60 protein-coding genes (1 of these 60 cut by a window edge) are annotated in these 54,645 nt (G+C 69.7%); 43 read left to right on the top strand and 17 right to left on the bottom strand.

What is annotated here, in order from left to right; genetic code table 11:
• On the top strand, positions 1-14 hold the 3' portion of the coding sequence (locus tag MXD64_RS13480) for a carbohydrate ABC transporter permease (RefSeq protein WP_017888392.1). The gene continues 955 nt to the left of window position 1, outside the view; only the last 14 of its 969 coding nucleotides appear in the window; the start codon falls outside the window, past its left edge; its stop codon occupies positions 12-14.
• 4 nt (positions 15-18) lie between these two features.
• Positions 19-972, top strand: a complete 954-nt coding sequence (locus MXD64_RS13485; protein WP_263136569.1) for a carbohydrate ABC transporter permease — start codon at positions 19-21, stop codon at positions 970-972.
• A gap of 252 nt (positions 973-1,224) precedes the next feature.
• Here MXD64_RS13485 and MXD64_RS13490 read toward each other — a convergent pair whose 3' ends face one another.
• Positions 1,225-2,274 (bottom strand): LacI family DNA-binding transcriptional regulator, encoded by a 1,050-nt coding sequence (locus MXD64_RS13490; protein WP_017888390.1) that lies wholly within the window; start codon positions 2,272-2,274, stop codon positions 1,225-1,227.
• Between the two features lie 180 nt (positions 2,275-2,454).
• Here MXD64_RS13490 and chvE point away from each other — a divergent pair, with 180 nt between their 5' ends.
• From chvE to mmsB, 3 genes are all read left to right on the top strand, one after another.
• Positions 2,455-3,582 (top strand): multiple monosaccharide ABC transporter substrate-binding protein, encoded by a 1,128-nt coding sequence (gene chvE, locus MXD64_RS13495; protein WP_017888389.1) that lies wholly within the window; start codon positions 2,455-2,457, stop codon positions 3,580-3,582.
• Between the two features lie 106 nt (positions 3,583-3,688).
• A complete protein-coding gene (mmsA, locus tag MXD64_RS13500) occupies positions 3,689-5,242 on the top strand; it encodes a multiple monosaccharide ABC transporter ATP-binding protein (protein ID WP_017888388.1) in 1,554 nt (517 codons plus the stop codon).
• Positions 5,229-6,410, top strand: coding sequence for a multiple monosaccharide ABC transporter permease (gene mmsB / locus MXD64_RS13505; RefSeq protein ID WP_017888387.1), 1,182 nt, complete (start codon positions 5,229-5,231; stop codon positions 6,408-6,410). The genes mmsA and mmsB overlap by 14 nt, the downstream gene beginning before the upstream one ends.
• Positions 6,411-6,491: 81 nt before the next feature.
• Here mmsB and MXD64_RS13510 read toward each other — a convergent pair whose 3' ends face one another.
• Positions 6,492-7,832, bottom strand: coding sequence for an alpha-amylase family glycosyl hydrolase (locus MXD64_RS13510; RefSeq protein WP_263136570.1), 1,341 nt, complete (start codon positions 7,830-7,832; stop codon positions 6,492-6,494).
• Between the two features lie 81 nt (positions 7,833-7,913).
• Here MXD64_RS13510 and MXD64_RS13515 point away from each other — a divergent pair, with 81 nt between their 5' ends.
• Entirely contained in the window at positions 7,914-8,312 is a 399-nt protein-coding gene (locus MXD64_RS13515) for a DUF3253 domain-containing protein (RefSeq protein WP_017888385.1), read from the top strand.
• Between the two features lie 22 nt (positions 8,313-8,334).
• Here the strand turns inward: MXD64_RS13515 and MXD64_RS13520 are convergent, their stop codons facing one another.
• On the bottom strand, positions 8,335-8,721 hold the full coding sequence (locus tag MXD64_RS13520; RefSeq protein ID WP_156463826.1) for a hypothetical protein: 387 nt from the start codon (positions 8,719-8,721) through the stop codon (positions 8,335-8,337).
• Between the two features lie 11 nt (positions 8,722-8,732).
• Positions 8,733-9,326, bottom strand: coding sequence for a nucleotidyltransferase domain-containing protein (locus MXD64_RS13525; RefSeq protein ID WP_052481899.1), 594 nt, complete (start codon positions 9,324-9,326; stop codon positions 8,733-8,735).
• 122 nt (positions 9,327-9,448) lie between these two features.
• Between MXD64_RS13525 and MXD64_RS13530 the strand changes: the two genes are divergently transcribed.
• Complete coding sequence (locus MXD64_RS13530) at positions 9,449-10,549, top strand: SDR family oxidoreductase (protein WP_042540354.1); 1,101 nt, start codon at positions 9,449-9,451, stop codon at positions 10,547-10,549.
• A gap of 15 nt (positions 10,550-10,564) precedes the next feature.
• On the opposite strand, the gene MXD64_RS13535 is transcribed toward MXD64_RS13530, so the two are convergent.
• Positions 10,565-11,638 (bottom strand): spore photoproduct lyase family protein, encoded by a 1,074-nt coding sequence (locus tag MXD64_RS13535; RefSeq protein ID WP_042540356.1) that lies wholly within the window; start codon positions 11,636-11,638, stop codon positions 10,565-10,567.
• Positions 11,639-11,679: 41 nt separating this feature from the next.
• On the opposite strand from MXD64_RS13535, the gene MXD64_RS13540 reads away from it, so the two are divergent.
• Entirely contained in the window at positions 11,680-11,985 is a 306-nt protein-coding gene (locus MXD64_RS13540; RefSeq protein WP_017888382.1) for a hypothetical protein, read from the top strand.
• Between the two features lie 117 nt (positions 11,986-12,102).
• Here the strand turns inward: MXD64_RS13540 and MXD64_RS13545 are convergent, their stop codons facing one another.
• From MXD64_RS13545 to MXD64_RS13560, 4 genes are all read right to left on the bottom strand, one after another.
• Positions 12,103-13,932, bottom strand: coding sequence for a glycoside hydrolase family 35 protein (locus tag MXD64_RS13545; protein ID WP_263136571.1), 1,830 nt, complete (start codon positions 13,930-13,932; stop codon positions 12,103-12,105).
• A gap of 87 nt (positions 13,933-14,019) precedes the next feature.
• Positions 14,020-15,354 carry an ABC transporter substrate-binding protein gene (locus tag MXD64_RS13550; protein WP_263136572.1) on the bottom strand — a complete coding sequence of 445 codons (1,335 nt, stop codon included), beginning with the start codon at positions 15,352-15,354 and terminating at the stop codon, positions 14,020-14,022.
• Positions 15,355-15,451: 97 nt separating this feature from the next.
• Positions 15,452-16,423 (bottom strand): carbohydrate ABC transporter permease, encoded by a 972-nt coding sequence (locus MXD64_RS13555; protein ID WP_017888379.1) that lies wholly within the window; start codon positions 16,421-16,423, stop codon positions 15,452-15,454.
• On the bottom strand, positions 16,420-17,364 hold the full coding sequence (locus MXD64_RS13560; RefSeq protein WP_017888378.1) for a carbohydrate ABC transporter permease: 945 nt from the start codon (positions 17,362-17,364) through the stop codon (positions 16,420-16,422). Before MXD64_RS13560 ends, MXD64_RS13555 begins: the two co-directional genes overlap by 4 nt.
• A gap of 196 nt (positions 17,365-17,560) precedes the next feature.
• On the opposite strand from MXD64_RS13560, the gene MXD64_RS13565 reads away from it, so the two are divergent.
• On the top strand, positions 17,561-18,586 hold the full coding sequence (locus MXD64_RS13565) for a LacI family DNA-binding transcriptional regulator (RefSeq protein ID WP_031260382.1): 1,026 nt from the start codon (positions 17,561-17,563) through the stop codon (positions 18,584-18,586).
• A 350-nt stretch (positions 18,587-18,936) separates the two neighbouring features.
• Here MXD64_RS13565 and arfA read toward each other — a convergent pair whose 3' ends face one another.
• Positions 18,937-20,442: an arabinosylfuranosidase ArfA gene (gene arfA / locus MXD64_RS13570; RefSeq protein ID WP_017888376.1), complete on the bottom strand. Its 1,506-nt coding sequence runs from the start codon at positions 20,440-20,442 to the stop codon at positions 18,937-18,939.
• A gap of 294 nt (positions 20,443-20,736) precedes the next feature.
• Here arfA and MXD64_RS13575 point away from each other — a divergent pair, with 294 nt between their 5' ends.
• Genes MXD64_RS13575 through MXD64_RS13585 form a run of 3 tightly spaced genes read left to right on the top strand, consistent with a single transcriptional unit; the run spans position 20,737 to position 24,022 of the window.
• On the top strand, positions 20,737-22,089 hold the full coding sequence (locus MXD64_RS13575) for an extracellular solute-binding protein (protein ID WP_017888375.1): 1,353 nt from the start codon (positions 20,737-20,739) through the stop codon (positions 22,087-22,089).
• A gap of 54 nt (positions 22,090-22,143) precedes the next feature.
• Positions 22,144-23,109 carry a carbohydrate ABC transporter permease gene (locus MXD64_RS13580; protein WP_017888374.1) on the top strand — a complete coding sequence of 322 codons (966 nt, stop codon included), beginning with the start codon at positions 22,144-22,146 and terminating at the stop codon, positions 23,107-23,109.
• 1 nt (position 23,110) lies between these two features.
• Positions 23,111-24,022: a carbohydrate ABC transporter permease gene (locus tag MXD64_RS13585; RefSeq protein WP_056070327.1), complete on the top strand. Its 912-nt coding sequence runs from the start codon at positions 23,111-23,113 to the stop codon at positions 24,020-24,022.
• A 144-nt stretch (positions 24,023-24,166) separates the two neighbouring features.
• Here the strand turns inward: MXD64_RS13585 and MXD64_RS13590 are convergent, their stop codons facing one another.
• Complete coding sequence (locus tag MXD64_RS13590; protein WP_159556009.1) at positions 24,167-24,997, bottom strand: siderophore-interacting protein; 831 nt, start codon at positions 24,995-24,997, stop codon at positions 24,167-24,169.
• A 28-nt stretch (positions 24,998-25,025) separates the two neighbouring features.
• On the opposite strand from MXD64_RS13590, the gene MXD64_RS13595 reads away from it, so the two are divergent.
• From MXD64_RS13595 to MXD64_RS13610, 4 genes are read left to right on the top strand one after another with little or no spacing between them, the layout of a single operon-like run.
• On the top strand, positions 25,026-26,129 hold the full coding sequence (locus MXD64_RS13595; protein WP_231564117.1) for a FecCD family ABC transporter permease: 1,104 nt from the start codon (positions 25,026-25,028) through the stop codon (positions 26,127-26,129).
• Positions 26,130-26,179: 50 nt separating this feature from the next.
• Positions 26,180-27,286, top strand: coding sequence for a FecCD family ABC transporter permease (locus MXD64_RS13600; RefSeq protein ID WP_263136573.1), 1,107 nt, complete (start codon positions 26,180-26,182; stop codon positions 27,284-27,286).
• Complete coding sequence (locus MXD64_RS13605; RefSeq protein ID WP_263136574.1) at positions 27,283-28,209, top strand: ABC transporter ATP-binding protein; 927 nt, start codon at positions 27,283-27,285, stop codon at positions 28,207-28,209. The genes MXD64_RS13600 and MXD64_RS13605 overlap by 4 nt, the downstream gene beginning before the upstream one ends.
• Before the next feature lie 11 nt (positions 28,210-28,220).
• Positions 28,221-29,240: an ABC transporter substrate-binding protein gene (locus tag MXD64_RS13610; protein WP_159556011.1), complete on the top strand. Its 1,020-nt coding sequence runs from the start codon at positions 28,221-28,223 to the stop codon at positions 29,238-29,240.
• 81 nt (positions 29,241-29,321) lie between these two features.
• On the opposite strand, the gene MXD64_RS13615 is transcribed toward MXD64_RS13610, so the two are convergent.
• On the bottom strand, positions 29,322-31,376 hold the full coding sequence (locus MXD64_RS13615; protein ID WP_263136575.1) for a transglycosylase domain-containing protein: 2,055 nt from the start codon (positions 31,374-31,376) through the stop codon (positions 29,322-29,324).
• Positions 31,377-31,542: 166 nt separating this feature from the next.
• On the opposite strand from MXD64_RS13615, the gene MXD64_RS13620 reads away from it, so the two are divergent.
• Positions 31,543-32,112 carry a GNAT family N-acetyltransferase gene (locus MXD64_RS13620; RefSeq protein WP_031260377.1) on the top strand — a complete coding sequence of 190 codons (570 nt, stop codon included), beginning with the start codon at positions 31,543-31,545 and terminating at the stop codon, positions 32,110-32,112.
• Positions 32,113-32,167: 55 nt separating this feature from the next.
• Positions 32,168-32,359 carry a hypothetical protein gene (locus MXD64_RS13625; protein WP_140448862.1) on the top strand — a complete coding sequence of 64 codons (192 nt, stop codon included), beginning with the start codon at positions 32,168-32,170 and terminating at the stop codon, positions 32,357-32,359.
• A 57-nt stretch (positions 32,360-32,416) separates the two neighbouring features.
• Here the strand turns inward: MXD64_RS13625 and MXD64_RS13630 are convergent, their stop codons facing one another.
• Positions 32,417-32,911 carry a MarR family winged helix-turn-helix transcriptional regulator gene (locus tag MXD64_RS13630; RefSeq protein ID WP_111109919.1) on the bottom strand — a complete coding sequence of 165 codons (495 nt, stop codon included), beginning with the start codon at positions 32,909-32,911 and terminating at the stop codon, positions 32,417-32,419.
• A 103-nt stretch (positions 32,912-33,014) separates the two neighbouring features.
• Between MXD64_RS13630 and MXD64_RS13635 the strand changes: the two genes are divergently transcribed.
• A complete protein-coding gene (locus MXD64_RS13635; protein WP_263136576.1) occupies positions 33,015-33,947 on the top strand; it encodes an NADP-dependent oxidoreductase in 933 nt (310 codons plus the stop codon).
• 56 nt (positions 33,948-34,003) lie between these two features.
• Positions 34,004-34,993: an alpha/beta hydrolase gene (locus MXD64_RS13640; RefSeq protein WP_263136578.1), complete on the top strand. Its 990-nt coding sequence runs from the start codon at positions 34,004-34,006 to the stop codon at positions 34,991-34,993.
• Positions 34,994-35,021: 28 nt separating this feature from the next.
• Here MXD64_RS13640 and bla read toward each other — a convergent pair whose 3' ends face one another.
• The gene (gene bla / locus MXD64_RS13645) at positions 35,022-35,966 is read right to left on the bottom strand and encodes a class A beta-lactamase (protein ID WP_159556015.1); all 945 of its coding nucleotides are present in this window, start codon (positions 35,964-35,966) and stop codon (positions 35,022-35,024) included.
• Positions 35,967-36,008: 42 nt separating this feature from the next.
• Here bla and MXD64_RS13650 point away from each other — a divergent pair, with 42 nt between their 5' ends.
• Complete coding sequence (locus tag MXD64_RS13650) at positions 36,009-36,566, top strand: GNAT family N-acetyltransferase (protein WP_263136579.1); 558 nt, start codon at positions 36,009-36,011, stop codon at positions 36,564-36,566.
• 84 nt (positions 36,567-36,650) lie between these two features.
• On the opposite strand, the gene MXD64_RS13655 is transcribed toward MXD64_RS13650, so the two are convergent.
• A complete protein-coding gene (locus tag MXD64_RS13655; RefSeq protein WP_071251951.1) occupies positions 36,651-38,132 on the bottom strand; it encodes a mannitol dehydrogenase family protein in 1,482 nt (493 codons plus the stop codon).
• A 161-nt stretch (positions 38,133-38,293) separates the two neighbouring features.
• On the opposite strand from MXD64_RS13655, the gene MXD64_RS13660 reads away from it, so the two are divergent.
• The 12 genes from MXD64_RS13660 to MXD64_RS13715 all read left to right on the top strand — a co-directional run bounded on the left by MXD64_RS13660 (position 38,294) and on the right by MXD64_RS13715 (position 50,524).
• Positions 38,294-38,932, top strand: coding sequence for a TetR/AcrR family transcriptional regulator (locus MXD64_RS13660; protein WP_017888359.1), 639 nt, complete (start codon positions 38,294-38,296; stop codon positions 38,930-38,932).
• Positions 38,933-39,020: 88 nt separating this feature from the next.
• Positions 39,021-41,672 (top strand): MMPL family transporter, encoded by a 2,652-nt coding sequence (locus MXD64_RS13665; protein ID WP_263136580.1) that lies wholly within the window; start codon positions 39,021-39,023, stop codon positions 41,670-41,672.
• 233 nt (positions 41,673-41,905) lie between these two features.
• Positions 41,906-42,349 carry a MarR family winged helix-turn-helix transcriptional regulator gene (locus tag MXD64_RS13670; protein WP_017888357.1) on the top strand — a complete coding sequence of 148 codons (444 nt, stop codon included), beginning with the start codon at positions 41,906-41,908 and terminating at the stop codon, positions 42,347-42,349.
• Positions 42,350-42,400: 51 nt separating this feature from the next.
• Positions 42,401-42,613, top strand: coding sequence for a hypothetical protein (locus MXD64_RS13675; RefSeq protein WP_017888356.1), 213 nt, complete (start codon positions 42,401-42,403; stop codon positions 42,611-42,613).
• 64 nt (positions 42,614-42,677) lie between these two features.
• Positions 42,678-43,772: an alkene reductase gene (locus tag MXD64_RS13680; protein WP_042540613.1), complete on the top strand. Its 1,095-nt coding sequence runs from the start codon at positions 42,678-42,680 to the stop codon at positions 43,770-43,772.
• A 389-nt stretch (positions 43,773-44,161) separates the two neighbouring features.
• A complete protein-coding gene (locus MXD64_RS13685) occupies positions 44,162-45,661 on the top strand; it encodes a glycoside hydrolase domain-containing protein (protein WP_263136581.1) in 1,500 nt (499 codons plus the stop codon).
• Between the two features lie 28 nt (positions 45,662-45,689).
• The gene (locus tag MXD64_RS13690; protein ID WP_017888353.1) at positions 45,690-45,911 is read left to right on the top strand and encodes a hypothetical protein; all 222 of its coding nucleotides are present in this window, start codon (positions 45,690-45,692) and stop codon (positions 45,909-45,911) included.
• Positions 45,908-46,588, top strand: coding sequence for a gamma subclass chorismate mutase AroQ (gene aroQ / locus MXD64_RS13695; RefSeq protein WP_017888352.1), 681 nt, complete (start codon positions 45,908-45,910; stop codon positions 46,586-46,588). Before MXD64_RS13690 ends, aroQ begins: the two co-directional genes overlap by 4 nt.
• Before the next feature lie 93 nt (positions 46,589-46,681).
• Positions 46,682-47,311, top strand: coding sequence for a TetR/AcrR family transcriptional regulator (locus tag MXD64_RS13700; protein ID WP_017888351.1), 630 nt, complete (start codon positions 46,682-46,684; stop codon positions 47,309-47,311).
• Positions 47,312-47,363: 52 nt separating this feature from the next.
• Complete coding sequence (locus tag MXD64_RS13705; RefSeq protein WP_031260367.1) at positions 47,364-48,530, top strand: N(5)-(carboxyethyl)ornithine synthase; 1,167 nt, start codon at positions 47,364-47,366, stop codon at positions 48,528-48,530.
• A 262-nt stretch (positions 48,531-48,792) separates the two neighbouring features.
• Positions 48,793-49,020, top strand: coding sequence for a hypothetical protein (locus MXD64_RS13710; protein ID WP_263136582.1), 228 nt, complete (start codon positions 48,793-48,795; stop codon positions 49,018-49,020).
• Positions 49,021-49,198: 178 nt separating this feature from the next.
• Positions 49,199-50,524: a tyrosine-type recombinase/integrase gene (locus MXD64_RS13715; protein WP_263136583.1), complete on the top strand. Its 1,326-nt coding sequence runs from the start codon at positions 49,199-49,201 to the stop codon at positions 50,522-50,524.
• On the opposite strand, the gene MXD64_RS13720 is transcribed toward MXD64_RS13715, so the two are convergent.
• Both MXD64_RS13720 and MXD64_RS13725 read right to left on the bottom strand, forming a co-directional pair.
• The gene (locus MXD64_RS13720) at positions 50,441-50,836 is read right to left on the bottom strand and encodes an ImmA/IrrE family metallo-endopeptidase (protein WP_263136584.1); all 396 of its coding nucleotides are present in this window, start codon (positions 50,834-50,836) and stop codon (positions 50,441-50,443) included. The genes MXD64_RS13715 and MXD64_RS13720 overlap by 84 nt on opposite strands.
• Positions 50,837-50,845: 9 nt before the next feature.
• A complete protein-coding gene (locus MXD64_RS13725) occupies positions 50,846-51,247 on the bottom strand; it encodes a helix-turn-helix domain-containing protein (protein ID WP_263136585.1) in 402 nt (133 codons plus the stop codon).
• A gap of 92 nt (positions 51,248-51,339) precedes the next feature.
• On the opposite strand from MXD64_RS13725, the gene MXD64_RS13730 reads away from it, so the two are divergent.
• The 10 genes from MXD64_RS13730 to MXD64_RS13775 all read left to right on the top strand — a co-directional run bounded on the left by MXD64_RS13730 (position 51,340) and on the right by MXD64_RS13775 (position 54,566).
• A complete protein-coding gene (locus tag MXD64_RS13730; RefSeq protein ID WP_263136586.1) occupies positions 51,340-51,549 on the top strand; it encodes a hypothetical protein in 210 nt (69 codons plus the stop codon).
• Entirely contained in the window at positions 51,546-51,749 is a 204-nt protein-coding gene (locus tag MXD64_RS13735; RefSeq protein ID WP_263136587.1) for a hypothetical protein, read from the top strand. The genes MXD64_RS13730 and MXD64_RS13735 overlap by 4 nt, the downstream gene beginning before the upstream one ends.
• A gap of 291 nt (positions 51,750-52,040) precedes the next feature.
• Positions 52,041-52,481 (top strand): GIY-YIG nuclease family protein, encoded by a 441-nt coding sequence (locus tag MXD64_RS13740; protein WP_263136588.1) that lies wholly within the window; start codon positions 52,041-52,043, stop codon positions 52,479-52,481.
• Positions 52,482-52,612: 131 nt separating this feature from the next.
• Complete coding sequence (locus MXD64_RS13745) at positions 52,613-52,822, top strand: hypothetical protein (RefSeq protein WP_263136589.1); 210 nt, start codon at positions 52,613-52,615, stop codon at positions 52,820-52,822.
• Positions 52,819-53,154 (top strand): hypothetical protein, encoded by a 336-nt coding sequence (locus MXD64_RS13750; RefSeq protein WP_263136590.1) that lies wholly within the window; start codon positions 52,819-52,821, stop codon positions 53,152-53,154. The genes MXD64_RS13745 and MXD64_RS13750 overlap by 4 nt, the downstream gene beginning before the upstream one ends.
• Entirely contained in the window at positions 53,151-53,471 is a 321-nt protein-coding gene (locus MXD64_RS13755) for a hypothetical protein (RefSeq protein WP_263136591.1), read from the top strand. Before MXD64_RS13750 ends, MXD64_RS13755 begins: the two co-directional genes overlap by 4 nt.
• Positions 53,468-53,644, top strand: coding sequence for an FUSC family protein (locus tag MXD64_RS13760; protein ID WP_263136592.1), 177 nt, complete (start codon positions 53,468-53,470; stop codon positions 53,642-53,644). The genes MXD64_RS13755 and MXD64_RS13760 overlap by 4 nt, the downstream gene beginning before the upstream one ends.
• Complete coding sequence (locus MXD64_RS13765) at positions 53,641-53,979, top strand: hypothetical protein (RefSeq protein WP_263136593.1); 339 nt, start codon at positions 53,641-53,643, stop codon at positions 53,977-53,979. Before MXD64_RS13760 ends, MXD64_RS13765 begins: the two co-directional genes overlap by 4 nt.
• A 91-nt stretch (positions 53,980-54,070) precedes the next feature.
• Positions 54,071-54,214, top strand: coding sequence for a hypothetical protein (locus MXD64_RS13770; RefSeq protein WP_263136594.1), 144 nt, complete (start codon positions 54,071-54,073; stop codon positions 54,212-54,214).
• Positions 54,215-54,284: 70 nt separating this feature from the next.
• Entirely contained in the window at positions 54,285-54,566 is a 282-nt protein-coding gene (locus MXD64_RS13775; RefSeq protein ID WP_263136595.1) for a hypothetical protein, read from the top strand.
• Positions 54,567-54,645 lie beyond the last annotated feature (79 nt).

Raw genomic sequence — 54,645 nt, forward strand, 5'->3', positions numbered from 1 at the left:
GAGAGAAGGACTGACGCCATGAGCACCACGACCTCCCGTGCGGCCCTCGCGGCGCCGGACCTGTCCACCAGGACCCTGACCACCACGGGCGACGGCCGACGTCGGCGCCACCAGCAGGGCAGCGTCCAGCACCCGCGCGACACCACCGTCAAGCGCACCCTGTACGCCATCGCCGGCATCGGTTCCGCGCTCGTGTTCGGCGTCCCGCTCATCTGGTCGATCCTGCGGGCGTTCCAGTCCGAGGCCGTCATCACGCAGGCCCCCGACCCGGCGACGTTCTTCCAGCTCGGGTGGCAGAACTTCGCCGCCGTGTTCGCCTCGTCGTCGCACCTGCTCACCGGCGTCGTGAACTCGCTCATCGTGTCGATCGCCACGGCGGTGCTGACCGCGGTGATCGCGACGATGGCCGGCTACGGCTTCGCCCGCTTCCGGTTCCGGGGCGCCGGGCTCGTGTTCGGCCTGGTGCTGCTGACGATGATGGTGCCGTTCCAGGCCATCCTCACGCCGCTGTACCTCGAGATGAACGCCATGGGGCTGACGAACTCGCTGCTCGGGCCCGTGCTGTTCTACACGACCGTGAACCTGCCGTTCGGGGTGTTCGTGATGCGGAACGCGTTCGAGTCGATCCCCACCGAGCTCGAGGACTCGGCCTTCGTCGACGGGGCCTCGCGCTTCCGGGTCGTCGTGTCGGTGCTCCGCCCGCTCCTGCTGCCCGGGGCGGCGACCGCGGCACTGTACGCGTTCCTGGCGTCGTGGACGGAGTTCCTCGGAGCGCTGACGTTCCTGACGAAGGACTCGCTGTACACGCTGCCGGTCGCGCTGCTCAACCTGCAGACCGGGGCGTACGGGCAGGTGTCCTACGGCAACCTCGTCGCCGGGTCGGTGGTGGCGATGATCCCGTGCATCGCGCTGTACGTCGGGTTGCAACGGTTCTACGTCGCCGGGCTGTCGTCCGGGGCGTTGAAGGGCTGACGGTCGGGTCAGCTCGGGGTCGTGCGCGGCCTCGCACCGTGCGCGGCCCTTCGGTCCGTGCGGGGTCGTGCGCGGCTTCGCACCGTGCGCGGCCCCTCAACCGGTGCGGGGTTGATCGCTCGGTGCGGGACTGTAGCGCCGCACCGAGCGATCAACCTCGCACCGGCCGCACAACGCTGCACCGTGCGCCGCGGGCCGGCGCACGGAAGAACCCCGCACCACCCGCACACCGCCGCACGGTGCGAGGGGGCGCTACGTGCTGCGCCGCACCACCAGCTCGGGCGCGAGCAGCGTCTCGTCACGGGGCTCCCCCTCGACCAGGGCCCGCACGGTGTCGAGCACCCGCTCCCCCATCGCCCGGAAGTCCTGTCGCACGGTGGTCAACGGCGGCGTGAAGTGCGCGGCCTCGGGGACGTCGTCGAAGCCCACGACCGCGATGTCGTCGGGCACCCGCAGCCCCTCGTCGGCGAAGGCGTGCAGCACCCCGAGCGCCATCTGGTCGTTGCCCGCGAAGACCGCGTCGACCGTCCCAACGTCGATGTGCCGGGCAGCTGCGAAGCCGCTCGCCGGGGTCCAGTCGCCCTCGAGCACGACGGGTTCGAGCCCGGCGTCCTGCATGATCCGCACGTAGGTGGCACGGCGGACCTCGGACTCCTGCGACACGTGCGGTCCGGCGATGTGCACGATCCGGCGGTGTCCGCGGTCGAACAGGTGCTGCATCACGAGCGAGGTGCCGGCGGCCTGGTCGATCGCGACCGCGGCGACGCTCGGCGCAACCGGGTTCCGGACGGCGTCGCGCTGCACCGCGTTCGACACCACGACGGGCACCGTGACCGGCACGGTGAGCGAGGCGAGGGCGTCGAGCACCCGGTTGTCGGCGGCGACGAGCACGATCGCGGCGACGTCCTGCGCGAGCAGCGTGGTGAGCGCGCCGGACAGGTCGGACGGCGTCGGTTCCTCGGGCAGGGTGGACAGCAGCACGTGGTACCCGGCGGACCGCGCGGCCCGTTCGAAGCCGATCGAGGTGCTCGACGGTCCGTACAGCGCGTCGCCGGCGGTGATGATGCCGAGCGCCTTGCTCCGCCCGCCGGCGAGTGCCCGGGCGGCGGCGCGGGGCCGGTACCCGAGCGCGGTGACGGCGTCGGTGACCTGCGTCCGGTACTGCTCGCGGACGGTCGGGTCACCGTTGATGACACGCGAGACGGTCTGGTGGGACACGCCCGCGCGTTCGGCGACGTCGAAGATCGTCGGGGCCTTCCGGCGCTTGCCGCCCGTGCCCTCGGGGGCGGTCCTGGTGCTCACGTGGCCAACCGTACCGCTCGGTCCGGCCACCGCGGCAAGATCACGAAACGGCGACGCTGAGTTGACACCCCGTCACGGAACCCACAAGATGTGAGCGCTCACACGAGCGCATCCCGCGGGGCACAGCAGCCCCGGCACCCGACCGCGTCGAGGACGACGCGAAGGAACAGAGGTACTTCGATGATGAAGCGCAGGATCATCGCGGGCGTCGCAGCCGTCGGCATCGCGATCTCGCTGGCCGCTTGCTCGGCCGGCGGCCGTGCATCCACCGATGGTGGCGGCAGCGGCGACAACAAGGGCGCCCTCGTCGGCGTCGCCATGCCCACCAAGGTCTCCGAGCGGTGGATCAAGGACGGCAACGCCGTCAAGAGCGACCTCGAGAAGGCCGGCTACAAGGTCGACCTCGAGTACGGCGACAACAAGGTCCAGCAGCAGGCCCAGCAGGTCAGCAACATGATCACCAAGGGCGCGAAGGTCCTGATCATCGCGTCGATCGACGGTGGCGCGCTCTCCGACCAGCTCGACGCCGCCGCCAAGGCCGGCATCAAGGTGATCTCGTACGACCGCCTGCTCACGGGCAACAAGAACGTCGACTACTACGTGTCCTTCGACAACGAGAAGGTCGGCGTCGACCAGGCGAACAGCCTGCTCACCGGCCTGGGTGTCCTCGACGCGGACGGCAAGAAGACCGGCGAGAAGGGCCCCTTCAACATCGAGGTCTTCGCCGGCTCGCTCGACGACAACAACGCCGGGTTCTTCTTCAACGGCGCCATGAAGACGCTCAAGCCGTACCTCGAGGACGGCACGCTGAAGATCCAGTCCGGCCAGGACAAGCTGTCCCAGGCCGCGACGCAGCAGTGGGACCCGGCCACGGCCAAGGCCCGCATGCAGAACCTGGTCGCCAAGTCCTACTCGGGCGGCACCACGCTCGACGGCGTGCTCTCGCCGTACGACGGCATCTCGATCGGCATCATCTCGGCACTGCAGGGTGCCGGGTACGGCACGAGCGACCGTCCGCTCCCGACCGTCACGGGCCAGGACGCCGAGGCCGCCTCGGTCAAGTCGATCATCGCCGGGCAGCAGTACTCGACCATCTACAAGGACACGCGCAAGCTCGCCAAGCAGTCGGTCACCATGGCCGAGGACCTGCTCACCGGCAAGAAGCCCGAGGTCAACGACACCAAGAGCTACGACAACAAGGTCAAGGTCGTCCCGACCTTCCTGTTCCAGCCGACGGTCGTCACGAAGGACAACTACAAGGAAGTCCTCGTCGACTCGGGCTACTACACCGAAGCCGACCTGAAGTAGTCAGGGCCCATCTCTCGGACCGGAGGCGCGGTGCCAGCTGCGCACCGCGCCTCCAGTCCGTCTCCACCAGCGCGCGCACGCGCGCGCACGACGGAAAGGCGTCCACATGGCGGACACCATCCTCGAGATGCGGGACATCACCAAGACGTTCCCCGGCGTCAAGGCCCTGCAGGGGGTCACGATCGAGGTCGAGCGCGGCCAGGTCCACGCGATCTGCGGCGAGAACGGCGCAGGCAAGTCGACGCTGATGAAGGTGCTGTCGGGGGTCTACCCGGCCGGCTCCTTCGACGGCGAGATCCTGCTCGACGGCGAACCCGTGCGGTTCGCCAACATCAACGACTCCGAGGCCGCCGGCGTCGTCATCATCCACCAGGAGCTGGCCCTCAGCCCCTTCCTGTCGATCGCTGAGAACATCTTCCTCGGCAACGAGCAGTCCAAGGGCGGCTTCATCGACTGGAACAAGACGAACCTGACGGCAGCCGAGCTGCTGGGGCGCGTCGGGCTGAAGGACAACCCCGTCACCAAGGTCGTCGACCTCGGTGTCGGCAAGCAGCAGCTCGTCGAGATCGCGAAGGCGCTCTCGAAGGAGGTGAAGCTCCTCATCCTCGACGAGCCCACCGCCGCGCTGAACGACGACGACTCCGCGCACCTGCTCGAGCTCATCCGCTCGCTGCAGGCCGAGGGCATGACGGCGATCATCATCAGCCACAAGCTCAACGAGATCAAGGCGATCGCGGACAAGGTCACGATCATCCGCGACGGCAAGACCATCGAGACGCTCGACATGCGGGCCGACGACGTGTCCGAGGACCGGATCATCCGCGGGATGGTCGGCCGTGACCTGTCGAACCGGTACCCCGAGCGCGAGAACCCCGTCATCGGCGAGGAACTGCTGCGGATCGAGGACTGGACCGTCCACCACCAGCTCGACTCGTCGCGCGAGATCATCCACCGGGCCAACCTGAACGTCCGGGCCGGCGAGGTCGTCGGCATCGCCGGGCTGATGGGTGCCGGCCGCACCGAACTCGCGATGAGCGTCTTCGGCCAGTCGTACGGCACCGGCATCAGCGGCACCGTCTACAAGCGCGGCACGCCGATCAAGACGCACACCGTCTCGCAGGCGATCGACAACGGCATCGCCTACGTCACCGAGGACCGCAAGCGCTACGGCCTGAACCTGATCGACGACATCAAGCGGAACATCTCCGGGTCGGCGCTCGGGAAGCTCGCGAACTGGGGGTTCGTGAACTCCTCGGAGGAGACCACGGTCGCGAGCCAGTTCCTCAAGAGCCTCAACATCAAGGCGCCGAACGTCGACGTCGTGACGGGGAAGCTCTCCGGCGGGAACCAGCAGAAGGTCGTCCTGTCGAAGTGGATGTACGCCGACCCCGACGTGCTCATCCTCGACGAGCCCACCCGCGGCATCGACGTCGGCGCGAAGTACGAGATCTACACGATCATCAACCAGCTCGCCGACCAGGGGAAGGCGGTCATCGTGATCTCCTCCGAGCTCCCCGAACTGCTCGGCATCTGCGACCGCATCTACACGCTCTCCGAGGGCACCATCACGGCCGACGTCCCGCGCTCCGAGGCGACGCCCGAGGTCCTCATGCAGTACATGACCCAGGAACGGGAGACCCCTGTCAATGAACGCGCTTAAGTCCGCCGTCGGCTACCTCACCGGGCAGCTCCGACAGATCGGCCTGTTCATCGCGCTGATCGTCATCGTCATCTTCTTCCAGGTGACCACGAACGGCATCACGCTGGCCCCGATCAACGTCTCGAACCTGATCGTCCAGAACAGCTACATCCTCATCCTGGCCATCGGCATGGTGATGGTCATCATCGCCGGGCACATCGACCTGTCGGTCGGTTCGGTGGTCGCCTTCACCGGTGCCATGGCCGGCGTGATGATCACGCAGTGGAACATCCCGTGGCCCATCGCGGTCGTGCTCTGCCTGGTCGTCGGCGCCCTCGTCGGTGCCTGGCAGGGCTTCTGGATCGCCTACTTCGGGATCCCGGCGTTCATCGTGACGCTGGCGGGCATGCTCGCCTTCCGCGGCGCGGCCCAGATCGTGCTGCAGAACCAGCAGATCTCGCCGTTCCCGACCGGCTTCCGCTCGCTCGGCTCCGGCTTCCTGCCGTCCTTCGGCACCACCGGGTACGAGCCGCTCACGATGATCCTCGGCTTCGCCGCCGCGGCCGTCATGGTGATCGCAGCGTTCCGCGGTCGCATCACGCGTCGCAAGTACCAGCTCGAGAGCGAGCCGTTCGCCTGGTTCATCGTGAAGACGGCCTTCGGCGCCGTGCTCGTGATCTACGTGGCACTCCTGCTCGCCAGCTACAACGGCACCCCGATCGTGCTCGTCGTGCTCGGTGCGCTCGTGGTGATCTACTCGGTCGTCATGCGGAGCGCCGTGTTCGGCCGCCACATCTACGCGATCGGTGGCAACGCGCTGGCCGCGCAGCTGTCGGGTGTGAAGACGAAGCGGGTCACGTTCCTGCTCTTCGTCAACATGGGTGTCATCTCGGCCCTGGCGGGCGTGGTCTTCACCGGCCAGCTCAACCTGGCGGCTCCGGGCGCCGGCAACGGCTTCGAGCTCGACGCCATCGCCGCCGTGTTCATCGGTGGCGCTGCGGTCACCGGCGGCATCGGCACCGTGCCGGGCGCCATCGTCGGCGGTCTCATCATCGGCCTGCTGAACAACGGCATGTCGATCCTCGGTGTCGGCACCGAGTTCCAGTCCCTGATCAAGGGTCTGGTGCTGCTCGCCGCCGTCGCGTTCGACGTGTTCAACAAGCGCCGGGCGGCGTCCGCCCGCAAGTAGGGAGCGCGCGCGTTCGCGTTCGCTCGTTCGCTCGGTGAGCAGAAACGGTCGGATCCTCGATGGGGACCCGACCGTTTCTGCTCACGAACGCGACAGGACGGCCCACCCCCAGGCCGGGAGGCGCAGGGTCCCGTCCCCGACATCGGCCCCGCCCGCCTCGACCTGCGTCGCGTCGGCCACGGGCACCTCGACGGGGTCGTCCGCCAGGTTCAGGGCGGTCACCACGGCGGCGTCCGCCGTCGCGGTCCGCAGCACCACGGCGGTGTTGGTCAGGTGCACGACGTCGGTGTGTGCCCGGTGCAGCCACGGGTTCCGGCGGCGCAGGGCGATGAGCGCCTCGTACGCGTGCGTCAGGTCCGTCGGCGCGGGCACCTCGGCCGGGAACTCCGGGCGGACAGCGTCGTCGCCGCCCTCGCGTTCCTCCTTCACACCGGTCCAGCCGTACTCGTCACCGGCGTAGACCACCGGCGTCCCCGCGACCGTGAACAGCACCGCGGCGGCGTGCCCGGCGAACCGCTCCCCCACCGCGCTCGCGATCCGGGTCACGTCGTGGTTGCCGACGAACGTGGTCGGGGCGAAGGTGGCGAGCAGGGCGTCGTGCCGCTCGATCGCGTGCGCGAGCTCGTGGCCGTTGCCGTCCGCGATGCCGTGCCAGATCCCCTGCCACAGCTCGTACTGGGTGAGCGAGTCCATCGTCGAGTCGCGTGCGATCGCCGCCGCGTCGCCGTGGATGACCTCACCGCTGAACCAGGCGTCCGGGAACCGTTCCCGCACCCGTGGCAGCACCCGCGCCCAGAACGCCGGCGGCACCGCGTACGCCGCGTCGAGCCGCCAGCCGTCGATCCCCCGCTCCAACCAGTGCGTCATGACCTGCACCACGAGGTCCTCGGTGGCGCGGCTGCCGTGGTCGAGCGCGACGAGGATGTCGTGCCCCTCGAACAGCCCGACGGGCACGGGCTCCCCCGGCTGCCAGCCGGACCAGTCGATGGCGAACAGGTCGGCGGTCGGTGCTTCGGGGCCCTGTTCCGACAACGCGGTGAAGGCCGGGTGCTCACGGCCGACGTGGTTGAACACCCCGTCCAGCAGCACCTGCACGCCCCGCTCGTGCGCCGCGGCGACCAAGGCGTCGAAGTCGGCGTCGTCGCCCAGGCGCGGGTCGATGCGGAAGTGGTCGACCGTGTCGTACCCGTGGGTCGAGCTCGCGAACACCGGGCCGAGCAACAGCCCGTTCAGGCCGAGGTCGACGACGTGGTCGAGCCACGCGGTCAGGCGGTCGAGGCGGTGTTCGAGCGGACGCTCCCCCACCGGTGCCGTCGGACGGACCTCGGCGCCGACGAAGCCGAGCGGGTAGGCGTGCCACCACATCACGTGCTGGGCCCAGGCGGGCTCGGACGGGCGGGCGGGGACGGTGTCGGGGTTCACCGCTCCGATGCTGCCAGGCGCACCTGGACCGCGTGCGTGGTCGCTGTGCACCGCCCTGCCGGGCAGGACGAGGATGGGGCCATGGGACGGGCGATCAGGACGGAAGCCGATGCGTCGGCGTCGGAGTCGGCACACGCCGAGCGCACCTGCGCCTCGTGCGGGCGACGGATGCCGTCGTCGGCGGCGCCCGAGGCGAAGTGGTGTTCCGGAGCCTGTCGTCGACACGGCCTCGACGACACCGACCGGGCTCTGGAGCAGCGCATCGACGAACTGCTCGCAGCCCGGGCACGGACCTCGAGCATCTGCCCGTCCGAGGTCGCACGCTCGCTGGACCCGGACGACTGGCGACCGCTGATGGAGCCGGCACGGCGAGCCGCCCGGCGCATGGTCGCGCGCGGCGAGGTCGAGATCACCCAGGGCGGGTCCGTCGTCGACCCGTCGACCGCCAAGGGTCCGATCCGCATCCGCCGTCCGCGGTGATCCGGGTCGCGGCGCGCCTGTTTCAGGTGCGCTCGTGAACCGTGCGGATGAGCCGTTCGAGCGCGGTCACCAGCGCCCGTGTCTTCTCCTGGGTCACGCGCGACGTCGAGTACTGGAAGTTCGTCTTCTCATCGGTCAGACGCTTGAAGTGCAGGCCGGGTCGCGTGTCCGGTGCGCAGGCCTGGTCGAGCAGCCGACGAGCGGCAGCGTGGTCGTCACCGAGGTGGTGGTAGCCGAGGATCGCACCGCAAAGAGCGTCCGACGCCGCGATCCCGCCGAGCACAGCGTTCGCACCGGCGGCCTTCCAGTCCGCGTGACTCGTCGACTCGACGTAGAGGAGCGCGACCTCGAGGTAGGACTGCGCTTCGTCTCGGCGCATCGCGACTGCGGCCCTGTCGACGGCGCGCACGCGGGCGCCCATCAGATGTACGTCCTGATCTCCTCGCCGAAGACTGTTCGGGCTTCTTCTCGCCACGACCCGACGAGCGGGTCTCCCTCGGCCACGAACCGACGGAGATCAGCGCGGGTCACGTCGAACACCTGGCACTCGTTGCCGGTCCACCGCCGGACGAGGTCACCGAGGCGGACGACGACGTCGGTGTCGACGGTCTGCTCGAAGACGACGAGGAGGTCCAGGTCGGACGCCGGCGTCGCGGTGCCCCGGGCGACTGACCCGAAGATCGAGACCGAGAGGACCCCGGCCTCCGCCGACTCGACGTAGGCGCCGATCCGACGTTCGAGTTCGTCGCCTGCTTCGAGGCCGAGTTCCACCGCTGGCCAGAGCAGGTGTTCCCGGTTGACCCGGTAGGCGGAGTGCTGGAGACCACGCTCGACCTGCACGAGCCCTGCTGCCTCGAGCTTGTCGAGCGCGCGTTTGATGCCGGTGTGCTGCGCAGCGCCCGCGACCCGCGCCACCTGGCGTCCGGTCATGCCGGAATCGGTCCGGGCGAGGACGCGGAGCGCGTCAGCCTGCGTGGCCCCCAGCAGTGTGGCGAGTGGTTTCACGAGTTGCATGTCGATGCCTCCGCAAGAATTGTACCGATCAGCGGTACACATGGGGCGTTTTTGTGCACACTCAGCGCGCGACGGTACGTGAGGAGGGAACACGTGTCGTCCAACGTCGGTTGCATCGAAGGATGACTGCAACCGGATCGACCGAACAGACCTCTGCCCGCCGCGAAGCCCTGGTCGTCGGAGCCAGTGGCATCACCGGTTCCGCCCTGGTGCGCCACCTGCTCGACCTCGGCTGGGACGTGACGGCGCTCTCCCGCCGACCGCTCGCTGAACAGGGCGTCCGGACCGTCGCGGCCGACCTGCGCGACCCCGAGAGCCTGGCGGCCGCACTCGCCGACGAGCACCCGACCCACGTCTTCTTCACCGCCTGGCAGCGGCAGGACACCGAGGCGGAGAACATCCGCGTGAACGGCGGCATGGTCCGCGACCTGCTCGCGGCGCTGTCGCACGCTCCGCTCGAGCACGTCGCCCTGGTCACCGGCCTGAAGCACTACCTCGGCCCGTTCGAGGCGTACGCCGCCGGCGAGATGCCCGACACCCCCTTCCACGAGGAGGAACCGCGCCTCGACACCCCGAACTTCTACTACGCGCAAGAGGACGAGCTCTTCGCAGCCGCCGAACGCCAGGGGTTCACCTGGTCCGTGCACCGCTCGCACACCGTGATCGGGCACGCGGTCGGCAACGCCATGAACATGGGCCTCACACTCGCCGTGCAGGCCACGCTGGCGAAGGAACTCGACCTGGACTTCGTGTTCCCGGGCAGCGAGGCACAGTGGAACGGCCTGACGGACATGACCGACGCCGGCATCCTCGCGGAGCACATGGTGTGGGCCTCGACGTCACCCGAGGGTGCCGACGAGTCGTTCAACATCGTCAACGGTGACGTCTTCCGGTGGCGCTGGATGTGGCCGCGCCTGGCCGCGCACCTCGGTGTCGACCCCGCGCGCGTCGTGGGCTACGAGGACGCTCCGCGACCGCTCGAGGAGCAGATGGCGCCGTACGAGTCCGAGTGGGCCGGCATCGCCGAGCGCCACGGTCTCGCCGAGGCCGACATCACCCGGCTCGCCTCGTGGTGGCACACCGACGCCGACCTCGGTCGTGCGATGGAGGTCGTCACCGACATGGGGAAGAGCCGCGACGCCGGGTTCACGGCGTTCCGGCGGACCGAGCAGGCCTTCGCGGACCTGTTCGCCCGGTACCGGGCCGACCGCCTCATCCCCTGATCGGTCGGGGGCCGGTCAGAAGGCGTACCGGATCCGGCACGACGGCAGGTGCTCGGCCACGAGTTCGCGGAAGCGCTCGACGAGCTGCCCCTTCATGCCGGACCGGTAGCGCACGTTCACGGCACCGTTCTGGGACACCTTCTGCTCCTGCAGGTCCGGACGCCACAGCAGCTCCTCGGCCTGGGGGTGCCACCCGAGGTTGACCTCGTGCAGGGGCTGGTTGTGGGTCAGGAAGATCACCTCGGCCGCGAGCTGCGCCTTGGCGGCCGGGGACAGCACGTCGTCGACCTGCCGGAGCAGCTCGGCCCAGTCCGACTCCCACGTCGGCGTGAGGATGACCGGCGAGAAGTTCAGGTGGACCTCGTAGCCGGCGTCGACGAAGTCGTTCACCGCGGCGATGCGCTCGGCGATCGGGCTCGTGCGGATGTCGGTGACCTTCGCGGTCTCGTGCGGCATCAGTGAGAAGCGGATCCGGGTCCGGCCCATCGGGTCCCAGTCGAGCAGGTCGCGGTTGACGTACTTCGTGGCGAACGAGGCCTTGGCCGTCGGCGTCATCCGGAACAGGTCACAGAGGTCGCGGACGTTGTCGCTGATCATCGCGTCGACCGAGCAGTCGCTGTTCTCGCCGATGTCGTAGACCCAGGACTCCGGGTCGCACTGGTTCGGTTCGGTCTTCGGCCCCTGCTTGGCGATGTTCCGCGCCACGTGCTTGGTGATCTCGTCGATGTTTGCGAACACGGTGACCGGGTTGCTGTAGCCCTTGCGCCGCGGCACGTAGCAGTAGGCGCACGCCATCGCGCAGCCGTTCGCGGTGGACGGTGCGATGAAGTCGGCGGAGCGACCATTCGGCCGGGTCACCAACGACTTCTTCACGCCGAGCACGAGCGCCTCGGTCTTGATCCGCACCCAGCGCTGGACGTTCCGTTCGTCGCCGTGCACCTCGGGGATGTTCCAGTGCGACTCGACCGGGACGATCTCGGCGTCCGGCCAGCGCCCGACGATCTCCTGCCCGCGCTGGAGTTCGAGGGCGGCCGGCTCGGCGTAGATGCGTCGGACGTCGAGCATCGGGCGGACGCGTTCGTGGCTCATCGGCTCCTGTCTACCCACCACCGACGGAGCAGACTCGGACCATGACCGCCGAACCCGACGACCACTTCTTCGTCGTGGACGGCCGACGCTGGCGGCGCACCGACCCCGCCGTGCCCGAGCAGCTCGCCGCCGCACTCCGCTCGCACCTGGGGCGCGGCCGCAACGCCGTGAAGACCGCGAAGCGCGCAGGCGACGACGAGGCCCTGGCGGCGGCGCGGCACCGGAACGGCCTGGCCAAGCACGGCCTGGGCGAGCGCGGCCCCGAGTGGTGGAGTCGCCCCGAGGCCGACCGGATCGCCGACGCCGAGCGGGCGCTGGCAGACCTGGACGCCCTCGACAGCGACTGATCCTTCCCATGACGCCCGCGCTGGAAAGCGGAATCGGGCGTACCTGGTCGGAACTTCCGACCAGGTACGCCCGATTCGACCAGGTAGGCCCGATCTGACCAGGCCGCGGGCGGGCGGCTACGCCTCGGTGTGGCCCAGGTCGGGCTCGACGAGCAGGCACGCGGTGCGCGACGCGGCGGCGTGCAGCTCGAGCACGACGAGCTCGTTGCGACCGTGGCGGAGCACCGGGCCCGGGATCGCCAGGGTCCGCTGCGGGCCTCGCGACCAGTACCGACCGAGGCAGAATCCGTTGACCCAGGCGACTCCCTTGCGGAACCCGACGAGCGACAGGTACCGGTCGTCGACGGTGTCGAGGTCGAACGACCCCGCGGCGAACGTCGGCCCCGCGAGCACGTCCCCGCCGGAGGCAGCGACCTCGGCCAGTGCGGTGACGGCTGCCGGCGCGATCGGGTCGAGTGCGAGCGGGGACGCCGTCCAGCGGGCCACCGGGACGCCGTCGATCGAGACGCCCCCGATCAAGCCCTTCGGCTCACCGATGCGGACGCCGTAGTCGACCCGGCCCTGGTCCTCGACGAGGAGTTCGAGCGTGCCGGTCACCGGCGGCAGGGTGATGGCCCGGTCGTGGTGCTCGCGCTCCAGGACCCCGACGACGACACCGTCGGCCGACACGATCGCACGGTCACGCACCTCGGTGCCGACGGTCAGCACCCCTCCGGCGGGCAGGTCGGCCTCGGCGCGGTAGACGACGAAGCCGCTCGCGGCTCCGAGGGCGTCGAAGGTCGGCGGCTCGTCGTGCGCGGACCACGTCGTGAGCGTGGGCAGCAGGGAACGGAGCGACGCGACGCGGTCCAGCCGGACGGCGAGGTCCGTGGCGGGGGTGATCCGGGCCTCCAGGCCGTCGCCGGACGCGACCACGGGACCGAGGCGACCCGACCCACCCGGCTCCATCGCTGCGGGCAGCGGCGGCACGGGCGCGTAGCGCTCGATGACCGAGCGGAACTCGTGGAACTTCGACGTCGGTCGGCCGGCCTCGTCGAGCGGGGCGTCGTAGTCGTACGACGTCGCGATCGGACGGTAGACGCCCTTGTCGTTCGCGCCGTTCGTGAAGCCGAAGTTCGTGCCGCCGTGGAACATGTAGATGTTCACCGAGCCGCCGGCGGCGAGCAGGACGTCCAGGTCCTCGGCACTGGCGGACGCCGGCGTGGTGTGGTGGTGCTCGCCCCAGCTGTCGAACCAGCCGTCCCAGAACTCCGAGCACATCAGGGGGCCGGTGGGCTGGGCCTGCCGCAGGCGCTCGAGCCGGGCGGCGGAGCGGGAGCCGAACGAACCGGTCTTGTGCAGTGAGGGCAGCGAGCCGTCCTCGAGCATGGTGCCCATCGGCTGGTCGACGCTCGTGAAGGGGACGGTCAGCCCGATGTCGCGGTGCATCTGCTCCAGCGCGAGCAGATACTCGGGGTCGGAGCCGTAGGCGCCGTACTCGTTCTCGACCTGCACCAGGACGATGGGCCCGCCCTGGTCGATCTGCCGCGGGACCAGCACGGGGGCCAGGTGCTGCAGGTACGTCTCGACCGCTGCGAGGAACCCGGGCTCGTTTCGGCGGACCCCCACGGAGCCGTCGGCGAAGAGCCAGTACGGCAGCCCGCCGTTGGTCCACTCGGCGCAGATGTAGGGGCCGGGGCGGACGATGGCGTGCATGCCCTCGGCCGCGACGAGGTCGAGGAAGCGGCCGAGGTCCAGGCCTCCGGACAGGTCGAACTCCCCGGGCGACGGCGCGTGTGCGTTCCAGGCGACGTAGGTCTCGATGGTGTTGAGGCCCATCAGCTTGGCCTTGCGGATCCGGTCGGCCCACAGGTCGGGGTGCACGCGGAAGTAGTGGATCGCGCCGGACAGGACCCGGTGCGGCTCGCCGTCGAGCAGGAAGTCGGTGTCGCCGATGGCGAAGCGCATGGTGTGACCTTCTCATGGCCGGCCGGAGCCGGGCGTGGAACGGGGCCGTGCGGACGTGTCCGCACGGCCCCGCGGGGATACCGGGAACTACTTGGTCGAGACCGTGAAGCCCTGGTCCTTGCCGTACTTGGCGAGGGCCTTCTGCCAGGCCTGCAGGCCGGCGTCGAGCGAGGTGCCGTTCTCGTACGCCTGGCCGACGGTGTCGGCGTAGACGCTGTTCGCGTACACCTGGTACGGCAGGTACGTGAAGTCGTTGTCCGAGGACTTCGACGCGTCGACGAGCACCTTGTTGATCTGCTGGCCGCCGAAGTAGGACGGCTTCTCGTCGAGGAAGGCCGACGAGTCCAGGTCAGCGGTCGTCGACGGGAAGCCGCCGGACTCCATGAAGACCTTCGTGGACTCCTTCGAGGAGTTCAGCCACTTGAGGAAGCCCGCGGCGAGTGCCGGGTTCTTCGACTGCTTCATGACGACCTCGGCGCTGCCGCCGTTGTTCGCGGTCTGGGCGGTGCCGCCGTCGTAGGTCGGCATCGGGGCGACACGCCAGTCACCCGAGGCCTGGGCGACGCCGGACTCCAGGTTGCCGGGCATCCAGGCGCCGGTGATCAGCGTGGCGATCTCGCCGTTGCCGAGCTGCTTGTACCAGTCGTCGGTCCAACCGACCGTCTTCGACAGCAGGCCCTGCTCGACGAGCTCGTTCCAGGTGCTCGTCCACTTCTTCGAGCCCGCGTCCTGCAGGTTGATGGTCACCTTGTCACCGTCGGTGGTGAAGGGGGTGCCGCCGGCCTGGGCGATCATGCTCGTGGTGAAGCCGGCGTCGCCGGAGTCCGCGGCGATGTACGCCTTCGGGTCGGCCTGGTGCAGCTTCTTGGCCGCGGTGACGTACTCGTCCCACGTCTTCGGCACGGCGATGTCGTGCTTGTCGAAGACCTTCTTGTTGTAGAACAGCGCCATGGGGCCGGAGTCCTGCGGCAGGCCGTAGACCTTGCCGTCGATCGACACCGAGCTCCAGGTGCTCTTCGCGAAGTCCTTCTCGAGCGAGTCGAAGCCGTAGCTCGACAGGTCGAGGAGCGACTCGGACAGGGCGAACTGCGGCAGGGCGTAGTGCTCGACCTGGGCGACGTCGGGGGCACCCGAGCCGGCCTTGATCGTGTTCTGCAGCTTGGTGTACTGGTCGGCGCCGGTGCCGGCGTTGACGAGCTTGACCTTCACCTTCGGGTACTGCTTCTCGAACGCGGCGACCTGGGCCTTCGCCGACGGGGTCCACGACCAGTAGGTCAGGGTGCCACCGTCCTTCAGGGCCTTGTCGATGTCGTCGGCCGAACCGCCGGAGCCGGAGCTGCCGGAGGCGCACGCGGCGAGGGCGATCGCGGCGGTGACGCCGATGGCGAGGGCGCTGAGCCCGCGCCGGAGACGCTTGTTCATGGGAGTGCCTTTCACTTCTTCGTGGAGGGGGTGGTGCTGCTGTGTGCCGGACCGGGCGGCGCGTGGCGGGGTCGCCGTGCGCCTGGTGTCCGAGGGGTCAGGCCTTGACCGACCCGGCTGCGAGGCCGGACTGCCAGAAGCGCTGGAGGAAGAGGAACGCGACCACGATCGGGATGATCGTGAGGAGCGATCCCGTGACGACGAGGTTGTAGATCGGCTGCGCGCCGGACCCGGTGGCCTGCGCGTTCCACTGGTTCAGGCCGACCGTCAGTGGGTACCACTTCGGGTCGCTCAGCATGATGAGCGGCAGGAAGTAGTTGTTCCAGGTCGCGACGACCGCGAACAGCAGGACCGTGACGACACCGGGAGCGAGCAGGCGGAGCGCGATGGTGAAGAAGATCCGGAACTCGCCGGCACCGTCCATGCGGGCGGCCTCGAGCAGTTCGGCGGGGATCGCGTCGACCGCGTAGGTCCAGATCAGGTACATGCCGAACGGGCTGATCAGCGAGGGCAGGATGATCGACCACGGGGTGTTCGTCAGGCCGACCTGCGAGAAGAGCAGGAAGGTCGGGACGGCCAGTGCCGTGCCGGGGACCGCGATGGCGCCGAGGACGACGGCGAAGACCGCACGGCGCCCCGGGAACTGGAACTTCGCCATGCCGTAGCCCGCCACCGTGGCGAGCAGGGTGGCCCCGCCGGCGCCGACGACCACGTAGAGCAGCGTGTTGCCGAACCACTGCAGGAAGATGCCGTCGTTGTACGTCACCGTGTCGACGATGTTCTGCCAGAGGTTGAAGTCCCCGCCGAACCACAGACCGAAGGTGGAGAGCAGCGACGACTGCGTCTTCGTGCTGTTCACGAGCAGGTAGAACAGCGGCGCGAACGAGTACACGACGAAGACGACCATGACCGCGGTCAGCAGGCCGGACCGCTTCGGCTTGCGTCCGCCTTCCGCGGTGCGGAGCTGCCGGGAGGCGCGGATCGAGCGGGTGCGCGGCGCACGTTGCGTCGTGGTCGCCTCGGTCACCGTGGCCGCTGCGGGCCCGGCGGGGTGCTGGATGGTGCTCATCGGTTCTCCTCGCGGGTGCCGCGGACCTGGACGACGTAGGCGATCACCGCGGTGATCACGCCCATCACGATCGCGACCGTGGCGGAGTAGTTGAACTGCTGGCCGCTGAAGGACAGCGAGTAGGCGTACATGTTCGGGGTGAAGGCGCTGCCGATGACGTTCGGGGCGAGCGTCTTGAGCAGGTTCGGCTCGTTGAAGAGCTGGAAGCTGCCGATGATCGAGAAGATCGTGGCGATGACCATCGGGCCGCGGAGCGCCGGGAGCTTGATCGAGAGGACCGTGCGCATCGGGCCGGCGCCGTCGAGCTCCGCCGCCTCGTACAGCTCACCGGGGACGGTGCGGAGTGCGGCGTAGAAGATCAGCATGTTGTAGCCGAGGAACTCCCACGTGACCACGTTGCCGATCGACGTCAGGACCCAGCTCGGGCTGAACGGCTGCAGCAGGTCGATGCCGAGCGCGTCGTTCGCGGCACCGGTCAGACCGAACTGGTTGCCGTAGATGAAGCCCCAGATCAGGGCTGCGACGACACCGGGGACCGCGTAGGGCAGGAACACCGCGATGCGGAAGAAGCTCGTCCCCCACAGTCGGGCGCTGTCGAGGGCCAGGGCGGCGACGAGCGCGAGGCCGAGCATGATCGGCACCTGGACGACCAGGAAGATCGCGACCCGACCGAGCCCGGACCAGAACTTGGCATCCTGGAAGAGCTGCACGTAGTTGGCGAACCAGACGAACTGGTTGCCGCCGATGAGCTGGTCGCGGAACAGGCTGAGCCAGAGCGCGTACCCGATCGGCACGATGAGCATCAGGACCAGGACGACGACGAACGGGCCGACGAACAGCCATCCGGTGAACCGTCCCCGCGGCTTGGGGCGGCGGCCGGCGGGGCGCTCGGCGGTGGGGCGGGGTGCTGCCTCACCGGGGCGCGCTGCGAGCGTGCTCATGTGACTCCTTCGTCTGCTGCGTTCGGGTGGTCGATGTCGGCGGCTCGGCCCGGGCCGGATCAGGGTGTCCGGGCGGTCACCGATGTTGACGTCAACATCGAACGTCGCGACGATAGCATGGCAACGTCAACATGCGCTAGCGTCCGGGGAGGCCGACCGTTCGGCCCCTCGATCCGGAAGGAGCGCCAGCGTGACGATGGAGTCCCCCGCCGGCACCCGCCGCGCCCCCTCGATGGCCGCCGTCGCCGACGCCGCGGGGGTCTCGATGCAGACCGTCTCGCGGGTCGCCCGCGGCTTCGACAACGTCAGCCCGGAGACCCGCGACCGCGTCCAGCGCGCGATGGAGTCCCTCGGCTACCGGCCGAACCGTGCCGCCCGCGCCCTGCGCTCGGGCCGCTTCCGCACCATCGGCGTGATCATGTTCACGCTCGCGTCCTTCGGCAACATGCGCACGCTCGAGGCGATCGCCGACGCCGCCGGGGTCGCCGACTTCACGATCACCCTGCTGCCCATGGCCTCGCGCACCGAGGCGGGCGTCCGGTCCGCCTTCTCACGCCTGCACGAACAGGCCGTCGACGGCGTCGTGATCATCATCGAGTCGCACATCATCGACACCGCCGAGGTCGTGCTGCCCGACGGCGTCCCCATGGTGATCGTCGACTCCACGGGCAGCACGGACCACCCCGCGATCGACACCGACCAGGCCGACGGCGCCCGGCAGGCCACGCAGCACCTGCTCGACCTGGGCCACGAGACCGTCTGGCACGTCGCCGGTCCGGATTCGTCGTACTCGGCGGCCCGTCGCCTCGCCGCGTGGCAGGACACCCTGTCGCGCGCCGGTCGGCCCGTCCCCCCGGTGTTCCGCGGTGGGTGGACGACCGAGCACGGGTACGAGGCCGGGCTCGAGATCGCCGCACGGCCGGAGATCACCGCGGTGTTCGCCGCGAACGACCAGACCGCCCTCGGGGTCCTGCGCGCCGCACACGAGTCCGGCCGCCCGGTGCCGTCGTCGCTCAGCGTGGTGGGGTTCGACGACTCCCCCGAGTCCGACTCGTTCTGGCCGCCGCTGACCACCGTGCACCAGTCCTTCGACGAGGTCGGCCGCCGAGCGGTCGCCACGCTGCTCGCCCAGATCGACGGCGAGCGGGTCAGCGTCGCGTCGGACCTGGTGCCGGTGCGGCTCGTCGAGCGCGCGAGCACGGCGGCACCGCCGGCGCGCTGACGCGGCACGCTCGTGCCGAGACTCGGCCATGCGGACAGGCTGCGCCATCCGCGTGCCGCGCTCTGTCCGCTCAGACGAGACTCGGTCGTGGTCTCGCCGGACGCCGGACGGGAGGCGCGGTGCCAGGCCGCCACGGGCCTCCCGGCCGCCGCGTCCACGTCCGCGGCCCGAGACTCGGCCCCACGGACAGGCTGCGCCATCCGCGTGCCGCGCCCTGTCCGCCCAGACGAGACTCGGCCGCGGCCCGCCGCGCGCCGCGCCCCCGCAACGAGCAGAGGACGTCGGGCGCGAGCGCCCGACGTCCTCTGTGCTCACTCGACGCCCGCCGTGGCGTGCGCCGAGGCGTCTTGTCAGCCGATCGAGACGGCGGTCCAGGAGACCGGCGGGAGCTCGATCGTGACGGTGTCGCCCTCGCGGCGGACCGACTCGTTCGTGCGCAGCCCCACGCGCGAGGTGTTCTCCAGGTCGTTCACGGCGTGCAGGTCGTCGTCCCAGACACCCTCGGCGTGGACGTCGCCCGTCGCACCGATGCCTGCGAGGTCGATCGTCACCGTGGTCGGCTCGGACGGGTGGCGGTTCACCAGGAAGACCGCGGCCTTGCCGTCCTCGGTCACGGTGGCGGCGGAGTCCACGACCGGGACCTCGCCGTGCTTGCCACCGTCGACGGTGTCACCGGAGGCCTTGACCTGCAGCGACGTCCCCTGCGCCAGGCGCGAGGTGACCGAGAACGGGAAGAACGTCGTCTGGCGCCAGGCCGGGCCGCCGGGCTCGGTCATGATCGGGCCGATCACGTTGACGAGCTGGGCGAGCGAGGCCGAGGCGACGCGGTCGGCGTGGCGGAGCAGCGAGATGAGCAGGCCACCCACGACGACGGCGTCGGCGACGGTGTAGACGTCCTCGAGCAGACGCGGGGCGACGGGCCACTCGTCGAGCGTGAAGGTCTTGGCCTTGGCTTCCCACTTCTTGATCGACCAGACGTTCCACTCGTCGAACGAGATGTCGATGCGCTTGTCGGACTTCTTCTGCGCCTGGACGTGGTCGGCGGCCGTGGTGACCGTCTTGATGAAGTGGTCCATGTTGACGCCCGAGGCGAGGAACGACGGCAGGTCGTCGTCCTCCTCGTAGTAGGCGTGCGCGGAGATGTAGTCGACGTCGTCGTAGGTGTGCTCGAGGACGGTGCGCTCCCACTCGCCGAACGTCGGCATCGACGCCCCGGAGGAACCGCAGGCGACGAGCTCGAGGTCGGGCTGGATCTGTCGCATGGCCTTGGCGGTCATGGCGGCGAGCTTGCCGTAGTCGTCGGCGTTCTTGTGGCCGAGCTGCCACGGGCCGTCCATCTCGTTGCCGAGGCACCACATCGTGATGGCGAAGGGTTCCTGGCGACCGTTGGAACGACGGTAATCGGACAGTGCGGTGCCGGCGTCGATGTTGGCGTACTCGAGGAGCTCGATCGCCTCCTGCGTGCCGCGGGTACCGAGGTTCACGGCGAGCATGAGCTCGGAGCCGACCCGGTCGAGCCAGTGCTGGAACTCGTGCAGGCCGACCTCGTTCGTCTCGGTCGAGTGCCAGGCGAGGTCGAGACGGCGGGGGCGCTGCTCGACGGGGCCGACGCCGTCCTCCCACTTGTAGCCGGAGACGAAGTTGCCACCGGGGTAGCGGATGGCGGAGACGCCGAGTTCCTTGACGAGTTCGACGACGTCCCCTCGGAAGCCGTGCTCGTCGGCGGTCTCGTGGGCGGGCTCGTGGATGCCGTCGTAGACGTGGCGGCCGAGGTGCTCGACGAACCCGCCGAACAGGCGACGTCGCACCGGCCCCACGGTGAACGCGGCGTCGAGGACGAGGTGTGTGCGGGGCATGGATCTCCTTCGATCGTGGCAGTGCGGTTCGTGCGGGGAGCGGTGGGGGCGCGTACGGGAACCGAAGCGGGCCGTCACGAAAGTGAGCGCTCACCTGACGGAAACGCTACCGGGTTCCACGCCGTCGCGAAAGGGGTGGCGGATGACAGGGGCGAGCGCTAATGTGAGCGCTCACGGAGCACCGGAAGGTCGTTCCGTGTCCGGAGCAGCAGTGCTCCGGGTCCGGAGCAGCGATGCTCCGGCGGGAGCACCGACCCTGTTCCCGAGCCCGGCCCATCCCGATGGAGTGATGCCATGCCGATCCCACCCGCAACACCTGCGTCGCGCCTCTCGCGGCGGGGCTTCCTCGCCGCCGGTGCAGCGGCCGCGACGGTCCTGCCGCTCGCCGCCTGCTCCAGTCCCCTCGCCGCCGGTCTCGCCGGCAGTGCCCTCAACCCCGAGACCCTCGTCTTCTGGAACCTGTTCGGCGGCGGTGACGGCGTCCGCATGCAGGACATGGAAGCCGGCTACGCCAAGCAGCACGGCGGATCGAGCGCGCTGCAGGCCACCACGTTCGCGTGGGGCAACCCGTACTACTCGAAGGTCACACTCGCCACCGTCGGGAACAAGCCGCCGGACGTCGCGATCTCCCACCTGACCCGGGCGAAGCCCCTGTGGGACGGTGACCTGCTCGATCCCATCACCTCCGAGGACCTCGCCGGCGTCGGTATGAGCGCCGCCGACTTCAACCAGAAGGCCTGGACGGCGCAGAAGACCGACGGCAAGAACATCTGCGTGCCGCTCGACACCCACCCCTTCGTGCTGTTCTACAACGTCGACGTGTGCCGGAAGGCCGGCCTGCTCGACAGCGACGACAACCTCAAGGACCTGACGGGGATCGACGCCTTCGAGAAGGCCCTGGCGGCGGTCTCGAAGGTCACCGGCGGCACGGCGCTCAACGTCGCGAACGTCAGTGAGGTCGCGACCCCGTGGCGCTTCTTCTGGACGATGTACAACCAGATCGAGGGTGCGACGCCGTTCATCAGCGACGGCGGCTCCAAGCTCACGGTCAACGAGGACGCCTACACGAAGGTCACCGACATGACCCAGAAGTGGGTCAAGCAGGGCTGGCTCAACAAGGGCCTCGACTACGCCACCGCGCAGACGCTCATGTTCACCGGCAAGGCCGGCTTCTTCATGCAGGGCGAGTGGGAGATCAGCACCGCCCAGTCGATCAAGGGGCTGAAGTTCGGGATGGCTCCGATCCCGCAGCTCTTCGACAAGCCGGCGACCCAGGCCGACTCGCACACGTTCATCCTGCCGAAGAAGGACCGTACGCCGGAGCAGAAGCAGGCGGCGATGCTGTTCATCAAGCAGATGCTCGAGCAGAGCCTGACCTGGGCAAAGGGTGGTCACGTGCCGGCGTACCTGCCGACGTACGACAGCTCGGCCTACAAGAAGCTGACACCGCAGTCGAACTACGCCTCCGCTGCCGAGACCGCGGTGTTCGACGACGCTGCCTGGTACGGCGGCTCCGGGTCCACGTTCGAGAACACCGTGGGCGCCCAGCTGGCCCTCGTGCAGCAGGGCAGCAGTTCCCCCGCCGCGGCCATGAGCGCCATCAAGTCCCAGTTGTCGACCTACCTCAACACGCCGAGCCCGCTGTGATCGGGCCTGCGACCACCACGAACGACGTGAACACCCTGCGAAAGGCACGATGACGTGACCACAGCACCTGTCCTCGACCGCCCGACGGACGCGGCGAGCGCGCCGCGACGACTCCGCCCGTACCGCTCCAGCCTGACCCGCGGCCAGGGCCGCAGTGGCTGGCTGTTCCTCGCCCCGTTCGGCCTGTTCTACATCGCCTTCCTGCTCGGTCCGACGGTCTGGATGATCGTCACGAGCTTCTTCAACACCTCGACGGTCCGCACCGGGCTCGGCAGCTTCGCCGGGTTCGCGAACTACGCGGAGATGCTCGGTCGCGACGACTTCTGGTCCTCGCTCTGGCACACACTGCAGTTCACGCTGTACACGACCCCGCCGCTCGTGATCCTGGCGTTCGTGTTCGCCGTGCTGACGAACCGGATGAACCGCGGCCAGTGGTTCTTCCGTCTGGCGTTCTTCCTGCCGTTCATCCTGCCGTCGGCGACGATCTCGCTCATCTGGGTGTTCATCTTCACGCCGAGCACCGGTCTCTTCGCGAGCGTCCAGTCGCTGCTCGGGATGACTCCGGGCGCCGGTGTCCTGGCCAGCCCGAACACGGCGATGATCGGTGTCGCCATCGCCACCGTGTGGTGGACCCTCGGCTTCAACTTCGTGCTCTACCTGGCCGGCCTGCAGGAGATCCCGCGCGAACTGTACGAAGCCGCCGCCGTCGACGGTGCCTCGAACTGGCAGCAGATCAAGTCGATCACGCTCCCCCTGCTCGGCCGCACGACGACCCTCGTCATCCTGCTGCAGATCATCGCGAGCCTGAAGATCTTCGACCAGGTCTACCTGATGACGAACGGCGGCCCGGGCATCTCCACCCAGGTCTCGCTGCAGCTCATCACCGGCGTCGGATTCACCGACAACCGACTCGGTGCCGCGTCGGCTGCGTCGGTCCTCCTGTTCATCGTGATCGTGGCGATCGCGGTCATCCGGCAGCTCGTCGAGCGCGCTGCCGCCAAGCGAGAGATCGGTGCCTGACATGACCGCCACCGAGAGCATCACCACCGGCCGGAAGCTCCGCACCGGGGTCTCGTCCGCCGCTCCCACGAGCGCCGCCAAGATCGGTGTCAGCGGGCGCGGCTTCACGATCGCGTCGGGCATCATCCTGACGATCTTCGCGATCATCTGGCTCATCCCGAGCGTGTTCGCGCTCAAGACGTCGCTGTCCGACAACGGTGTCGCCGCGCTCGGCGCGAACTCGATCCTGTCGAACTGGAACCCGACGCTGCACTCGTACGCGTCGCTGTTCCAAGCCGGCGACATCTGGAACTGGTACCTGGCCAGCGGCATCACGAGCGTCGTGACCGCGGTGCTCACCGTGCTGTTCGCCTCGATGGCGGCGTTCGCGCTGTCGCGGCTGGTGTTCCGCGGCCGGAACATCGCGTTCCTGCTCATCATCCTGGGCATCATGATCCCGACCCAGGTGCTGATCATCCCGATCTTCCAGGAGCTCAACGCGGTCGGCCTGCTCAACACGTACTGGTCGGTGATCTTCCCGCAGGTGCCCGCCGTGATCGCGGTGTTCATCTTCAAGCAGTTCTTCGACGGCATCCCGAAGGAGCTCGAAGAGGCTGCGCGCATCGACGGCGCCGGCATCTGGAAGGTCTACTGGTCGGTCATCCTGCCGCTGTCGCGTCCGGTGATCGCAGCGGTGACGATCCTGACCTTCGTCGGGGTGTGGAACAACCTGCTGCTGCCGCTGTTCGTGCTGTCCAACCCGGACCTCATGACGATCCCGGTCGGGCTCGCCACGGTCCAGGGCAGCTTCGGGCAGCGCTACGCCGACATCCAGGCTGGTGCACTCCTGGCGGCGTTGCCGCTGATCATCCTCTACCTGATCTTCCAGCGGCAGATCGTGGAGGGCGTGACGGGCTCGGGCCTCAAGGGCTGACGCGGCCCCACCACGGACGGGAGGCCCGGTGCCAGCTTGCACCGGGCCTCCCGTCCGTCCGTTGGTCGCGCCACGGGCGCGGCGCACCTGGCGAGGGCGGGCGTACCTGGCGGGACGGGGCACACCTGCCAGGCAGCACGCGGGTCAGGCGCGGACGGAGACCTTCGTCTCGTGCTTCCAGAACCCGGAGAACGTGATGCGCGACTTCGGCAGACCGGCACGGTGCAGGTGGCGGCGGCCCTCGGTGGCGAGCTTCGACTCCCCCACGACGAACGCGTAGCCCCTGTCGTCGGACGGCACGTGCCGCTGCAGCTCCGCGAGGGCGCCGCTGCCGGGGACCGCGCCCGGCTGCCGGACGATCCACGTCACCTGCACGCCGGTGGGGGCGTCGAGGTCACGGATGTCGGCGGCGGTCGGGACCTCTTGGATGATGCGGCCGACGGTGTCGCGCGGCAACGACTCGGCGATGCCGACGATGCCGGGCAGGCCGGTCTCCTCCGCCGCGACGACGACCTCGCTGGTGCCGGCCGGGACGTCGAAGATGCAGCCCTGGTCGAGCATCGCGAGCTCTTCGCCGGGGCGGGCGGAGCAGGCCCAGATCGCGGCACGGCCCTCGAGCTGACCGCGGTGGTCCAGGTGCACGACGAAGTCGATGTCGAGCTCGGCGGTGCCGTCGGCGAGCAGCCGGTACGCGGCGACGGTGTAGTTCGCGCAGTGCGGGCGGATGTCCTCGGGGATGCCGAGGAACGTCGGCCACCACTTCTTGCCGTCCAGGTCGGGCATCCGGAAGGCGTCCTGGTCGGGGCGCCGGACGAACAGGCGGAACCAGTGGTCGAAACCGAGGTAGCCGAACTCGTGCAGGTCGTCGCCGGTGACGGTGACACGCTGCATCGAGGGGGTCACCCGCTGGGTCCGGAGGACACGGGCGCGGAAGAGCCGGGGGTTCGTCGGCAGGAGCCGCGGGGTCTTCGCCATGAGGCAAGGCTAACCTAAGATGACTTCCGTGCCAGCCCCCAATCCCGTTCTGGCTTCCGGTCCGGAGGCCCCCGAACCCGTCGTGTCCAGCGCCCGGGACGGCGACGCGTCCCGCGCCCTCGGTGTGCACCGGACCGCGATGCGGCGACGGACCGCGGTCATCATCGGCCTCGTCGTCGCCCTGGTCCTCGTCGCCGTGGCGAGCATGCTGCTCGGCAGCAACCGCATCGGCGTCGCCGAGGTGTGGGCGGGGCTCACGCGCACCGGATCGAGCACCGACGAGGCGATCGTGTGGGGCTCCCGCATCCCGCGCACGCTCATCGGCGCAGCGGTCGGCGCGGCCCTCGGCATCGCCGGACTGCTCATGCAGGGACACACCCGCAACCCACTCGCCGACCCCGGTCTGTTCGGCGTCTCGTCGGGCGCGGGGCTCGCGGTGGTGCTCGGCGTCTACGTGTTCGGGGTGACGAGCACGAGCGCGACCGTCTGGTTCGCACTGGTCGGGGCCCTGGTCGCCAGCGTCGTCGTCTTCTCGGTGACGATCGCCGGCAGCGGCACGGCCAGCCCGGTGCCGCTCGCCCTCGCCGGCGCCGCGGTCTCGGCGCTGCTCGCCGCCCTGACCTCGTTCGTCGTGCTGACCGACCAGGCGTCGCTCGACGCGTACCGGCTCTGGGTCGTCGGGTCGCTCGCCGCACGCCAGCTCGACATCCTCGGGGCGGTGTGGCCGTTCCTGGCCGCCGGACTCGTGCTCGCGGTGCTGAACGTCCGCGCCCTCGACGCCCTCGGGCTCGGGTCGGAGCTGGCGAAGGGCCTGGGCGAGAACGTGCTCGTCGCCCGGCTGGTCGGCCTGGGAGGGATCACGCTGCTCGCCGCCGGGGCGACCGCAGCGGCCGGCCCGATCGGCTTCGTCGGCCTGACGGTCCCGCACGTCGCCCGCGCGCTCGTCGGCACCGGACACCGCTGGACGCTGCCGGTGTCCGGTCTGGTCGGCGCCGCCCTCGTGCTGGTCGCCGACGTCATCGGTCGCCTGATCGGCGGGTTCTCCGAGGTCGAGGTCGGCATCGTGCTCGCCGTCATCGGGGGCCCGGTGTTCGTCGCCGTGGCCCGCCGCCGATCGCTGGTGTCGCTGTGAGCGGGGCAGCGGTGCGCAGCAGCGGGAGGACGCCCGGCAGCACCACCGGCATGCCCGGCAGTACACCCGGTGCGCCGGGCACGAACGGCCCCGCGGCCCGCACCCCCGGCCGTGCCGGCATCCGCATCGGCCCCGTCGGCCTCGCCTGGCGCCCCCGGGTGTTCTGGTACACCGTCGCGTCGCTCGCCACCGTCCTGGTGCTCATCGTCCTCGGCACCGCGGTCGGCTCGACGTGGATCGCGCCCGGGGTCGTCATCCGGTCCCTGCTCGGGCTGGAGACCGGTCCCGACGCCTTCATCATCACCACCCTGCGCCTGCCCCGCGTGCTGACCGGCGCACTCGTCGGCCTGACCCTCGGGGTCGCCGGGGCACTGACCCAGACCTTCACGCGGAACCCCCTCGGCACCCCGGACATCATCGGCGTCACCGCGGGCGCGAGCGTCGGTGCGGTCGCCGCGATCGTGCTGGGCGGCGGGACGTACTCGGTGTCGTCCCTGGTGCTCGGTGGCGGGATCCCGGTGGCCGCCACGATCGGCGCCCTGGTCGCAGCGGTCCTGGTCTACGGCCTGGGTTGGCGCGGTGGCGTGCAGAGCTACCGGCTCGTGCTGGTCGGCATCGGCGTGAGCGCGACCCTCGACGCCGTGACCAGCTACCTGCTCGTCCGGGCGAAGATCACGGTCGCGACCGCGGCCTCGCAGTGGCTGGTCGGCAGCCTGTCGAGCACCTCGTGGGAGAGCGTCTGGCCGCTGCTCCTGGTGGCCGTGGTCGCGGTGCCGATCGCACTCGCGACGAGTGCGGCACTCGGCATCGGGCAGCTCGGCGACGAGGTCGCGACCGGCGTCGGACTCTCCGTCCAGCGACACCGGCTGCTCGTCATCGCACTCGCGGTCGTGCTGACCGCCGCCGCCGTGGCCGCCGCGGGACCGGTGGGCTTCGTCGCGTTCGTCGTGCCGCAGGTCGGGCTCCGGCTCGCCGGCACGAACCGGCCGCCGCTGCTGCTCGCCGGTGCTCTGGGAGCCGTGCTCGTGCTCGCCGCCGACCTGCTGTCCCGTTCCGCGTTCCCGTGGCAGGTGCCGGTCGGCATCATCACCACCGTGATCGGGGCGCCGTACCTGATCTGGCTCCTCGTCCGTCACCGCAAGGAGATGTCCCGATGACAACAGCGCACGACCGCGACCACCAGCACGAGCACGAGCACGAGCACGAGCACGACAGCGTGCTCGAAGCCCAGGGCCTGTCCGTCGGCTACGACCGCCAGCCGGTCCTGCGCGACCTGCACCTGCGCATCGAACGCAGCACCGTCACGACGTTCCTCGGCGCGAACGGCTGCGGCAAGTCGACCCTGCTCAAGGCGTTCGGCCGCGTGCTCAAGCCGCAGGCCGGCGAGGTCCTGCTCGACGGCGCCCCGATCCGCAAGGAGCCGAACCGCCAGGTCGCCCGCAAGCTCGCGATCCTGCCGCAGTCCCCCGTCGCCCCGGCCGGCACCAGCGTGCTCGACCTGGTGATGCGCGGCCGGAACCCGCACCAGTCGTGGGCGAAGCCATGGACCGCCGAGGACGCCGCCGTCGCCGAGGACGCGATCGCCGCCACCGGCCTGACCGAGGTCGCGCACCGTGACGTCACGAGCCTGTCCGGCGGACAGCGCCAGCGCGCCTGGATCGCCATGGTCGTCGCGCAGCAGGCCGAGACGCTCCTGCTCGACGAGCCGACGACCTACCTGGACCTCGCGCACCAGCTCGAGGTCCTGCGGCTCGTCCGACGGCTGAACCGCGAGCAGGGGTCGACGATCGTGATGGTGCTGCACGACCTGTCGCTGGCGGCGCGGTACTCGGACCGGCTCGTGGTGCTGCACGACGGCGGGGTCGTGGCCGACGGCACACCGCACGAGGTCCTCACCCCGGCACTGCTCGAGCACGCGTTCGGCCTGCACGCCCGGGTGTTCCCCGACCCCGTGACCGGTGCGCCGATGATCGTGCCCGAAGCGGACGAGCACGACCCGGTCCCGCACGCCCCGGCCGAGCACACCGTCACACGCACGAAAACCGAAGACGTGCTGGCGAGTGCCGCAAAGTTAGGTTAGCCTCTCCTAATGTGAAGACCTCCCGACGTGGCCACCTGCGCGCCGCCCTCCTGACCTCCGTGACCGTCTCGGCACTCCTCCTGACCGGCTGCTCGAGCACCGGCAACTCGAACGACTCCGACTCCGACGGCGGCACCGCCGCGTCGAAGGCGTGGTCGTACCAGGACGCCACCGGCGCGACCGTCAAGGTCGACCACACGCCGAAGCGCGTCGTCGTGCTGAACGACATCGCCCTGTCGTTCATCGAGTACGGCCTCAAGCCCGTCGGCACCTTCGGGCAGCTGACGATGGCGAAGGACGCCCGGTTCAAGGGCCTCGACACCGACGGCATCACCCAGCTCGGCACCGCCTACGGCGACATCGACCTCGAGCAGCTCGCCGCGCTGAAGCCCGACCTCGTCGTGACCTCGGTCTACCCGACCGACGCGAAGGGCACGCTCGACACCAAGCAGCCCGGCTACGGCTTCAAGGACAAGGCGCAGGAGAAGCAGATCAAGGCGATCGCGCCGGTCGCCGAGGTGAAGTGGGGCGGCAAGGGCGAGGACGTCATCGAGGAGATCGCGAAGCTCTCCGAGTCGCTCGGCGCGAAGGAGTCGACGGTCGACGCCGCCGAGAAGCGCTTCGACACCGCCGCCGACGAGCTCGAGAAGGTCTCGAAGGACACGGACCTGTCGGTCGTCTCGATGTACGCCGACGGTGACGGCGCGTACGTCACCCGCCCGACCGACGAGCCGTCGCTGCAGATGTACGCGTCGTACGGGGTCGACTTCGTCAACCCGAAGCCGAAGGGCTTCTACTGGGGCATCTACTCGTGGGAGAACGCCGGTCAGATCACCGGTGACGTGCTGCTGCTGTCGCAGCAGGGCTACCAGGTCGCCGACCTCGAGAAGCAGCCGACCTTCGCCGACAACGCCGCGCTCAAGGCCGGCCAGGTCCACAGCTGGACGTTCCCGGCCCTCGACTACACGTCGCAGGCCGACTACATGACCAAGCTCGCGGGCTGGCTCGAGGACAGCAAGAAGCTGTCGTAGGACGCAACCGAGAACCGGCCTGGAGGCGCGGTGCCAGCTGGCACCGCGCCTCCAGGCCGTTCGTGGCTGCGTTCCGGGCCGTCAGCCGACCGGCAGCGCCGCGTTCACCGCCGTCTGCGCGTCGCGCCAGACGGCCGCACGCGACCCGGCGTAGGTGCCGCCCTGGCCGTTGGAGAACGTCCGCAGGTTGTGCTTCGCGCCGTCCGTGTTGCCCTGCCAGTAGGCGGTGACGGCACCCGAGGTCCCGCCCACCAACCACACCTGGTCGGCCGCGTCCGTGGTGCCGGTCTTGCCGAACAGTGTCGCGCCGTCGGGGGTCTGCCCACCGCTCGCCGTCCCGCCGCGGAAGGCGCCCTGCATGACGTCGAACGCGGTGGCCGCGGTCTGCCGGGACACCGCCTGCGTGCACGAGCGGGGCTGTCCGCCGAGCTCCTCACCGTCGGGCGCGACGACCTGGTCGATCACCACGGGTGCGCAGAACCGCCCGCCGTTCGCGATGCCGGCGTAGGCCGAGGCCATCGTGAGCGGGGCGATGCTCTCGGTGCCGAGCAACGACCCCGGGTTCCACGGCAGTTCGCCGCCGCTCGCCAGGTGCACCCCCAGCCGCTCGGCCACGTCGCGGATGTCGCACAGGTCGAGCTGCTCGGCCATCGACTGGTACGCGGCGTTGACGGACTGCGCCGTCGCCGACCGGACCGAGTACGGACCACGCTGCCCGGCTGAGTCGTTCTTCGGCTGCCAGAACGCCGAGGCGGGTTCCCCGCACGCGGTCCACTCGCTGTGCGGGTGCGGCGTGCCGTCCACGACGGTGTCCGGGCTGCGGCCGGCCTCGATCCACGCGAGCAGGGTGAACATCTTGTAGGTCGACCCGGTCTGGAAGCCGGTGGAGCTGCCGTCCGCCTCGTCGGTGGCGTAGTTCAGCGAGGTCGCGGTGCGGGGCGCGTCGGACGAGCGGTCGTGGTCGGTGTTCTGTGCCATCGTCAGCACGCGGCCCGTCCCTGCCTCGACCGTGTTGAACGTGGCCCCGAGTGCCAGCCGGGTCTCGGTCTTCGGGTCGTACCGGTCGAGCAGCCGCTTCTGTTCCGCGTTCAGGTCGAGGTCGAGCGTGGTCTGGATCCGGTACCCGCCGGTGCGCCAGGCGTCCGCCCGCTGCTGCTTCGTCGCGCCGAGCTGCGGGAGCCGCTGAGCGATGGTCTCCGCGTGGTCGCAGAAGAACGCAGCGCCCACCTCGACCGCCTCGCACCCCTGCTGCGGTGCCGTCAGGTGCACGGAGTCGGCGACACGGGACAGCCGAGCCGTGCGGTACTCCTCGGCCGACAGGTGCCCCTGCTCGTGCATCGACCGCAGGATCACGTTCCGCCGGGCGGCGTTGTCGCGGTGGTGGTCCGGCGTCGACAGGTCCCGTCGTTCCGGCCACTGCACGATCGCGATGAGCGACGCCGCCTCGGCCGGGGTCAGGTCGCTCGCCGACTTGCCGTAGTAGTGCTGCGCCGCCGACTGCACGCCGTAGGTCTGGTCGCCGAAGTAGGCGATGTTCAGGTACGCCGCCAGGATCTGCCGCTTCGTGTACTGCTTCGCCAGGCTGATCGCGAGCTTCATCTCGGCGAGCTTGCGCTGCGGCGTCCGCCTGGTCGCCTCCTCGTACCCGGCCTCGCGCTCCTCGGCGGTGGGCAGTTCGCTGGCCTGCTGGATCTTGATGTTCCGCACGAGCTGCATCGTCAGGGTCGAACCACCCGACCCGCCCTCGGTCCCGGACGTGGCGACGCTCACGAGCGACCGGACGACGGACGTCGCGTCGACGCCGCCGGTCTCGTAGAACCGCTTGTCCTCGCCGTCCACCGCGGCGTGCTCCAGGTGGTCGCTGATCTGCTCGAGCGTGAGCTCCTGGCGGTCCTGGTCCCACACGTTCGCCAGGTGCACCGGCTCGCCGCCGCGGTACGCCCAGATCTGGTTGCGCTGCGGGAGCTGCCCGATCTCGATGTCCTCCGGCAACGACTCGAACACCCCGATCGCCGAGGTCGTGCCGACGCCGGCGACCGCGATCACCGGCGTCACCCCGACGCTCACCAGCAACCCGGCGAGCACGCTGCCACCCACGAAGCCGAGCGCGGCTCCCCCTGCACGTCGCATCGTCATGTCGTTCCCCCTCGTCCGCGCCACCGTCGGCGCGGTCCGGAGAGGCCCGCAGTCCTGCTCGGGTGGGCGCCGGGACTTCCCCGCGGAACACCGTCGTGTCCGCTGGGAAAGTGCCGGGGTCGGTCGCCGCTCGGCGCTCGCCGCCCGTGCGGAGCATGATCGGCGCATGGAGTACTCGACGGCGATGCTCACCGAGGAGACGTGGCCCGACTTCGCCGCGCTCGTGACCCGCAGCAACGGCGTGTGGGGCGGGTGCTGGTGCATCGGCTTCCACCCGGACGGCCCGCGCGGCACACCGGACCCCACGGTGTCCCACCAGGAGGCGAAGCACCGGCACGTGCGCGACGGCACGAACCACCAGGTGCTCGTCTACGCCGACGGCACCGCGGTCGGCTGGTGCCAGTTCGGACGCCCGGCCGAGCTGCCGACGATCCTGAACCCGGGCGCGTACGCCCGCGACGCCTCGACCCCGCCGGACTGGCGGATCGGCTGCGTGTTCGTGGAGTCCCGGCACCGCGGCCACGGTGTCGCACGTGCCGCGGTCACCACGGCCCTGGACGAGATCCGCCGGGCGGGCGGCGGGACGGTCGAGGCCTACCCGGAGCAGACGGTCGAGCGGAAACCGCAGCGCGGGGCGTACCTGCACACCGGACCGGAAGAACTGTTCACGCAGTTCGGGTTCGTGCGCGACCGCCGCATCGCGAAGTGGCGGTGGGTGATGCGCGCCACCGTGTGACCGATCGTCCCTGCTCGCTCCGCACCACCGGCCGCGCACGCGTACCCTGGGTGCCGTGACACGCACCGCTCCGGTACGACCGCACCGCCTCGCCCTGATCGGCGCCGCCGTGGCCCTGGTGATCGGGGTCGGACTGCTCGTCTCCCCCTGGGACGGGCCGGTCGTCCTGCTCGCCTGGGCGCTCATCGTCGCCGCGGTCGTCCTCGGCGCCATCACGCTGTTCTTCGTGCGGGCTCCCCGCAGCTAGAACGGGGACCCCACCGGCGCGACGATCGGGCGTGACCCGCGCGGTACGACCGTTCCGTCAGCTGCGCCGGCGCGCGCCCGCGGAGCGTGGCGGGTTCGCGCGCAGGTGCTCCGCCGCTCCCCCGAGGATCCGTGCGAGGTCGTCGACGTCCGCGTCGGACATCGACGCGAACAGCAGGGTGTGCAGCGCCTCGATGTGTCCGGGGAAGACCGCGGCGAGGACGTCACGACCGGCCCGGGTGATCGTCACGACCGTGCTGCGTTCGTCGTCCGGCGAGGGACCGCGCGTGACCAGCCCGCGCTGCTCGAGCAGTTGCGCCTGGTAGGTCAGCCCGCTCCGGCTGTACACGACGCCGTCGGCAAGGTCGGTCATGCGCTGCTGCCCGCCCGGAGCGTCACCGAGCCGGGCGAGCAGCTGGAACTGCACGTAGCTCAGGCCGCCCACGTCGCGGAGCTGCCGCTCGACCGCGTGGCGCAGCAGGCTGCTCACCTCGGTGAAGGCGAAGTACGCCCCGAGCTGGGTCGGTGTCAGGGAGTTCGGCGCGTCGGTCACGGGATCCATCCTACCCGTTGCTTCGAGTTCGAAGCAGTGCTAGCGTCATCGTCAGTTGCTTCGAACTCGAAGCACATGGGCAACACCGACGAAGGGCACGATCATGCAGGCAGTACGGTTCCACGAGGTCGGCGGTCCCGAGGTGCTCCGCACCGAGGACGTCGAGCAGCCCACCCCGGGCGCCGGGCAGGTGCGACTGCGCGTCGCCGCCTCGGCGTTCAACGCGGCGGACAACGGGATGCGGGGCGGGTTCCTGCCGATCCCGATCCAGCTGCCGCACGTCCCCGGCTACGACGTGTCCGGCATCGTCGACGCGCTCGGCGACGGCGTCGAGGGGATCGCGGTCGGGGACGCCGTCGTCGCGTTCCTGCCGATGGAGCTCGACGGCGGGGCGGCCGAGTACGTCATCGCCCCGGCGGACGCGGTGGTCGCCGCACCGACGAGCATCCCGTTGCCCGACGCGGCGGCGCTGCCCTCGGTGGCACTCACCGCGTGGCAGGCACTGTTCGACGACGGGCGGCTCGAGGCAGGCCAGCGCGTGCTGGTCATGGGCGCCGGCGGCGTGGTGGGCAAGTACGCGATCCAACTCGCCGTCCGCGCCGGCGTCCACGTCATCGCGACGGCGAGCCCGCGCAGCATCGAGGCCGTCCGGGCGGCCGGTGCCCACGAGGTGATCGACCACACCACGACCGACGTCCGCGCCGCCGTGACGGAGCCGGTCGACGTGCTCCTCAACCTCGCCCCGATCGACCCGAAGGACTTCGCAGCACTCGTCGACGTCGTGCGCGACGGCGGCGCGGTCGTCAGCACCACGGCGTTCATGGCCACGCCGGACGACGAGTCACGCGGGGTCCGGGCGGCGACGGTGTTCGTCCTGCGCAACCGCGAGCGCCTGGCGGAGCTGGTGTCCCTGGTCGACGCCGGGGCGCTCACGGTCGAGGTCACCCGGCGCATCCCGCTGACCGAGCTGCCGTCCCTGCACGACGAGGCGGCCGCGGGACGGATCAGCGGCAAGGTCGTGGTCCTGGCCGGGTGACGGCCGCACACCCCCGCACCAGCACCGCCCGCACCGGCGCCGGATACGCTCGCCGCATGACGGACCAGAGGTGGCACGAGGACGTGCTCGGAGCACCGTACGAGCGGCTCGAACTGCCGCTCGGCACCGACTCCGAGGGCCCCGTCGTCGCCACCCTGGTCCGCCGACGGCACACCCCGACGGACCTGCTGCTGCACGGTCGCGGGCCCCTGCACGGGGTCGACGTGCTCTACGTGCACGGCTGGTCGGACTACTTCTTCCAAGTCGAGCTCGCCGAACGCCTGGAGCGGCTCGGCGCCCGGTTCCACGCGCTGGACCTGCGGAAGTACGGTCGGAGTCTGCGTCCGCACCAGACCCCGGGCATGGTCGACGACCTGGCCGTGTACGACGAGGACATCGCCGCAGCGCTCGACGCGATCTCGGCCGAGCACCCCGGCTCGGACCGCCGCAAGCTCGTGCCGATGGGCCACTCCACGGGCGGTCTGACCCTGTCGCTGTGGGCGGCCCGGCACCCGGAGCTCGTGCACGGCCTGGTGTTGAACAGCCCGTGGCTCGAGTTCCAGGCCACCGCGGTGGGGCGGGCCATCGTCGCACCGGTCATCAGGCTCGGCGCGCGCCGGAACCCGCTCGCGCCGATGCCCGCCGTCGACCCCGGCTTCTACACGCGCACCGTCTCGGCCGAGGGCGAGGGGTCGTGGACCTACGAGCAGCAGTGGCGGCCGGAGCGCGGCTTCCCCCTGCACCCCGGGTGGCTCGCCGCGGTCTTCGACGGTCAGGCAGAGGTCGAGAAGGGGCTCGGCATCACGGTCCCGACCCTGGTGATGCTGAGCGACAAGAGCATGCTCCAGCCGCGGTGGGACCCGGGGATGGCGCGGGCCGACGTCGCCCTGAACGTCGACACGGTGGCGCACCGTGCGCTCTCCCTCGGTGACGAGGTCACGGTCCGCCGGCTCGCGGGGGCCCTGCACGACGTCGTCCTGTCCGCGCCGGACGTCCGGGAACGGGCGTACGACACCATCGGGCGCTGGGCGAGCACACTCCGGTAGTCCCGCGACGCTCCGCGAGGCGTGCGGCTCAGCCGGTCAGCCCGGCCACCGCGGCCCGGGTCGCCGCGGCGACCAGTGCATCCGACGGTTCCGCGGCGGCATCGGCCCGGCTCGTCATCACCACCAGCACGATCGGTGCTCGTCCCGGCGGCGTCACGACCGCGATGTCGTTCCGGACCCCGTAGGACGCCGTGCCGGTCTTGTCGGCGACCCGCCACGACGGGTCCACCCCGGCACGGATCGTCGCGTCCCCGGTCGTGTTGCCGAGCATCGCGTCGCGGAGCACCCGCCGGTCGGCAGCGTCGAGGACGTCCCCGAGCAGCACCGCCCGCAGGTCGGCCGCGAACCGCTCCGGCGTCGTCGTGTCACGCCGGTCGCCCGGCGTCGCCTGGTTCAGGTCGGGTTCGACCCGGTCGACGCGGGTCGTCCGGTCGCCGATGCCGCGCAGCCACCGCTCGACGGCGTCCGGCCCGCCGAGCCGTTCCACCAGCAGGTTGGCAGCGGTGTTGTCGCTGGACCGGAGCGCCGCGTCGATGAGCTCCCGGACCGTCATCCCGGTGTCGACGTGCTCGCTCGTCACGGGCGCGTACTCGAGCAGGTCACCGCGGTCGTAGTGCACGACGGTCGCCAGGTCGGCGTCGGACGAGGCGTCGAGGACCGCCGCCGCGATGAACACCTTCACCGTCGACGCGAACGCGAACCGCTCCCCTGCACGGTGCACGAGTGTCCGGCCGCTGCCGGTGTCGACCGCGGTGATGCCGAGCCGAGCGTCGTACCGCCGCTCGAGCGACGCGAAGGCCCGCGCGGTGGCGGGGTCGGTCGCCGGGTCGGTCGCCGGCGCCGCTGCACCCGGAGCCGACGCAGCGGCAGAAGCAGGAGCCGACGCACCGCCCGGCTCGCCGGAACACCCCACCAGTCCGACCAGCACCAGGGCCGTCAGGGCTGTGGTCGTCGTCCCCGTCCCACCTCGCACGCCCCGAGCCTGCCCGACGACCGTGCAACTACCCTGAGCGGCATGCCAGCTCCCGCCGTCCGACTCACCCGCCTGGACCCCACCGGCGCCGACCGCCCGGAGCTGCTCGCGTTCCTGACGTCCGAGGAGTTCCCGTTCCACGTCCGACGGCGCATCAGCGCGGCCGACGCGGCGAGCGCCGTCGACTCCGGCGCCTACCGCGACGAGGAGCACGACACGTCCTGGCTCGACCACGACGAGCTCGGACGCATCGGGCTGGTCCGCCTCGAGGACCTCGCCGACCCCGTCCCCCTGTTCGACCTGCGCCTGGCCGGTCGGTTCCGGGGCCGCGGCCTCGGGGTCCCCACCCTGCGTGCGGTGACCGACCACGTGTTCACGACGATGCCGGCGATCACGCGCTTCGAGGGCCAGACCCGCGAGGACAACACCGCCATGCGCCGGGTCTTCGTCCGTGCCGGCTGGGTGCAGGAGGCCCACTACCGCGAGGCGTGGCCCGTCGACGGCGGCCCGGCCGTCGGGTCGGTCGGTTACGGCGTGCTGCGTCGCGACTGGGAGACGGGCGAGACCACCCCGGTGCCGTGGGACGACGTCGCGCGGTGAGCGTCTGACGGCAGCCGCCAGCAGGCGGACGGGAGGCCCGTGGCGGCGCCGCCACGGGCCTCCCGTCCGTTCGTCGGTCGCGTCTCAGGACCGCGACAGGCGCGTGACGGTGGCGTGCGCGCCGTCCGCGATGAGCCCGTCCAGGGCGTCGCGGTAGGCGGCGACGAACCGTTCGTCGTCGACCAGGTCGCCGAAGACCTGGCGGTTCGCGATGAAGGCGAGGCGGTCCTCGCGCTGGGTCAGGGCGATGCGGTGCAGGGGCTCGGCGAGCCGGTCGACGATCTCGATGGGCTCGCCGGACTCGTCGGTGCCCTCGTCGTAGCGGGCCCAGGACGCGACGATGCCGGCGGACAGCGTGACGGGCCGACCGGCGGCCAGGTTCTCGCGCACGACGGGGAGCAGCCACTTCGGGATCCGGTCGCTCGACTCGGCGCAGAGCCGGGCGAGGGTGTCGCGCACCTCGGGGTTCTGGAAGCGCTCGATCAGGGTCGACTCGTACTCATCGAGGTCGATGCCGGGCACCGGGTGCAGCGTCGGTGCGCCCTCTTCGTCCATGTAGCGGCGCAGGAAGGTCGCGATCGCCGGGTCCTGTGTGGCCTCGTGCGCGTAGCGGTAGCCGGACAGGTACCCGAAGTAGCAGAGCCCCTGGTGGCTGGCGTTGAGGAGCCGGAGCTTCATGAGTTCGTACGGCTCGACGTCCTCGACGATCTGCACGTCGGCGTCCTGGTAGGGCGGCCGGCCCGCGGGGTGGTCGTCCTCGAGCACCCACTGGAAGAACGGTTCGGCGACGACGGGCCAGGCGTCGTCGATGCCGAGCTCGTCGCGGACCCAGGCGCGGTCCTCGTCGGCCGTGACCGGGGTGATGCGGTCGACCATCGAGTTCGGGAACGCCACGTGCTCGTCCATCCAGTCGGCGAAGGCCGGGTCCTGCAGCCGGGCGTAGGCGGTGAACATCGACCGGGCGACGTGCCCGTTGCCCTGGATGTTGTCGCACGACATCACGGTGAAGGGTTCCAGCCCGCGGTCCCGTCGGCGGCGCAGAGCCTCGACCACCAGGCCGAAGACCGTGCGGGGCGGGCCGTCGCCGCGCCGGTCGGCGGCGACACCCGGCTCGTCGGCGACGAACTCGCCCGTGACGTGGTCGAAGTTGTAGCCGCCCTCGGTGATGGTCAGGCTGACGATCTTCGTGTCCGGGTGCGCCATCTTCTCGACGACGGCGTCGGGGTCGTCGACGGCGAGCAGGTACTCGACGATGCTGCCGACGACGCGGGACTCGCGGGTGCCGTCCGGGTGCTTGAGGACGAGCGTGTACAGGCCGCCCTGCTCGGCCATGGCGGTCGCCATCCGGCGGTCCTGCTCGAGCACGCCGACGCCGCAGATGCCGTACTCGCGGGCCTCGCCCTGCTGCAGGAGCCGGTCGATCACCATCGCCTGGTGCGCGCGGTGGAACCCTCCGACGCCGAAGTGGACGATGCCGGCGGTGATCCCGGCGCGGTCGTAGGTGGGGACGGCGACACCGCTCGCGGCGATCTCGTCGAGGGTCTCCGGGGACAGGCGGACGGGCATCGGGTACTCCTTCGTACGACGGTGGTTCGTCGGTCCAGTCTGGCACCGGACACCTCCGCCTGAACACCGGTGCAGCACAGACGTTCACGCCGGGGGACGAACCTGGGGAAGCACCGAGCCTCATTGCACCGAGTGCATCGATGCACCTAGTGTTCCCTCTCGTGACCATCGTGACCGACCGCCGTGCCGCCCTCAAGGCGAAGCACCGCGCGGCGATCCTGCAGGCCGCCCGCGACCTGATCGACGAGCGCGGCGGACGCGACTTCAGCGTGGACGACCTCGCCGCCCGGGCCGACATCGCCCGGCGCACCGTGTTCAACCACTTCGCCTCGCTCGACGAGGTCCTGTTGGCCGTCTGCGAGCAGGAGCTGTCCGTCATCATCGACCGGTTCCTCGCCGACATGGCCCGGACGCCGGTGGGCGACGGCAGCCGGGCGTCGATGTTTGACGAGCTCGAGTCCGCGGCCCGCGGCGCCGACCTGGCCCCGGCGATCGCCGGCATGTACCGGATCCTCGGCGACCCCGGCAAGGACGACCCGAAGGCCGCGGTCCTGACCCAGACGGCGTTCTCACGCGTGACCGAACGGCTCCGGCACGAGGTCGCCCGGCGCTACCCGGCCGCCGACCCCCTCGACGCAGCGCTGCTCGTCGAAGGCCTCATGAGCGGCATCGTCGTCATCGCGGAGCACTGGCTGGCGACGTCCGGCCCCGACCTCGACCAGCCCGCCCTCGACGCGTGGGACGACCTGCTCGCCCGACTCGTGCACAGCGTCCGCAGCGGCTACATGGCCGACGACTGACACCACCCCACCTCCTCGTCCCCCAGGGGTCCACCGGCGCACCCCGCACCACCAGCACCTGACAACGAAAGGACCGCAGGCACTCCGCATGGCCGGTCTCCTCTACCGTCTCGGACGGTTCTCCGCACGACGCCACTGGCTCGTGATCATCACCTGGGTCGTGATCATGGCCGTCGCGGGCGTCACGTACACGCTCTTCGCCGGGACGATCTCGTCGTCGATCACCATCCCGAACACCAAGACCAGTCAGGTGCAGGACCAGCTCGCCGACAAGTTCCCGTCGGCGAACGGCGGCAACGGCACGATCGTCTTCGAGACGAAGGACGGCAAGGCGTTCTCGTCCTCGCAGCAGTCCGAGATCGACGACTTCCTGATCAGCCTCGAGAAGCTCGACGGCGTCAAGGGCACGACGAGCGGCTTCGCGACGCAGGACCGGCTCGACGACCAGCGGCAGAAGATCGTCGACGGTCGCGACCAGATCGAGTCCGGCCGCGCGAAGATCGAGACCGGCCAGGACCAGCTCGACGCGCAGAAGGCGCAGCTGGAGTCCGGCAAGCAGAAGATCGCGGACGCGCAGGCACAGCTCGACGCGCAGAAGGCCCAGGCGCAGGCAGCCGGGGGCGCAGCCGTCCCCGCCGCGCAGGCGCAGGCCGCAGCGGCCCAGCTCCAGCAGGCCCAGGCGCAGATCGACGCCCAGCAGGCCCAGATCGACGCCGGCGAGCAGCAGATCGCCGACGCCCAGAAGAAGATCGACACGAACAAGCAGAAGCTCGACGACAACGAGCGGGAGCTCGAACAGGGCTCGGACCTGCTCGACCTGTCGAAGGACATCCGCTTCGTGTCGGACAACGGCAGCGCCGCGATCGGCACCGTCCAGTTCACGACGTCGACCTACGAGGTCCCCGCCGACACCAAGACCGCCATCGCGGACGACGCCGAGTCGGCCGACATCCGGGGCGTCAACGTGTACGTCTCGAACGACATCGCGCAGGGTGTGCCGTCGATCCTCGGACCGGGTGAGATCGGTGGTGTCATCATCGCCGCGATCGTGCTGCTCCTGATGCTCCGCACGGTCATCGGCGCCGCGGTCCCGCTCGTCAGTGCCGTCCTGGGCGTGGGCGTCGCCTCGCTCACCGCCCTGTCGTTCTCGAGCGTGGTCGAGTTCATCTCGGTCACGCCGGTGCTGGGGGTGATGCTGGGCCTGGCGGTCGGCATCGACTACTCGCTGTTCATCCTGAACCGGCACCGGACCCAGCTGAAGCAGGGCATGCAGGTGCACGAGTCGATCGGGCTCGCGAACGGCACCTCGGGCAACGCCGTGGTGTTCGCCGGTGCGACCGTCATCGTCGCGCTGCTCGCCCTGAACATCACCGGCATCCCGTTCCTCGGCCTGATGGGCACGGTCGGTGCGGTCGCGGTGCTCTTCGCGATCCTCATCGCGACGTCCTTCACGCCGGCCCTGCTGTCGCTGATCGGCATGCGGATCCTGCGGAAGAAGGAGCGCGCGAAGATCGGCAACACCGACTCCACGCGGATCCCGAACAAGCCGATGTCGAGCTGGCGCGCGGTCATCACGCTCGTCCTCGGCGTCGCGGTGCTCGGCACCATCGCGTTGCCGGCGACCCAGATGCGCCTCGGCCTGCCGAGCGGATCGTCCGAGGCCGTCGATTCCAGCCAGTACAAGGCCTACAAGACGCTCGAGAAGGAGTTCGGCGCCGGCCAGAACGGCCCGCTGCTCGTCGTGGCGACCCTGCCGGAGTCGATCAGCAAGAGCGACGTCACCGCGACCGAGGTCACCATCGGCCAGGCGATCGCGAAGAACGACGACGTCGAGGCCGTGCTGCCCATCGGTGCGTCGAAGGACCGTGACATCGTCGCGTTCCAGGTGAAGCCCTCGGGCGGCCCGGACAGCGTCTCGACCGAGAACGTCGTGAAGGACCTGCGCGAGCAGACCGTCTCCACCGACGACGGCAAGGTCACGCTCGGCGTCGCAGGCAACGCGTCGGCGAACATCGACGTGTCCGAGAAGCTGTCGAACGTGCTGCCGCTCTACCTCGTGGTGGTCGTCGGACTGTCGCTGATCATCCTGATCATCGTGTTCCGGTCGTTCCTCGTGCCGATCACCGCCACCGCCGGGTTCATCCTGTCCGTGCTGGCGTCGTTCGGTGGTCTGACCGCGATCTACCAGTTCGGCTGGCTCGGCTCGGTCTTCGGTGTGCACGACCCGGCACCGATCCTGAGCTTCCTGCCCATCATCGAGATCGGCATCCTGTTCGGTCTGGCGATGGACTACCAGCTGTTCCTGGTGTCCGGCATGCGTGAGGCCTACGCCCACGGCGCGAGCGCGAAGGTGGCCGTCCAGCGCGGTCTGCACGCGGGTCGCGCGGTGGTCACAGCAGCGGCGATCATCATGATCTCGGTGTTCGCGGGCTTCATCTTCTCGGACTCGTCCACCATCAAGCCGATCGGCTTCGGGCTGGCGTTCGGTGTGCTGATCGATGCCTTCGTCGTCCGCATGCTGCTCATCCCGTCGGCGATGCACCTGCTCGGCAAGAGCGCCTGGTGGTTCCCGGAGTGGCTCGACCGCATCGTGCCGGACGTCGACGTGGAGGGCGCGAAGCTCGAGCGCTCCCACCCGGTCGCCGGGCACGAGGACACGCACACCGGCACCCACGCACTCCCCGTGGAGCCGGACGCGACGACACACGACTCGGGGCACCCGCCCGCGCACCGCGCGTAGTCGACGCACCAGCGCAACCACCCTGGAGGCCCGGTGCCGGTCCACGAGACCGGCACCGGGCCTCCAGGCCGTTGCGCCCACCGCCCCGACGCATGCGTCCGCACCTGATGCGTCCGCAACGCGCGACAGAACACGCGTCGATCGACTGGTGTTCTGTCGATACCTGTCCCTGCATGGACGCGCCACCACCGCGCCTCAGACCACTTCGTGCACGAACGAAGTACCCTGGGCGCATGACCCAGACCGCACCGGACCCGCTCGCGCTCGACCGGCAGCTCTGCTTCGCGTTGGCGGCGACGAGCCGCAGCGTCATCGGGCTGTACCGCGACCTGCTCGAACCCATGGGCCTGACCCACCCGCAGTACCTCGTGATGCTCGCCCTGTGGGAACGGGACCCGCGGTCGGTGCGCGAGATCGCCGGCGAGCTGCGACTCGACTCCGCGACGCTGAGCCCACTGCTCAAGCGACTGGAGGCCTCCGGCTACGTCCGCCGCACGCGCAGTGCCGCCGACGAACGCCAGCTCGAGGTCTCGCTGACCACCGCCGGACACGCCCTGCGCGACCGCGCCCAGGCGGTGCCGCTGGCCGTCGCCGACCGGCTCGGGTGGCCACTCGCTCGCCTGGAGTCCCTGAAGGACGAACTGACCGAGCTGCTGGAACGCGTCGACCAGGTGTGATCCGCGACCATCAGTGCCATAATGGTTCGTGCACGAACGAAAGGATGCACCGTGGGACGCTTCGGCCAGTGGTACGAACGATGGAACACGACGCTCATCGACAAGATGGGCCCCTCGCAGATCGGCGCCGGCCGCCCCGAGGGCATCGACGACCGGACGATCGACCGGGGCTGCCCCCTGTGCGGCAAGCCCCTCTCCCAGCACCAGGTGATCCGGCCGGAGGGTCAGGTGCGCTCGTCGACGCTGGTGTGCCCGCGCGACTGACGGCGCTGCCTGAAGAACTGCTCCGAGACGGAATTGCATCGGACAACTCGTCGTTCCCCCTGACGTGAAGCTCTTCGAACCCACCAACATCGGTGCCCTGTCCCTGTCGAACCGCGTCGTCATGGCCCCGCTCACCCGCACCCGCGCCGGTGAGCACGGCGTCCCGAACGACCTGCTCGTCGAGCACTACCGGCAGCGCGCCGGCCTCGGCATGATCATCACCGAGGGCACCTGGCCCGTGCAGGAGGGCCGTTCCTACCCCGGCCAGCCCGGCATCGAGACCGACGACCAGATCGCCGGCTGGCGCCGCGTGACCGACGCCGTGCACGCCGCAGGCGGCACGATCGTGATGCAGCTCATGCACGGTGGCCGCGTCTCGCACACCGACATCTCGCAGACGCCGCGCATCGTCGGCCCGTCCGCCGTCGCCGCTCCCGGCCAGACGCACCTGGCCGACGGCTCGAAGGCCGACATGCCCGTCCCGCACGCGCTGACCACCGCCGAGGTGCAGGAGGCCGTGCAGGGCTTCGTGCAGGCCGCCCGCAACGCGATCGCCGCCGGGCTCGACGGGGTCGAGGTCCACGGTGCCAACGGCTACCTGGTGCACGAGTTCATGTCGCCGGTGTCGAACACCCGCACCGACCAGTACGGCGGCTCCCCGGAGAACCGCGCGCGCTTCGCGATCGAGGTCACCACGGCCATCGCCGAGGCCATCGGCGCCGAGCGCACCGGCATCCGCCTGTCGCCCGAGCACGGGATCCAGGGCGTCATCGAGGACGACGCCGACGACGTCCGCGCCACCTACACGGCCGTCGCCGAGGGCCTCGCGCCGCTCGGGCTCGCCTTCGTCGACGTCCTGCACGCCGAGCCGACCGGCGACCTGGTGCAGCACATCCGCCGGACCACCGGTGCCCCGTTCATCGTGAACTCCGGCTTCTCGTCGCTCACCACCCGCGACGAGGCCATCACGCTCGTCGACGGCGACCACGCCGACGCCGTCGCCGTGGGCCGCGCCGCGATCGCCAACCCGGACCTCGCGCACCGCTGGGAGCACGACGCCGAGCTCAACGAGCCGCGTCCGGAGCTCTTCTACGGCGCGACCGCCGAGGGCTACACGGACTACCCGTCGCTCGCCGAGGCGCGCGCGACCGTCGCGTAGTCGACGCACCGACAGAACGGACGGAACGGACGGGAGGCCCGTGGCGAAACCGCCACGGGCCTCCCGTCCGTTCTGTCGGACTGAGCGCTTCATCAGTCGATCGTCTGTTGAAATGCAGGACCGTCCCAAGTTGAGGGACGAAGTTGCTCGGACCATGCCGCAGCCATCAGCATCGCACAGCGTGATCGGTGGCCAGCGGACGCTCGAGGCAACTGAAGGGGCACCCCCGTGCACATCTCGCGCCGAACTGCGCTCATCGGCATCACCGCCGCCGTCCCGCTCGTCACGACCACGCTCGCGGCCCCGGCCGACGCGGCGACCCCCTCCGGCTCGGCCGGCTCCCCGGGTCGACCGGCACCTCCGGTTCGGCCGACGCGGGTGTCCTGGCCGTGCAGCGCTGGCTCAACAAGACCTTCGGGCACGTGCACGGGTGGGTGCAGGTGGACGAGGACGGACTGACCGGCAGCGGCACCGTGCTCGGGATCGTGCAGGGAACCCAGTCGCTCCTCGGCATCTCCCCCGTCGTCGCGACGTTCGGTCCGACGACACGGCAGAAACTCGAGCAGCACGGGGACGTCGGCGCCGAGACGGGCGACGACGCCGAGACCTGGCGCCGGCTCGTCCAGGCGGGACTCATCTGCAAGGGCGCGTCGACCGTCTCGCTCACCGGTGCGTTCGACGCGGCCACCGTCGCGGCCGCCGAGGCCCTGCGGTCCGACCTGGGCGCAGCTCCCGGCGGGCTCCCGCTGTCGGCCCACCTGTTCGGCGCACTCCTGACCGTCGACCCGGTGCGGCTCGCCTCCGGCGGGTCCCGATCGGTCCGCACCGTCCAGCAGTACCTCAACCGCACGTACGCCGAGGCGGTCGGCGGCGCGTACGGCAGCACGAGCGGAGTCGTCGACACGAGCACGTACGCGGCAGCGATCCGCGCCGTGCAGGTCGCGGTCGGCGTCACGGTCGACGGAGCCTGGGGTCCGGGGACGGCTGCTGCACTCCGCGCCGCGGGACCGAGCGTCGTCGGCGTGGGGGCCACCGGCGCCTGGGTGCTGCTCGTCAAGGCGCTCCTCGTGCTGAACGGTGAGCGCGTCGTGTTCAGCAGCGCCTACTCCGCGGCGGACGCCGCGGTGGTCCGTGCGTTCCAGCAGTTCCAGGCGTTCCCGCCCGCCGAGCAGACCGGGACGTGCGACGCCGGCACGTGGGCGGCGCTGGCAGCGAGCACGGGCGACCCCGACCGGGCCACGACCGGGGCCGACACCGCCGTGCGCCTCGACGACGCGCGCGCTGCAGCCGTCCGCGCATCCGGCGCCACCGGCGTCGGCCGCTACCTGACGAACCACCAGCGGTCGGGGGCGCTCGACAAGGCCCTGACGCCCGACGAACTGCGCGTGATGGCGAGTGCCGGGCTCGGGCTGTGGCCGATCTTCGAGGAGGGCGGGTTCGCCGCTTCGTGGTTCACCGAGGAGCAGGGCGTCAAGGACGCCCACCGCGCCCACGACGCCGCTCGGGAACTCGGGATCCCCAAGCAGACCACCATCTACTTCGCCGCCGACTTCGACGCCACCGCCGCGCAGGACGAGTCGCTCGTGGTGCCGTACTTCCGCGGCGTCGCAGCCGGCCTGCGGGGCCGGGGGAACCTGTACAAGCAGGGCGTCTACGGATCCCGTGCCACGTGCACCGCGGTGAGCAGTTCCGGACTCGCGCACTTCTCGTTCGTCGCCGGGATGTCGCCGGCGTGGGCGGGCAACCAGCTCGAGTCCCTGCCGGGCAACTGGGCGCTCAACCAGATCCAGAACCGCACGGTCGGGTCGGGGAACGGGTCCACCGAGATCGACGCCGTGGTGGTCTCCGGGCGCGACCCGGGCGTCCCCGCGGCACGCCTGGCCGGCTGACGGCTGCTGACCGGGATCGAGCACCGCCGTGACCACCACGACCCCGCGTGACGACGAGCCGCACGCAGTGTTCCCGCACCGTGCCACCTACGTCTTCTCGAACTTCGAGGAGGCCATCTCGATGGACTGCTACTGCGACGAGGGCGCCGACCACTTCGGCGTCTACCCGTTCTACGACGAGGTCATCAAACCGATCATCGACGATCTGACCCGACGCTTCCGGCGCCGGTTCGGGAAGGAAACCCCGTGAACACCGCACACCCCACCACCTCGACCTCCGCCCGTCAGCGCGCCCGCCGGAGCGCCGCGACCGCGCTCGCCCTCGGCCTGCTCGCAGCGGGCATCGCACTGCCCACGTCGGTGGCGAACGCCGACACCCTGTCCACCTCGGCTGAACCGACGGGTTCCACGATGACCATCTCCCACGACGGTTCCGGTCCCGCGGCGTCGACGGCGCAGCTCGACACCCTCGGCGCGCTCATCCTGCGTCGACTCGAGCTCGCCGACCCGGTGGCCGAGTCGAAGTGGCTGAGCGGCAAGCCGGTCGCCGACCCGGTGCGCGAACAGGCCGTCGTCGACGAAGCGGTGACCCTGGCCGAGCAGCAGGGCGTCGACCCCGTCCTGGTGACCCGGGTGGTCCGCGCACAGATCGCCGCGAGCAAGGTCGTCCAGCGCGGCCTCATCAACCACTGGACGCACAACCCGTGGACCGCACCGACGACGGCACCGGACCTGGCGACCATCCGGCCCCAGCTCGACGCGATCGACACCGACCTGGTGACCGCGCTCGGCCAGCTGCAGACCGTGGCCCAGGACCACCGGTGCGCGCACCTGGTGGACGCGGAGCGGAAGCACCTCGACGTCGGACTCGACTCGCTGCACCGGAAGGGGATCGACGTGGCGTGGAACACGTTCTGCGCCGCCTGACCCGAACGGGGTGACGGGCCGCAGGAGTGAGCGGCCCTAGGATGTGGTGTTCACTGACCGCTCGATCCCGGGCGAGGAAGGACACCGCGCCAGATGAACCAGCGGCAGCTCGCCATGGAGGCGTCTCGACGAGCCATCATCGACGCCGCAGGGCAACAGTTCGCGGCCTTCGGCTACGAGGCGACCACGTTCTCCCGCGTGGCCGAGGCCATGGGCAAGCCGAAGTCGGCGATCGGGTACCACCTGTTCCCGTCGAAGAAGGACCTGGCGACGGCGGTCATCGAGCTGCAGCAGCAGCGCTGGCGTGAACTGTTCGACGCGCTGCCCGCCGAGCCCGGGCTCGAGCGCCTGACCGTGTTCCTCCTGACCACCGGGATCGACGTCCGCAGGGGTTCGGTCGCGGGCGGCGCCGTGCGGCTCCTGCACGAACTCGGCAAGGCCGGCGTGCCGGTGCCGCGCGGCTTCGACTGGTTCGAGATGACGCGCGGCGAGCTCGTCAGCGCCGGGGTGGCGGCCGCTGACGTCGACGCGGCCGAGGTCCAGCCGTCGGTCCTGCTGCTCCTCAACACGACACTGGGCATGGTGGACGGTTCGACACAGCTGACCGACGACGAACTCGTCGCGCAGCTCAAGGCCCTGTGGTCGCCGCTCTTCACGTCGTTCGGCATCGAGCGTGCCCCGGAGATCATCGACGCGGCCCGGCCGTACTCGCCCGGTTCCTGAGCGGTCGTCCCGTCCGGCGCACCCGTGGTCGGCCTGCACCGTACAGTGCACCATGACCGAAACAGCGCCAGCGCACCAGTTGCTCCACCTCGGGGTGCTCGCCGACTCCCGGAAGGCCGACGAGCGCCGCCTGCCGATCCACCCGGCCCACCTCGAGCGCATCGATCCGGCCCTTCGCCGAGCGATGACGCTCGAGCGCGGGTACGGCGCTCGCTTCGGCGTGCCGGACGACCAGCTCGAACCACTCGTCGGCGCGATGGCCGACCGTGACGAGGTCATCGCGACCGCGGACGTCGTCCTCCTGCCCAAGCCCCTGCCGTCCGACCTGGCGGACCTGCGTGACGGTCAGGTGCTCTGGGGGTGGCCGCACTGCGTGCAGGACCGGGAACTCACGCAGCTCGCCGTCGACAAACGACTGACGCTGATCGCGTGGGAGGCGATGAACCACTGGCGTGACGACGGTGGCTTCGGCCTGCACGTGTTCCACAAGAACAACGAACTCGCCGGCTACTGCTCGGTGATCCACGCACTGCAGCTCTGCGGGTCGACGGGCGACTACGGGCGCCGGCTCACCGCGGTCGTCATCGGGTTCGGTGCCACGGCCCGCGGTGCGGTGACCGCCCTGAACGCACACGGCATCCACGACGTCCGCGTCCTGACCAACCGGGACATCGCGGCCGTCGGTTCACCCATCCCCTCCGTCGACATCCTGCACTTCGGGCAGACCGACGCACCGCCGTTCGACAGCGTGGTCAGCACCCCGGACGGGCCGGTCCCGCTCGCGCCGTACCTGGCCGAGAACGACATCGTCGTGAACTGCACGCTCCAGGACCCCAACGCGCCCCTGGTGTTCCTGCGCACCGAGGACCTGGCGGCCTTCCGTCCGGGGAGCCTCGTCGTCGACGTCTCCGTCGACGAGGGGATGGGGTTCAGCTGGGCGCACCCGACGTCCTTCGCGCAACCGATGACCACCGTCGGCGGCACCACCAACTACTACGCGGTCGACCACAGCCCGTCGATGCTCTGGAACTCGTCGACCTGGGAGATCAGCGAGGCGCTGCTGCCGTTCCTGCGGACCGTGATGTCGGGCGCCGACGCCTGGGCCGGGTCGGAGACGATCCGCCGGGCGATCGAGATCGGGGACGGACACATCCGCAACCCGGCGATCCTGGCGTTCCAGGGCCGCTCCGCCGACTACCCGCACCACGCCGCGGGCTGACCCTCGCCGGGATCTGGCCCTCGCCGGCCGGAACGGAGAAGGGCCCCGGTGGTGTCCACCGGGGCCCTTCTTCGTACTGTGCGCTCGAAGGGACTCGAACCCCCAACCTTCTGATCCGTAGTCAGAAGAAACATGCGAGACTGGCTGGACACGGGTCAGATTTGACTGCTAGGCTCTCAAACATGCCAGCACAAGCCGACACAGGCTGGGGCTGATGGATACACCGAACGGATACACGGATGCACCGCAGAAGGAGGGCGTGATGAGCGCCACAGACAGCTACCTGCAAACGCCGGAGCACTTCACATCGAAGCTCGTGCGCAACCACGACATGGTGCACGTACGGACTTGTGCGCGAGTCAAAGACGTCAAGGTCAACCCCTGGCTTTGGGCTGACACGCAACCTCGGGCCGAGATCGCATCAGCTCGGGAAAACGGCATCAAGTTCTGCCGCTCATGTGATCCGCTGCTCTGGCTACTCAAGCACTAGACCGAACGAGGGCCGGCCCGCGGCAACGGACCAGCCCTCACGCCCACCCGTGAAGCAAGCACAGGAGGAACAGAAGTGGACGTTACACACAACCACCGACGTAGGAGGCCCACGGCCTTCACCCACGTAGGAGTGCTCGGCGGTCAATGGACCGCGCACGACAGGAGAAGGAGACGTGATGGCACGCATCACGCGAGGTAAAGGCGAAGGCGCACTCTTCCGTGTGCCTGCCGACACCAGCAAGCCGCTGAAGTTCTGGCAGGCCACGGTAGAGCTCCCTCCCCGCAACGGGGAACGGCGGCGCAAGTTCGTCCGATCCAAGGACAAGCGCGTCGCACTGACGAAGCTCCGCGAACTGCAGAAAGATCTCGCGAAGGTAGGCGACCTGCCCACCGCATCGCAGACACTCGAATCATGGCTGCGGCACTGGTTCGACCAGATACACAGCAAGCGCGTACGACCCAAGACGATCGCCACTCAACGCGGCATCATCGACAACCACATCACCCCAGCTATTGGTGCGACTCGGCTCGACAAGCTCGAGCCACTACACGTGCGCCGCATGCACGACGCCATCACCGACAAGGGACTGTCATCCACCACCGCACTACAAGCACACCGCATCCTCGGCACCGCACTCCGCGACGCCGAACGAGAAGGACGCGTCACCCGTAACGTCACCACCCTGGTAGATGCACCACGACGAGCGCAGACCAACCTCGCCGTACTCGACCTTGATGCTGGTGTCCGCATCCTGCAGGAGTCGGCACGCCCCGGCGACCGCATGGGTTCGCGGTGGGCGACAGCACTGCTGACCGGCGCTCGCCAGGGGGAAGTGCTCGGACTCGAGATTGATCGGGTGTCGGAACACCTCGACCTCTCCTGGCAGCTGCAACGGCTCACGTGGGCGCACGGCTGCAACAAGAGCAACCCGCGACAGCCGAAGTGCCCGTGGAAGCGCGGCACTGACTGCCCGCAACGGTTCCTCGACGCCCCTGTGGATTGGGAGCATCGACACCTCACGGGGGGCTTGTTCCTGTCACGCCCGAAGTCGGCAGCAGGGTGGCGCGTGATCCCCCTCGTCGACCCATTGCGGGAGATCATCGAACGGCGCATTGCAGTTGCCGCTACCGAACCCAACCCGCACGGACTCGTGTGGACCGCGGAACAGAAGCGAACACCGCAAGGCGAGATGCTCCCACTCGATGGCTCCCCCATCGACCCCGGCGTCGACAACCGGGCATGGCACGCGCTTCTGTCACGGGCAGGCGTGAACGACGCCCGACTGCACGACGCCCGACACACCACAGTCGACCTGCTCTACGAAGCCGAAGTCCCCGAAGCAGTCATCACCGAGATCGTCGGGCACTCCACCATCGGGATGTCCCGGCGCTACCGGTCCCGCGGGAACCAGCGGGCACTACGCGACGCCCTCACCAAGATGTCCAAGCTCCTGACCGTAGGTGTCGAACCAGACACGCCACAGACGGAGACTGACTCCTAGCTCGGCGGCGATCTTCGCCGGGTCATCAGTCCACTGACACACAGCAAGAGCTTCACCGGCGTTGATGAGACGGCCGGCCGCTAAGCGGTCGGCCGTCTTCTCGTGCTTCGGGGACGACTCGCGGTGGCCGAGGTGCGCATGGGCGAGCTCGTGCGCCAGCGCCGAGCGATCGTGGACGGCGCGCATACCCTGCCGGATCACGATGAGGTTGTGGTCTGGGTACCAGAACCCGTTTGCTGTCCGGAGCCTCCGGTGGATGACCTCGATGCCCAACTGTTCGGCGTGTACGTACGGGTCATAGTGCCCCACCATTGCCTCTCCCTACGGTGCCTGATCCTCCGGCTCGTCCGACTCAGCGTCACGCGACATAGCCGCCCGTGCGTCTCCAGACGATTCCAGGTCATCAACAGAGCGGTTCCGCAGCGGGATGACGGGATTGTGCACAGACACCCCTGACACTCGCTCGGCTTCGGCAGCCATCTTCTCCGCATCACGCAGTGCTTCCGCGTACAGGTCGAGTGCCGGGCGGTCACCGATCGCTTCCACGATCTTGAGGAACGCCGGGCCCGTGAGGTGAGACTTGCCGTTGAAGTACCGCCCCAGCGTGGAAACGCTGATGCCCGTTCGATCTGCGAGCGCCACCAGCGTCAAACCCTTCTTGCTGTAAGCGCCGGTCAGGACGTCTGCGAGCGCGGGCGTGATGAAGTCTGCTGCGTTAGCCACCACGCCAGAGTAGCGCGCCAGGACGCCAAATCTGGCGAAAAACATGTTGTGCGTGCTTGCGCAGGTCAACTTTGACCTGTAGCGTGTCAATCATGAACCTCAGGAGGACCGCCGAGACGATCGCCACCGCGATCGTCGCATCCGGCACCGACACCGCAACCGTTGCGAACGCCGCTGGCGTGCCCGTCGCGAGCCTCGTTGAGCACCTCCACACCGGAGAGCTCACGATGCCCGAGATCGTGCGCGTCAGCGGCGTTCTTCGTTTGCGCCCCGAAGACCTGTTCGCAGGAGCCGCAGCATGAACACTCTCGAGAAGCTCGCCTACTCAATCCCCAACTTCGCCACAGCGGTCGACCTCAGCGTCGACACAATCCGCAAGGCGATCGACTCTGGTGATCTGATCCCGGCCTACCCCACCAAGGCGGGCCGCAAGCCGATCATCTCCAAGACAGAGGGCGAGCGCTGGCTCGCATCACTCCCGTCTGAAAGGCCGGCTGCCTAGCAGCTGCCAATTCTTGACGCCCAACAAGGGCGTTACTTGTCGCGCTCGGAGCGCGGCACGCGACCCACCAGTAGCCCCCGTCACAGGCGGTGTTGATCGGTGGTGAGGCCTCCACGTACGGGGCGATTCGAGAACACAGACAAGCACGCGGACCGCACGGGTACGGGGATTCAATTCCCTACACGGCGTCTAAAAGGTGTGACGCCAGGAGAGAGCGTCCGCGTGTGTACGTCCGGCAGGTATGTCCCTGCCGGCAGGCGGCAGTAACCGGTTCGACTCCGGCGCTGCCACATGGAACTAGCAGACATCCGGTACGACCCGATCGGGGCGACAGTTGCACTCGACGACCCAGAGTTTCAGGCGTTCCGAGACGCGGCTTGGGCGAACCCAACATGGCTTGGGATTGTCAACGACCAGTTTCGCGACGCGGTGCGAGCGGCCCAAGCCCGATCACAGGCGCGCTCATCCTCAGTCGTCTACTTCATCCAGCAGGGCAGTAGCGGTCCGATCAAGATCGGCTGCAGCCGCAACCTCACCAGCCGACTGAACTCGTTGAGGACGTCGTCTTCCGAGCCTCTCCATGTGCTGGGCACTGTCCCCGGCGGTTTCGAGCTCGAGCGGCAGATGCATCAGGCACTCGATGCCTTCCGACTGAACGGCGAATGGTTCACCCCGAGTCTGAAAGTGCTTCGGCTCATCCGGAAGCAGCTCGAGCTATCACCGAGCACCTAGCAACACAGCCCCCGAGTCGTAGTCGGGATCGTCCGCGTTCGAACCGCGGCGGGGGCACCAAGCGGTCACCTAGTTCACCCGAAGTCCTAGGTGGCCGCTTCACCACATCCACACGATCGAAGGAGACCCCCGTGTACAACGCAACCGCAACCATCAACGCCGCAATCGCCGCGCTCCGGGATGCCAAGACCAGGGCGTCCGACGCTCAGCAGGGGCGACTCGACGCGAAGCTCGCCATCCTCAACGCAGACCTCATCGACCGGCAGCAGGGACTCGTCCAGCCGAACACGCGCACCAACGGACTGGTGATCGCGGAGCAGGTCGCGAAGGCCGCCGCATGAGCCCCGCAGCACGCACTGAGGACCCGTCCACGTCGCATGCCGCTGCGAGATCGGTGCAGGCGGTGACGTTGGTCCAGTCCCGCATCCTGGACATCATCCGCGATTCGAGCCTGTTCGGTTCCGGCATCACGGATGAGGGGATCATCGCGACGTACAGCCGCCTCGCCCGGGTGCATGCGTGGACGATGCCGTCGCCGTCGTCGATCAGGTCGCGGCGGAAGGAGCTCGAGGACAAGCGTCTCGTGCACTACTTCACGGACGATGCGGGTGAGCCGCAGTTCGGGAAGACGGCCAGCGGTAACCGTTCGCACCTGTGGACGGTGACGTCATGACCGCGTACTTCGCACCGGCCGATCTGCGCATGGTCGACCCGCGGCCCACAGCACGACCGACGGCCACAGACGAGAGCGTCGTCCGGGAACTGCTCGGCGCACGACTTGCCGGCGATGACCTGACGACGGCGTTGCAGGCGCTCGGGTTGGAACCGTACGAGCGGATCGTGAACACGGAGCGGACGTACGCAGCCGGTGAGGTGTGCCGCAACGGTCACAGCCGCATCGAGCATTCGTTCGTCGAGCAGCACGGGTGGAACTGCTGCCGGAAGTGCCACAGCGACCGGGCAGCGAAGAAGCAGGGGGTGGCGGCATGAGGCTCGCGATGGCGCTCGTGTACACGTCCCTCGTGTGCGCGGTGTTCGCGTCTGCTGAGGACTGCCCGCCGGTCATCTGGACGGTCCTCGTCTGGGCTGTCGTCGTCACGTTCGTCGGCGCGCTGTTCCGAGTGCACGCCGTCGTCAACTCGCCCAACAAGGAGGACTCATGACCGACATCCAGCAAGCACGCGACGTGCTCGCGAAGTGGCGCGAGGACGCCACTGCCGGACAGTGGGTCGTCGATCTTGACCGTGGAGAGTCGTTTGGAGCGGTGGACACCCCGGACGTCTACAGCGAGAGCAACGCGGATTCGGTAGTTCTGCCAGCGGGCACGGTCGCCGAGCACGACATCCCCCTGATCGTCGGTACCGCGGGCAACCCCGACCTGCTCGACGCGATCGACCGTGTTCTCCGTCTCGCTGACATTGAGGGCGGAGCATTCCACGACGCAGCTGCCCCGTTCGCCGCCGCGATCCTCTCCGCCGACGAACGGATGAGCGCATGAGCGCGCGGTGGTGGGACCGAGTGCTCTGCTTCTGCGGACTTCACCCCCGCTGGGCAGTCACGCATCACCTGTCGCACTCATCATGCGCGTCTTGCGGCGAGCGGTTCCCCTGACCGCCCACGGCGTCGCCTGCGCGTGCCCCGTCTGCTGGCTCGCCGAAGACCTCGACGACGACGCACTCGGCAAGGCCATCGCCCGCGCCGCCGAACACGACGAACCCACGGACTGCGACTAACCGCCGCCGTCCACCATCACCGCGCCCCACCCGAGGGAGCGCGTCAACACGCATGCCCAGGAGGCTGAACATGACCACCACGAATCAGCACTTCGAACGGTCGAAGGAAGCGCTCGAAGCAAGCGGCGATGCCAGAGTCGCCGGCAAGTACGAACTGGCCAGCTACTACCTCGGCGTCTCGCAGGCGCAGGCGGCCCTCGCGCTCGTCGAAGAGCAGCGCACCGCGAACCTCGTCGCCGCGTACAACGGCGACCTGCTGAAGAACCCCCACCCCGTCGGCAGCCACGAACACGACGTTTGGTGGGCGAAGACCGCCGGCGACCTCACCGAACGAGTCGGGGTGCAGCGATGAGCGCCGTATCCACGACCACGTTCACAATCCCGACCCACTGGTTCCTCGTCATGCCCTGCGGGTGCATCGACGGATCAGC

The organism is Curtobacterium sp. Arg-1 (assembly GCF_025643395.1).
Taxonomy (GTDB): domain Bacteria; phylum Actinomycetota; class Actinomycetes; order Actinomycetales; family Microbacteriaceae; genus Curtobacterium; species Curtobacterium poinsettiae.

What these genes read in the sequence shown, in the direction of transcription:
- MXD64_RS13485 (WP_263136569.1), top strand. Translation starts at nt 19, where the DNA reads ATGAGCACCACGACCTCCCGTGCGGCCCTCGCGGCGCCGGACCTGTCC.
- chvE (WP_017888389.1), top strand. Translation starts at nt 2,455, where the DNA reads ATGATGAAGCGCAGGATCATCGCGGGCGTCGCAGCCGTCGGCATCGCG.
- mmsA (WP_017888388.1), top strand. Translation starts at nt 3,689, where the DNA reads ATGGCGGACACCATCCTCGAGATGCGGGACATCACCAAGACGTTCCCC.
- mmsB (WP_017888387.1), top strand. Translation starts at nt 5,229, where the DNA reads ATGAACGCGCTTAAGTCCGCCGTCGGCTACCTCACCGGGCAGCTCCGA.
- MXD64_RS13515 (WP_017888385.1), top strand. Translation starts at nt 7,914, where the DNA reads ATGGGACGGGCGATCAGGACGGAAGCCGATGCGTCGGCGTCGGAGTCG.
- MXD64_RS13525 (WP_052481899.1), bottom strand. Translation starts at nt 9,326, where the DNA reads ATGCAACTCGTGAAACCACTCGCCACACTGCTGGGGGCCACGCAGGCT.
- MXD64_RS13530 (WP_042540354.1), top strand. Translation starts at nt 9,449, where the DNA reads ATGACTGCAACCGGATCGACCGAACAGACCTCTGCCCGCCGCGAAGCC.
- MXD64_RS13535 (WP_042540356.1), bottom strand. Translation starts at nt 11,638, where the DNA reads ATGAGCCACGAACGCGTCCGCCCGATGCTCGACGTCCGACGCATCTAC.
- MXD64_RS13540 (WP_017888382.1), top strand. Translation starts at nt 11,680, where the DNA reads ATGACCGCCGAACCCGACGACCACTTCTTCGTCGTGGACGGCCGACGC.
- MXD64_RS13545 (WP_263136571.1), bottom strand. Translation starts at nt 13,932, where the DNA reads ATGCGCTTCGCCATCGGCGACACCGACTTCCTGCTCGACGGCGAGCCG.
- MXD64_RS13550 (WP_263136572.1), bottom strand. Translation starts at nt 15,354, where the DNA reads ATGAACAAGCGTCTCCGGCGCGGGCTCAGCGCCCTCGCCATCGGCGTC.
- MXD64_RS13555 (WP_017888379.1), bottom strand. Translation starts at nt 16,423, where the DNA reads ATGAGCACCATCCAGCACCCCGCCGGGCCCGCAGCGGCCACGGTGACC.
- MXD64_RS13560 (WP_017888378.1), bottom strand. Translation starts at nt 17,364, where the DNA reads ATGAGCACGCTCGCAGCGCGCCCCGGTGAGGCAGCACCCCGCCCCACC.
- MXD64_RS13565 (WP_031260382.1), top strand. Translation starts at nt 17,561, where the DNA reads ATGGAGTCCCCCGCCGGCACCCGCCGCGCCCCCTCGATGGCCGCCGTC.
- arfA (WP_017888376.1), bottom strand. Translation starts at nt 20,442, where the DNA reads ATGCCCCGCACACACCTCGTCCTCGACGCCGCGTTCACCGTGGGGCCG.
- MXD64_RS13575 (WP_017888375.1), top strand. Translation starts at nt 20,737, where the DNA reads ATGCCGATCCCACCCGCAACACCTGCGTCGCGCCTCTCGCGGCGGGGC.
- MXD64_RS13585 (WP_056070327.1), top strand. Translation starts at nt 23,111, where the DNA reads ATGACCGCCACCGAGAGCATCACCACCGGCCGGAAGCTCCGCACCGGG.
- MXD64_RS13590 (WP_159556009.1), bottom strand. Translation starts at nt 24,997, where the DNA reads ATGGCGAAGACCCCGCGGCTCCTGCCGACGAACCCCCGGCTCTTCCGC.
- MXD64_RS13600 (WP_263136573.1), top strand. Translation starts at nt 26,180, where the DNA reads ATGCCCGGCAGTACACCCGGTGCGCCGGGCACGAACGGCCCCGCGGCC.
- MXD64_RS13605 (WP_263136574.1), top strand. Translation starts at nt 27,283, where the DNA reads ATGACAACAGCGCACGACCGCGACCACCAGCACGAGCACGAGCACGAG.
- MXD64_RS13615 (WP_263136575.1), bottom strand. Translation starts at nt 31,376, where the DNA reads ATGACGATGCGACGTGCAGGGGGAGCCGCGCTCGGCTTCGTGGGTGGC.
- MXD64_RS13620 (WP_031260377.1), top strand. Translation starts at nt 31,543, where the DNA reads ATGGAGTACTCGACGGCGATGCTCACCGAGGAGACGTGGCCCGACTTC.
- MXD64_RS13635 (WP_263136576.1), top strand. Translation starts at nt 33,015, where the DNA reads ATGCAGGCAGTACGGTTCCACGAGGTCGGCGGTCCCGAGGTGCTCCGC.
- MXD64_RS13640 (WP_263136578.1), top strand. Translation starts at nt 34,004, where the DNA reads ATGACGGACCAGAGGTGGCACGAGGACGTGCTCGGAGCACCGTACGAG.
- MXD64_RS13650 (WP_263136579.1), top strand. Translation starts at nt 36,009, where the DNA reads ATGCCAGCTCCCGCCGTCCGACTCACCCGCCTGGACCCCACCGGCGCC.
- MXD64_RS13655 (WP_071251951.1), bottom strand. Translation starts at nt 38,132, where the DNA reads ATGCCCGTCCGCCTGTCCCCGGAGACCCTCGACGAGATCGCCGCGAGC.
- MXD64_RS13665 (WP_263136580.1), top strand. Translation starts at nt 39,021, where the DNA reads ATGGCCGGTCTCCTCTACCGTCTCGGACGGTTCTCCGCACGACGCCAC.
- MXD64_RS13670 (WP_017888357.1), top strand. Translation starts at nt 41,906, where the DNA reads ATGACCCAGACCGCACCGGACCCGCTCGCGCTCGACCGGCAGCTCTGC.
- MXD64_RS13700 (WP_017888351.1), top strand. Translation starts at nt 46,682, where the DNA reads ATGAACCAGCGGCAGCTCGCCATGGAGGCGTCTCGACGAGCCATCATC.
- MXD64_RS13705 (WP_031260367.1), top strand. Translation starts at nt 47,364, where the DNA reads ATGACCGAAACAGCGCCAGCGCACCAGTTGCTCCACCTCGGGGTGCTC.
- MXD64_RS13710 (WP_263136582.1), top strand. Translation starts at nt 48,793, where the DNA reads ATGAGCGCCACAGACAGCTACCTGCAAACGCCGGAGCACTTCACATCG.
- MXD64_RS13715 (WP_263136583.1), top strand. Translation starts at nt 49,199, where the DNA reads ATGGCACGCATCACGCGAGGTAAAGGCGAAGGCGCACTCTTCCGTGTG.
- MXD64_RS13720 (WP_263136584.1), bottom strand. Translation starts at nt 50,836, where the DNA reads ATGGTGGGGCACTATGACCCGTACGTACACGCCGAACAGTTGGGCATC.
- MXD64_RS13730 (WP_263136586.1), top strand. Translation starts at nt 51,340, where the DNA reads ATGAACCTCAGGAGGACCGCCGAGACGATCGCCACCGCGATCGTCGCA.
- MXD64_RS13735 (WP_263136587.1), top strand. Translation starts at nt 51,546, where the DNA reads ATGAACACTCTCGAGAAGCTCGCCTACTCAATCCCCAACTTCGCCACA.
- MXD64_RS13740 (WP_263136588.1), top strand. Translation starts at nt 52,041, where the DNA reads ATGGAACTAGCAGACATCCGGTACGACCCGATCGGGGCGACAGTTGCA.
- MXD64_RS13750 (WP_263136590.1), top strand. Translation starts at nt 52,819, where the DNA reads ATGAGCCCCGCAGCACGCACTGAGGACCCGTCCACGTCGCATGCCGCT.
- MXD64_RS13755 (WP_263136591.1), top strand. Translation starts at nt 53,151, where the DNA reads ATGACCGCGTACTTCGCACCGGCCGATCTGCGCATGGTCGACCCGCGG.
- MXD64_RS13760 (WP_263136592.1), top strand. Translation starts at nt 53,468, where the DNA reads ATGAGGCTCGCGATGGCGCTCGTGTACACGTCCCTCGTGTGCGCGGTG.
- MXD64_RS13765 (WP_263136593.1), top strand. Translation starts at nt 53,641, where the DNA reads ATGACCGACATCCAGCAAGCACGCGACGTGCTCGCGAAGTGGCGCGAG.
- MXD64_RS13775 (WP_263136595.1), top strand. Translation starts at nt 54,285, where the DNA reads ATGACCACCACGAATCAGCACTTCGAACGGTCGAAGGAAGCGCTCGAA.